We start from the raw sequence: 57,671 nt of genomic DNA, 5'->3' as shown, positions 1-57,671 counted from the left end.
CACCATCCTGCGCAAGTGGTTCGACCTGCTCATGGCCCACCAGGACGACCTGGGCCGCATCATGACCGCCGAGCAGGGCAAGCCGCTGGCCGAAGCCAAGGGCGAGGTCGCCTATGGTGCGAGCTTTGTGGAATGGTTTGCCGAAGAAGCCAAGCGCGTCAATGGCGAAACGCTGCCCACCTTTGACAACAACCGCCGCCTGCTGGTCTTGAAGCAGCCCATCGGCGTGTGCGCGGCCATCACGCCATGGAACTTCCCGCTCGCCATGATCACCCGCAAGGTGGCGCCCGCGCTGGCCGCAGGCTGCCCCGTGGTCATCAAGCCCGCCGAGTTGACGCCCCTCACCGCCCTGGCCGCCACCGAGCTGGCCCTGCGCGCGGGCATCCCGCCCGGTGTGTTCAACATCCTGCCGGCCGACAGCGACAACTCCATTGCCATCGGCAAGGTGCTGTGCGCGAGCGACGTGGTGCGCCACATCAGCTTCACCGGCTCCACCGAAGTGGGCCGCATCCTGATGGCGCAGAGCGCGCCCACGGTCAAGAAGATGTCGCTGGAGCTGGGCGGCAATGCGCCCTTCATCGTGTTCGACGATGCCGACATCGACAGCGCCGTGGAAGGCGCCTTTGCCAGCAAATACCGCAACGCGGGCCAGACCTGCGTGTGCTCCAACCGCTTTTATGTGCAGGAAGGCGTGTACGACGAGTTTGTCGCCAAGTTTGCGGCCAGGGTCAAAACCGCCAAGGTGGGCAATGGCTTTGAAGACGGCGTGAACCAAGGCCCGCTGATCGAGGAAGCCGCACTGGAAAAAGTGCAGCGCCATGTGGATGACGCCCTGGCCAAGGGCGGCAAGGTGGTGGCGGGCGGCCAGCGCCTCCAAAGCCTGGGCTCGGGCCAGTTCTTCGAACCCACGGTGGTGGCCAATGCCACGGCCGACATGCTGTGCGCCCGCGAGGAAACCTTTGGCCCCTTCGCACCCATCTTCAAGTTCAATACCGAGCAGGAGGCCATAGACGCCGCCAACAACACCGAGTTCGGTCTGGCCAGCTACTTCTACAGCCGCGACGTGGGCCGCATCTTCCGCGTGACGGAGGCGCTGGAATACGGCATGGTGGGCGCCAACGTCGGCATCCTGGCCACCGAACATGTGCCCTTTGGCGGCGTCAAGCAGTCGGGCCTGGGCCGAGAGGGCTCGCACCACGGCATGGATGACTACGTGGAGATCAAGTACCTGTGCGTGGGCGATGTCCAGAAATGACGGGGTTTGATCAACTCATTTTTTGATAGCTGCTTGCGCTTTCTGGATAAGCGCTAGGAGCCAAAAACACCAAAAAAATCCGGCAGTATCCAGCACGCACTGGATCTGCCGGTTTTTTTGGGCCGATGGCCACGACCAGCCCGGCAACGCACAGGATGCTGCCTATAATCGGCGGCTTCGCGGGTGTCGTTCAATGGTAGGACTCTTGCTTCCCAAGCAAATAACGTGGGTTCGATTCCCATCACCCGCTCCACTGTATCAATCTGCGGACTTCCGCAGAAGTCCAAGAGAGTCTGCAAGTCGTTGCCGCACAAAGACTTTTCCTCTCTTTGATGTTCTGCCGTAGTCCACTGCGATCCGCCTACAGCCGGGACTTTTAAGTCCACAAACAAGTCCATTTTTGCGGGCGCGGCTGATTCCGGATTGTTGATGGAGGGGCGAGGTCGACGTGACCAGCATCTGGTTCCTGACTCATGTTCAGGAGCAAGAGCATGGCACTCTCAGACCTGGCCGTTCGACAGGCCAAGGCAACAGGCAAGGCATACACCCTCCCTGACTTGGATGGCCTCTCCCTGGCCGTCACCGCTGCAGGGGGCAGGACTTGGCACTTCCGCTACTACTGGGCGGGCAAGCAGAAGCGGATGTCGCTCGGCACCTACCCGGAGGTGACGCTTCGCGAGGCCCGCAGCCTACGCGACGAAGCGCGCGCCCTGCTGGCCAAAGGCACCAATCCTCGCGTTCACCGCAAGCAGAAGCGCACTGCTGTCCGGCTCGCCGACGAAAACACCTTCGAGGCGGTGTATCGCAAGTGGCTCAAGCATCGCGGGCTCAGCCTCAAGGAAGGCCGGCAGACGACCCTCTCGATACTTCCGCGCATCTTCGACAAGGATGTGCTGCCCACCTTGGGCAAACGGTCGATCTATGAGATCAAGCGTCCCGACCTCTTGGAGGTGATCGCCAAGATCGAGAAGCGCAGGGCGCTCTCCGTCGCCGAGAAAGTCAGGGCGTGGTTCAACCAACTGTTCCGTTACGCGCTGGTGATCGTGCCGGGCCTGGAGCAGAACCCGGCCTCCGATCTCGATGTGGTGGCGCTGCCGCTGCCACCTGTCAACCACAACCCGTTCCTGCGCATGGCCGAGCTGCCGAAGCTGTTGCAGCGGCTGCGCAGCTATCGCGGCAGGCGGCAGACCCAACTCGGGCTTCGGCTATTGCTGCTGACTGGCGTGCGAACCGGAGAGCTGCGACAGGCGACGCCGGATCAATTCGATCTGGACCGTGGGCTGTGGATCATCCCGCCCGACGTCGTGAAGCAACTCCAGTTGGATATGCGCAAGAAGCGGCAGCAGCCAAAGGACATCCCGCCCTACATCGTGCCGCTGTCGATTCAGGCCATGGAGATCGTCCGGCACCTGCTGGATGAGTTCAAGCCGGCCCAGCGCTACCTGTTCCGGCACGACAGCGACTTGAAGAAGCGCATCAGCGAGAACACGCTCAATGGTGCGCTCAAGCGCATGGGCTATCAGGAACGCCTGACCGGACACGGTATTCGCGGCACGATGTCCACCGCGCTCAACGAGATCGGCTACCCGAAAGTCTGGGTGGATGCACAGCTCTCGCATGTCGATCCCAACAAGGTCAGCGCGACCTACAACCATGCCGAGTACGTGGAGCAGCGTCGCCGCATGATGCAGGACTGGGCCGATCGGCTCGACCTCTTCGAGCAGAACCAGGTCGAGGCGGCCAGCATGCCGCTCACCGTGCATCTGGAAGGCGTACCCGCGTTCCCGAATGAGCAAACCGCAAGCGCACCTTCCACGCCGGTTGCCGCTTCGCCAATCCTGCTGGTGACGAAGCCGGGTGACGCCATGCCGTTGGTTTCTGCCGCCACACATCGGCTGCCGGCGGTTCCGCCCCCTCGATCGGCCGCGCCGCTGGTGCCTTCGGACATTCAGCGCGAGAGGATGGAACTGTTCGATGTCTTCGAAGCGCCGCACAACCTTCCCGTCGCGGCGTTTGCCAAGATGGCGGGCAAGTCCCGCAGGTGGATCAGCTACGAGATCAAGGCGGGCAACTTGCTGGCGTTGAACGTGGGCAACCGCGGCCAGCGCGTGCCGGACTGGCACCTCGACCCACTCAAGCACGAGCAGATCCAGTCCGTCCTCAAGCTGACCAGGGGTGCGGACCCTTGGCAGCTCTACCATGCACTGCTGCAGCCGCGCTCGATGCTGCGGGGGCGTTCGGCACTGGAGGGCGTGACGGCCAGCAATCTCGACAAGCTCGTCATGGCCGTGAGCACAGCCGTGAAGGAAAGCGAATGGACCCTGCCGCGAGTCGTGGTTGCCTAGCAGCAGGAATGCGGGATCGTGGCGAAACCGCGATCCCGGCGTATCTGTCAGGACACCAAGCGCGCGCGGCGGGCGAATCTTGCCTGGGTGTCCGACAAGGAAGCGTTGCGGCGCAGCAGGTAAGCCATCACGATCGTTGGTGCGCCGGCCAGCGGCCGCACGGCGACGCCTCGGCGTAGGTAGCTCGCCAGTCTCGCGGCAGGCGCAATGGCGATCCCGTACCCGGCGGCAACCAACGTCATCGCCACATCGAATGTCTCCACCGCTTGCTCTCGCTCCTGCAGCGCGTTCTCGAACACACGCTGCACGGTCATGCGCCATGGTTCATCGGCCGTGGACTGCGAGCAGATCAAGGGCTGCTTGAGCACTTCCTGGCACGGCACTTCACGGTAGGCCAGCAGGTGGGAGCGCTTGGCCACGGCGACCGCCAGCGTGTCATGCCACAGCGGTTCGCATACCCAGCCAGGCCACTGCCGGGAAACCGCAGACAAGGCGAAGTCGAAGCCGTCGTCCGGCAGCTCCGCGCCTCGACCGGGATCTGTCCAGCCGGCCAGGACGGCATGAGTCTCCGGCTCTTCGGCACGCTGCAGGGCGAGCACGTCGGCGAGCTGGGGAGGCACCCATTCGCCGAGGACGGCCATGCGAATTTCGGCGGTGATGTCACTCGATTCCACGTCCAGCTCCCCCAGGCGGTGAACTCGTGGCAACTGATCTCGAAGCCGTTGGATGAGTTAAGTTTAACGTGGTTTAAATCGTGACCGTGTTCGACGCTCTTGGCAATGCCAAAGCGTTCGATCCAAAGGGGCCGCCCCACCGGCACCACTACCTACGAAGCGGAACCAGCCATCGCGTTTGGGGCTGCCGTGCGGGAAGAGAGAACCAACCAGGGCATCGCTCAGGAAACGCTGGCCCACATGGCCGGCATCGAACGGTCGCACATGGGCAAGATCGAGCGCGGCGAGCATGTCCCCACGCTCCCTCTCATCCTCAAGATTGCCCGTGCGCTGAAATGCAGTTCCGCCCACTTGATGACTCTGACCGAAGCCAAGCTGGCAGAGTCGGCCCCATCCGCGGATTGAAGCCGGCCCGCACAGCGGCCGCATGCCTACGCCTGATCGTCGTCCTTGCCCCCAAGGGCTGAATCTTCGCGCTTTGCGGCCTCGTTGAGGAGCCGCAGGTATGGGTTGTCTGGCGGCGTCTCCTGGAACAGCGCATCCGGGCTGACGAGCAGGTAGCCGTGCAGCCGGCGCGACTTGCGCGGCCCCGTGACTTCGCAGGTCCAGATGTTCAGCCCGCTCGGCTGCTTGCGGTGCTGTCCCAGCTTCTCGAAGCGTTTCTGCACCCACTGCCACCCCTCCAGCTTCTCCTGCTTGGCTAGCGCGGCGACTTGAAGGTACTCCTGCGCGTAGCGCTGGAACACGCCGGGGCTGACGAGATAGGTCGTACCGGCGACGGTATGCACCAGGGCCTTGGCGTCGTTGATGATGAGCTTGCGCGTCTGGACGCTCTGACGCAGCCAGGCCATGAAGTGCGCCCCGGAGGGCTCCGTGCGATCCTGGGAAGGCGCGAGGCTCATCTGCGGCGGGGGCACGGTCGAAGGGGCCGGCTCGGGCTCGGCAACAGGGGAACTCGGGATCTCCGGTGCCGTGGGTGGAGCGGAGTCGCCCAGCAGGTCGAGCAGCGCGGCCACGCCGGTATCCGTGGCTGCGGATGCGATCGGCGCCGTGCTCGCGGATGCAGCCTCGATGCCTTCCGCGCGCGGCCCATCGGCCACCGCCGGCGGCGTCGGCTCCGCCTGTTCCTCTTCGACCTGCACACGGCCTGCGAACGGCGCCGGCTGGTCGACGGCATCCCAGATCATCGCCGGCGAGAGCTTCAGGAAGGTAAAGGCGTGCGACCAGCCGGCGTCGCTGGTGACGGCAGCCTTCCAGATCGCCTTGCCATCCGGCGTTGGCTGCACGATGCCGTGATCCTGCAGCACGTTGAACACCGCCGTGTTGCTCGCCGGGATGCCGTCGATGCCCTGCGACAGCAGATGTGCGCGCAGCTTGTCGGAGACGGTCTTGCTCACCAGCCACAGGGCGTCTTGGGTCAGCCAACCGTCCGCCGGGCCGGCCTGGTTCAACTTGAATTCTTCCTTGAGCAGGTAGCGCAAGCCGTCGAGCAATTTGCGTTGCAGCGCATGCTTGGGCGCCGCCAGCGCCTTGCTGGGATCGCCGCCGAGTTCTTGGGCGACCGATGCCTGGTCGGCCTGCACGACCAGCTCGCCGAGCGTGCCGGCGTGCTCGTACTGGCCGGCCAGCACGTACAGCAGCGCGGCCCAGAGGTCGGGATAGCCGCTGAGCCAGTCGAAGATGTCCCGATCGAGAAGGCGCGCGTAGAGCAGCCCGGTGGCGGCGCTATGCAGGCGGTACTCGCGCTCCTTTCGGTAACGGAAGCGGTAGGGCTTTCGCAGCGGGCCGTGCCAGGGATGCCAGACGCTGCCGTCGGCATGCTCGACGTGCAGATCGACCGCAATCTTGCCGATGTCGTGCAGCAGGGCCGCGTAGGCCGTGCCTGCGGTCCAGGCTTCGGCCTGGGCCGCCTGTGCCTCCGGCGTGACGCCCGCAGGCAGCAGGTATGACTGCCGCAATTTCAGCGCATAGGCGACGATCTCCAGGCCGTGGTCCAGCATGCCGCCCGGATAGGCGTGGTGGTGGTTCTCGGAGGCCGGGAACTGCTGGACCAGCTCGGCGTAGCGCTCCAGTGGGGCGAGGTAGAGCGTGGCGAACTGTCGGCGCGAGAGCGAGGTGCGCTGCCAGATGTGTTCCAGCAGCTTCTGCCGACGCGGTGTGGCCAGCAGCGATGCGGCCGACTCCGGCCGCATCGACCCTTTCGGAGTTTCGATGGCGGATGTGGGCGGTGTGCCGGCGGCGGGTGGCACCCTTTTGCGCTGGAACAGCGAGAGCATGGCGAACCCCGGATGACGGGCTGCTCGGGGCGCCTTTTGGCCTTTTCAGGATAGGGCCTTTCCCCTTGGCGCCCTTCCTTTGCCCCTTCTCAGCCCTTTGGCCTTTGTCGGAAGCCTTTGGGTATAGGGCCGTTGCTTCGTGGATGCCACGATGAATGCGGCATGGGGCAATCCCGGCAAGTGGGGCGCTGCGGGATGTTCGTCAGCTCTGGCCCAAGCCGGTGTCGAGGGCGGCGGATTGCGCTGCGAAGTCGTCGGGACGGCGCTTGCGGAAGGTTTCGAGATTGGCGAGCTTCCAGCGCAGTGCCGGCAGTTGCGCGGCGTGCTGGCACTGCACCAGCGACCAGTCCGGTTCTGCGCGCGCCAGCCCGCTCAGAAACCGCCTGTGCGCGGTGCTCAGTCGCTGTGGCAGCTCGCGCCGCAGCCTGCCGCGAGCGTCGAGCAGTATCTCCAGGGAGCAGTCCACTTCGGTCATGCCGACAAAGGCCCGCTCGTACTCGCCGGCGATGTCCTTGTCGTTGCCGAACAGCACTTCGTGGGGCGGCCGGTTGTGGCCCGCCAGATAGATCACGAAGCACTCGACCATGCCGTCGCCGATGTCGCCCGATTCGTAGAGTTGCCACACGTCGAACAGGTCGCGGGGGTGCTGCCGATCCAGCGCGGCCACCAGCTTGCTGGCGTACAGCTCGTCCGGTGCCAGAACCGGCAGCTCGAACTCGACGCCGAACAGATCGCTGGTCTTGGCGCTCAGCGGCCGCCGCTCGACGGGCAGCACGCTGCCTCGGAACACGACGTTGACCTCGATCTTCACCTGGCTGGCGTCGTTCTCGACGATCAGCTTGGTGTCTCCCAGGTCCTTGGCGCGAACCAGGCGTGTCTGCACGCCCAGTGGCGCAACGCGCGTGGCGATGGCGGCCAGCTCCTGGTTGATGGCTTGCAGCGCTTCGTCGCGCGGCGTCTGCCACGGGAGGTATACCACGTCGATGTCCACCGACAGACGCGGCATGTCCCGCACGAAGAGGTTGATGGCCGTGCCGCCCTTCATGGCGAAGATGTCGTTGGCGAACACGTCGGGCGCGACGGCCAGCAGCAGGCGAACGGTGTCCCCGTAGGTCTTATCCATGAGGTCTCAGGCTCAGCAAGGTGCCGTCATCGAGCCGGCTCATCCAGCGCGTGTTGCTGCCGGTGCGAACCGGGTACTGTTCCAGCAGGGCATCGACATCCACGAGGCTGGTCTCGCGCGCCCAGGTGAGGAACAGGCGCACGGCCTTCACGCTGGCGCAGCAAGACAGCAGTTGCCCGAGCAAGTCCTTGCGGGGGGAACGCAGTCCATCGAAGAGGTTGCGGGCCTCTTCGAGGCTCTGCTTGACGCCGGCTTCGTACAGCAGCTCCAGAACGGCACGCTCGGAGGCAGCCACCCGCAGATCCTCGGGCAGGCCAGGCGGCGTGGTCAGGGTCTTGCTGGCCAGCGCCGTGTCCGGCCAGTCGAACAGGCGGGCGTGGACGTAGCGGGCCGGAAAGCGCGAGGTGAACCAGGCTGGCAACACGAAACGACCGTCGCCCCACAGCACCAGCGCCTCCCGGCTGCCCAGGTTGTGCCGCACACCCTGCAGGGCCAGGGCGCTCTTGCCGCCGACGTGCAGGCCGGGCACGCGCTGTTGCAGGAACTTCAGCGCACCGTAGACCCCGAATTCATCGTTCGGGAAGGCATAGACGCCATGGGCCAGGCGCACGAGCCACCCGCCGTCGGCATAGTGGGCGGCGAGCTGGGGCGACACCCCGAACTGGCTCAGGGTGGCAAGGTCGAACGGCGCCCCGCGGGGAAGTCCCGCCTGCAGCCGCTTGATTACCTGGTGCCTAGAATTTCCATCCATGGTGTAAAAATAGCACGGAATCCAATCAGCCCCTAGAGCTATCGCAGGAACGTGCATGGAAAGTAGCATAAGGTTTGATTTATAGTGCAGAATCTAATCGCCCTGCGACCCGAGCCAACCCGGCTCTGCCGGCCGCAACCCGCCCTCCTGATCGCGGTCTATGCTGGAGGGCAGGCCACGACCGGCCGCTCCGCGAGGTGAGGCACCACTGAAGCCGAGGCATATGAGCATGACCACCAACACGCACAACGGGCGCTGGAGCCACCGGCTGGGCCGGGGGGCTGGCCGTGCCTGGCGTGGATACCTGCGCCGCGAGCAGCGTGTCGCCGGCTGGCTGGTGACGCGCGGGGTGCCCGCGGGCGCGGCGACGGCGGTGCTCTGGATCGTGAAGCTCGCCGTGCTCGGTGCGCTGCTCTACTCCGCGTTCTGGCTGGCCCTGCTGCTTGCCTTTGCGGTGACTGCTGCATGGCTCGTGCAGCACGACGACTCTGATCAAGAGGAACCGCAACCCGAGTGGAGGGAAGGCCCCAACGGCTTCGGGCTTTATGACAAGAGCGACTGGCGCATCGACCCGCATGTGACCGACGACGACTGAACGGCGGTCACTTCTTCGATACGGCGCTCATTGCCATACCAGCGCCACGCCCTCCAGCGCCCTTGGCGTCCGAGGTGGCGGTGGACAACCCCTGCACGATATTTCCCGTGCGAACGCCTGCCCAAGCCAATGCCATGACCCAAAACGTCGGCAGCACGATGAACATCATCGCCATGACGAAGTTGAGCAGCATGTCGCCAAAGGCGTTGTTCAAGCCGATCAGCGGATCGAAGTTCGTGTGCGGCCTGTCGGCGCCAAACCCCCAGCCGTAGAGCACGTCCAGGATCGTGCTGTCGATCCAGCGCGCGAGTGTAATGACCCAGCGGTTTCTGCACAGGTCAGGCTGCTAAAGCATAGGCCTCAGCAGGTGTTTTCATGCCCAGCGCCTGATGCGGACGCCGGTGGTTGTAAAACTGGATCCAGTCGCCGATCACCCGGATGGCGTGTTGCTGGCTCTCAAAGCGATGGCGGTGCGCACACTGCTCCTTCAGCGTCCGGATGACACGCTCGACCATGCCGTTTTGCTGCGGGCAATGCGGTGTTATGAACTCCTGCTGCAAGCCATAGCTGCGAACCAGCCGCGTGTAGTGGCGGCTGGTGAACACCAATCCATTGTCCGAGCGCAGCAGGAACGGCACGGGGACGCGCCCGAGCGTGCCGTAGCGGGTGATCAGGGCTTGCTCCAGGGCCGCAGCGGCGGTGCTGGCCTTGCCGCTTCGCGAGAGTTGCCAGCCCAGCAACTGACGGGTGTGGCAGTCGATGACCAGCGCCAACGTCAGCCACCCATCCCGGCCGCCCCAGATGCGGCACAGATCGGTCGCCCAACGCTCATCGGGCCCCTGGGCCACCGATGGCAAGGCCTGGATGCGGGGCCGCCGGCCCACAGCACGTTTGCGGACCTGCCAACCCTTGAGCTGGAAGATCCGCTGCACCGTGTTCTTGTTCATGCCCAGAAGTCCGGCCACCGTGCGGTAGCCGAACGACGGCTCCTCTTCGATCAGCGCCTTGATGGGCTCGGCCAGCGCCGGCTTGACCGTCGGCGGCGCCTTCGTCGGCCGGTAATACACCGTGCGCCGCGCCACCCCGAACCACCGGCACAACTTCACCATCGAGACCTCGAAGCCCTCCGCGCGCAGTCCCTGCTGGATCGAGAGCATCAGGTCTCGTCCTTGCCCAGCAGGGACGCCAATTTTTTTCTGGCGCGCAACTCCAGCATGGCCTCGCCGTAGGCTTCCTGAAGGTCCTTGAGCTGCCGCTCGTACTGGTCCCGTACATCCTCCGGCTTCGCTCGCAGGGCGTTCTCCATGCCGCGCTTGGCGTCATCGACCCAGCTCTCGATCTCCGACGGCGCCAGATCGAACTGCCGGCTCGCCTCAGCCACCGTCGTCTTCCCTTGGATGATCTCCAGTACCAACGCCGACTTCCGCCGAGCTGTCCAACGCTTGATCTCTTCTTCCATCACTTGGCTCATCGTGCTCTCCGTCAAAAGGTAGCACCTGAGCAGGAAATCACTGGGTCATTACAGCAATCAGCCGCGCATCCAGCCCATAGCCGCGCAGCTTGCGTGCCCAGTGATGCGCACCGCCGCAGGCCTCCAGGGCCACCAGGCAGCCGGGAGGCAGCTCCGCGCACCAGGCCGCAAACTTGTCAGCGGCCAGCGCCTTGGCAACCACCACGCGCGCATCCACCGCATGCACCTAGATAACCCGCTTGGCCAGATCCACCCCGACTCGGGCAATCTCGTTCATGGACTTCCCCTTTCACATGGCTGCAGATTGATGACTTGGGGAGCACCATCGCGGTGGCAGCCAACATTTGTTTCCTGGCTGCTTACGATTGAGTCACATCAATCGGCCAGCAGGTCGCTGGGTGTTGACTCTTGACTTTCGGCATGTTAGGCGCAATATCTTGCAAAGTCTTGCAAGAATTTCCTCGAGCGAGGCCGCGTGACGACGGAACTTGTGGGGGTGGTATGACAGCGCGCCAGCAGGCGATCTTCACACTCGACGAGTTGGCTACCTACTTAAAGGTCGGCAAGCGGACGCTTTACCGGCTCGCCGCGCACGGCGAAATTCCGGCCTTCAAGGTCGGCGGGACGTGGCGGTTTCGTCAAAGTGAAATCGATCAATGGATCAATGATCAGATCCAAGCGGGCAGAAAGAAGGAGGTGATACGCACAGATGAGCAGCCAAAGTCAGCGGAACACTCCGTGTCGTCTGGGCGCGCTGTCCGTCGCCGCAGGCAAACGGAGTGAGCGAGAGTCTTCAATTTTTCTTCTGGAGGTGTGACATGGACATTGATTTCAAGAAATTGGCTCCCTGGAACTGGTTCAAGAAGGAGCAGGAAGAACAACAGAGCACTGCCTCGCTGCCGGTGCAGCGCAATGACCTGCCGGTGGCGGGTGGGCCCGTCAGTCCCATCCTGCAATTGCATCGCGAGATCGACCGCCTGTTCGACGACGCGTTTCGAGGCTTCGGTTTCCCGACGCTGGCCATGCCACGCTGGCCGTCGGAGTGGCCGGGCCTGCTGAAACCGGCGCTGGACATCCAGGAGACCGACAAGCAGTACAAGATCGCCCTGGAAGTGCCCGGCGTCGAGGAAAAAGACATCCAGATCACGCTCGACAATGACGTGCTGCTGGTGCGCGGTGAAAAGCGTCAGGAGCAGGAAACGAAAGACGGCGGTTTCCACCGGGTGGAGCGCTCCTACGGCAGCTTTCAGCGCGCTCTGAACCTGCCGGCCGATGCCAACCAGGACACGATCAAGGCCGCTTTCAAGAACGGCGTGCTCACGATCACGATGGAAAAGCGCGAGGCCAGTACGCCCAAGCAGGGGCGCTCGATCCCGATCAACGGCTGACGCGGGGCAGCGCGTTTTTCTCAAAAACCACAAAGAGATGAGGCACCGTGATCGGCGGTGCCTCGTCAGATCAATCTTTACAGGAGCATCAGCATGGCCAGAAAACAATGCCAGGTCTGCGGCCAGCCCGCCACGGTGCGGGTGGCACCATGCTGTTGTGTGACGATCACTATCGCCAACTGGTGCGCCAGCAAAAGCGCACCGTCTCACCGCTGGAAGCCTTGTTCGGCTCGCGCAGCGGGCTGTTCGAAGACTTCCTTGGCAGCGACTTCTTCCGCATCGGTGACGACGCACCGTCCATGGCGGCCGATACCGACGAGGTCGTCGATGCCTCGTTCGGCGAACCCGCCCCGGCCGGTACGGGCACCGCGCGCCGTCGCGGCAGTGGGCTCGCCAGCCGTATCAGCGAACAGTCCGAGGCCCTATTGCAGGAGGCCGCCCGACACGCTGCAGAGTTCGGGCGCGCCGAAGTCGATACCGAACACCTGCTGCTGGCGCTATCCGACAGCGACGTGGTCAAGACCATCCTGGGGCAGTTCAAGATCAAGGTCGATGACCTCAAGCGCCAGATCGAATCCGAAGCCAAGCGCGGCGACAAGCCGTTCGAGGGCGAGATCGGCGTGTCGCCCCGGGTCAAGGACGCGCTCAGCCGTGCTTTCGTGGCCTCCAACGAACTCGGCCACTCTTATGTCGGGCCGGAGCATTTCCTGATCGGGCTCGCCGAGGAAGGCGAAGGTTTGGCGGCCAACCTGCTGCGCCGTTACGGCCTCACGCCGCAAGCGCTGCGCCAGCAGGTAAGCAAGGTGGTCGGCAAAGGGGCCGAGGATGGCCGCGCCGAGACGCCGACCAACACGCCGGAACTCGACAAGTATTCGCGCGACCTCACCAAGATGGCGCGCGAGGGCAAGCTCGATCCGGTCATCGGCCGCGCGCAGGAGATCGAGACGACCATCGAAGTGCTGGCCCGGCGCAAGAAGAACAACCCGGTGCTGATCGGCGAGCCCGGCGTCGGCAAGACCGCCATCGTCGAAGGGCTGGCGCAGCGCATGGTCGCCGGCGAAGTGCCCGAGACGCTGCGCGACAAGCGTCTGGTCGAACTCAACATCAACGCCATGGTGGCAGGCGCCAAGTACCGCGGCGAGTTCGAGGAGCGCGTGCAGAAGGTTCTCAAGGAAGTGACCGAGCACCAGGGCGAGCTGATTCTCTTCATCGACGAGGTGCACACCATCGTCGGTGCAGGCCAGGGTGGCGGCGAAGGCGGGCTGGACGTGGCCAACGTGTTCAAGCCGATGATGGCGCGCGGCGAACTGAACCTGATCGGCGCCACCACGCTCAACGAGTATCAGAAGTACATCGAGAAGGACGCCGCGCTGGAGCGTCGCTTCCAGCCGGTGATGGTGCCCGAGCCGACGGTAGCGCAGACCATGATGATCCTGCGCGGCCTGCGCGACACCTTCGAGGCGCACCACAAGGTCAGCATCACCGAGGACGCGATCATTGCCGCCGCCGAGTTGTCCGATCGCTACATCACCGCGCGCTTTTTGCCCGACAAGGCCATCGACCTGCTCGACCAGGCGGCCGCACGCGTGAAGCTGTCGGCCACGGCCCGCCCGGTGGCCGTGCAAGAGCTGGAGGCCGAACTGCACCAGTTGCGGCGTGAGCAGGACTATGTGGCCTCGCGCAAGCAGTACGAGAAGGCTTCCGAGCTCGGCAAGCGCATCGAGGCCAAAGAGGCCGAACTCAAGAAGCTTGTCGAGGATTGGGAGCGCGAGCGCGCCTCGGGCAGCGCCGAGGTCAAGGCAGAGCACGTGGCGCAGATCGTCTCGCGGCTGACCGGCATCCCGGTCAACGAGCTGACGGTGGAAGAACGCGAGAAGCTGCTGCATCTGGAACAGCGGCTGCATGAGCGCCTGGTGGGACAGGACGAAGCAGTACGTGCCGTGGCCGATGCCGTGCGGCTGTCGCGCGCGGGCCTGCGCGAAGGCAGCAAGCCGGTGGCCACCTTCCTGTTCCTCGGGCCGACGGGTGTGGGCAAGACCGAACTCGCCAAGGCACTGGCCGAGTCCGTCTATGGCGATGAGGGTGCGCTGCTGCGCATCGACATGTCCGAGTACGGTGAACGCCATACCGTGGCACGCCTGGTGGGCGCGCCTCCGGGTTATGTGGGCTACGACGAGGGCGGCCAGCTCACCGAGAAGGTGCGCCGCAAGCCCTACAGCGTGCTGCTGCTCGACGAGATCGAGAAGGCGCACCCCGACGTCTACAACATCCTGCTGCAGGTGTTCGACGACGGCCGGCTCACCGACGGCAAGGGCCGGGTGGTGGATTTCACCAACACCATCATCATCGCCACCTCGAATCTGGGCTCGGACATCATCCAGCGTCGTCTCAAGGCGCGTGGTGCGGCCGGCGAGGAGTACGAAAAGACCAAGGCCGAGGTGATGGACGTGTTGCGCGGCCACTTCCGGCCCGAGTTTCTCAACCGTATCGACGAGATCATCGTCTTCCATGCGCTGGGCAAGGAGGAGATCCGCCATATCGTCGGCCTGCAGCTCGATCGCGTGGCCCGCAACGCCGCCAGCCAGGGCGTGACGCTCAGCTTCGATCAGACCTTGATCGACCACTTCGCGGAGGAAGGCTACAAACCCGAGTTCGGCGCGCGCGAGCTCAAGCGGCTGATCCGCAGCGAACTGGAGACCGCATTGGCGCGCGAGATGCTGGGTGGTGGCATCGGCAAGGCCGATCACGCCAGCGCGCGCTGGGACGACAAGGCCGAACGGGTGGTCTTCGAGCGCCAGGAGCCACCCGCGAAGCCGGCCGAGCCTGAAAAGCCCGATGCTGCGAACGTGGCCGAAGCGCCGCCGAGCGACGAGAGCAAGCCTAAGCGCAAGAAGAAGTCAGCGGGCGGCGAATCTTGAGTTATGGGGAGGCTGTCGTGTCCGACCCCAACGGGCTGACATGGGCAGCCACCCTCGTGTCGCTGGCGGTCGCTATCCCCACAGCGGGGCACGCGATCATCTACAAGCGTGACCCGCGATCGGCCACGCTGTGGGTACTGCTGATCGCCTTGTTGCCGCTGGGCGGTTCGCTGCTGTATGGGCTGTTCGGCATCAACCGTTACCAGCGGCGGGCGCGGCGGCTTTTTCCGGGAGCAGATCATGCTGTTCGGCAAGGCCTCTCGCCCACGATGCCCGAGGCTGTATCGGCGCCGCTTGCCGGTCTGGCGCACCTGGTGGGACGCGCCACCGGCCAGTCGCTGACCGGCGGCAACCGCATCGAGCCGCTTGTCGATGGCGAGCAGGCCTACCCGGCCATGCTCGATACCATCGAATCGGCGCGGCACAGCGTCGCGCTGGCTTCGTACATCTTCGACAGCCAAGGCATCGGGGCGCAGTTCGTCGATGCGCTGCGCCGGGCTCATGAGCGCGGCGTGCAAGTGCGGGTGCTGATCGACGACGTCTATGCCCGCTGGTCGCCCCGCAGCGCCTACCGCGCCTTGCAACGCGCCGGCGTTCCGGCAGCTACGTTCAACCCGACGTTGATTCCCGCGCGCCTGCATGCCGCGCATCTGCGCAATCACCGCAAGCTGCTGGTGATCGATGGCGAGACAGGTTTCACCGGTGGCATGAACATCTGCAGCCCGTATTGGCGGCCCGATGCGCCGGAGCAGGCCTGTCACGATCTGCACTTTCGTCTGCGCGGGCCAGTGGTTGCGCATCTGATGCGGTGCTTCACCGATGATTGGTGCGATACCACGGGCGAGCGGCTCAGCGAGGGTTTCTGGGGCGAATCGCCCGCAACGGCTGATGAACAAGGAAACTCTTGGGCGCGCGGCATCGAGGCCGGTCCCGATGATGCCCTGGACAGGATGCGCTGGACCCTCATGGGCGCTTTGAGCGCGGCGAAGCATTCGGTGCGCATCTGGACACCTTACTTCGTCCCCGATCAGCCGATGATCGCGGCGCTGAGCACGGCCGCGTTGCGCGGCGTGCGTGTCGAGGTGCTGACACCCGCGAGCTGCGACCATCCCACGGTGCAATGGGCTGCGCGCGCTCACTACTGGCAGGTGATGGAGCACGGTGTACGCATCTTCGAGCGGCAGGGCCCCTTCGATCACACCAAGCTGATGCTGGTCGATGGCCGATGGTGTTGCCTGGGTTCGGCCAACTGGGACGCGCGCAGCCTGCGCCTCAACTTCGAGTTCAATGTGGAGGTGTACGACACCGCGCTGTCTACGCGGCTGGAATCCCTTTTTGATGCCGCTCGTGATGCGTCGGGCGAGATATCGGCGAAGGCGTTGCGCGCCCGCCCGCTGGCCATCCGCTTGCGCGACGGGGTGGCCCGTCTGTTCACCCCCATTCTCTAGCGACACGACTTGCGAGGAACATTGCCCATGGAAAAGAAAATCAATGGAACATTGGCTACTGGATCGTCGCCGGCCTGTTGCTGCTGACGCTGCAGAACTACTGGCAGGCGGCCAAGACCGTCGAGCCCGTGCCCTACAGCGAATTCGAGAAGGCGCTGGCCGAGGGGCGCGTCGCCGAAGTGCTGGTGTCGGACCGCACGGTCACCGGGCGCCTGAAATCGCCGGACAGCCGGGGCAAGACCACCATCGTGGCCACCCGTGTCGAACCCGACCTGGCCGAGCGGCTGTCCAAGTACGACGTGCCCTATGCGCGGGTGGTGGAAAGCACCTGGCTACGTGATGTGCTCTCCTGGATTCTGCCGGCGGTGGCCTTCTTCGGCGTCTGGTTCTTCCTGTTCCGCCGCTTCGCCGAGAAGCAGGGCATGGGTGGCTTCCTGAGCATCGGCAAGAGCCGTGCCAAGGTATTCATGGAGAAGAACACTGGCGTGACCTTTGCCGATGTCGCTGGCGTCGATGAAGCCAAGGCGGAGTTGGTTGAGATCGTCGATTTCCTCAAGAATCCGCAGGAGTATGGACGGCTCGGGGCGCGCATCCCGAAAGGTGCGTTGCTGGTTGGCCCGCCCGGCACGGGCAAGACCCTGCTGGCCAAGGCCGTGGCGGGCGAGGCCGGGGTACCGTTCTTTTCCATCTCAGGCTCGGAGTTCGTCGAGATGTTCGTCGGCGTGGGTGCAGCGCGCGTGCGCGACCTGTTCGAGCAGGCCCGCGGGCAGGCGCCGGCCATCATCTTCATCGACGAGCTCGATGCGCTGGGCCGCGCGCGCGGCGTCGGCGGCCCCATCGGCGGCCACGACGAGCGCGAGCAGACCCTCAACCAGCTGCTCACGGAGATGGACGGCTTCGACAGCTCGGTCGGGCTGATCATCCTCGCCGCCACCAACCGCCCCGAAATCCTCGACCAGGCGCTGCTGCGCGCCGGTCGCTTCGACCGTCAGGTGCTGGTGGACCGGCCCGACAAGAAGGGACGGCTGGACATCCTGAAAGTCCACGTCAAGAAGGTGACGCTGGCTCAGGATATCGATCTCGAACAGGTGGCTGCGCTGACCACGGGCTTTTCGGGTGCAGACCTCGCGAACCTGGTCAACGAGGCCGCGCTGGCCGCGACCCGGCGCAAAGCGTCCGCCGTGGAGTTGCAGGATTTCACCGCCGCCATCGAGCGCATCGTGGCGGGCCTGGAGAAGAAGAACCGAGTGCTCAATCCCAAGGAGCGGGAAACCGTGGCCTATCACGAGATGGGGCATGCGCTGGTGGCGCTGGCGCTGCCCGGCACCGATCCGGTACACAAGATTTCAATCGTTCCGCGTGGCATCGGTGCACTCGGCTACACCCTGCAGCGGCCCACCGAAGACCGATTTCTGATGACACGTGCCGACCTGGAGCACAAGATCGCCGTGCTCCTGGGAGGGCGCGCGGCTGAGAAGCTCGTGTTTGGCGAGCTGTCCACAGGGGCTTCAGACGATCTCGCGCGGGCCACCGACATCGCCCGCGACATGATTACGCGCTTCGGCATGGATGAGGGCTTGGGGTACGTTGCTTTTGAGGCACAGAGGCCGCGTTTTCTTGATGCGCCTGAACTGGTACAGGGTGGCTGCCGGGTAGCCGAATCGACTCAGACACGCATCGACCAAGCCATCCGTGACATCGTGATGGGTGTGTTTGATCGTGCATACCGAATTCTCGAAATTAACCGAGAAGTGCTGGAGCGGTGCGCGCGCGAACTGCTCGCACGGGAAACGCTGGATGAATACAGCATCCGGCAACTGACGCAAGGGCTACAGCTCGAATCCCCATGTCACAGCGGCCCAACTGCCGGAGCCATTACTTCCTCTGTGTCCCAAGGAGCCACCTCATGAGTGACAGCATTCATATCGTCTGCCCACACTGCCAATCCATCAATCGCGTGCCAGCCAACAAGTTGGCAGAGAAGCCCAATTGCGGGCGGTGCCAGCACCCGCTGTTCACCGGAGAACCCATTGATCTGACCACAGCGACCTTCGCCCGTCATCTGGAGCGCAGTGACCTGCCGCTGCTGGTTGACTTTTGGGCGCCGTGGTGCGGACCGTGCAAGATGATGGCGCCGCAGTTCGAGCAGGCAGCCTCCCTGCTTGAACTCAAGGTGAGGTTGGCCAAGGTAAATACCGAGGCCGAGCCTCACCTGGCCGCCCAGTTCGGTATTCGCAGCATTCCAACCCTGATTTTGTTCCGAGGGGGACATGAGGTTGCACGTCAGGCGGGCGCCATGGGCGCGCAGGACATTATGCGCTGGGTAACATCCCGCTTGCCGCAATGACCCGGCGCGAACCACCCTGCTTATCAGTTGTTCGATCCTTGAAGAAAGTGCGTAGCCGCGATGCATAGCGACCCCAACTATACGATCTTTGACGAAATGCGTTCCCAGTTGCAGAAACTTTGGAACCTCTGTTTCACCCATAAGGAGCACCACCATTGAACGAGGCTCCTCAAATCTCAGCCCGACACTGTGGCCAGATTAACCAGAATGCCCATTTTGGCAGTTGGCATCTCGATCTTGGCTCGCAACTCTTCACCTGCTCCGATGAAGCCTGCCGCGTGCTTGGCCTGGATGTTGGTGCGCCAATAGCCTTCGAGCGATTCCTGCAGTGCGTTCACCCTGAAGACCGCCCCCTCTTCGAGAGGGCATGGGATGCTGCCATGTGCGGAGAGTCCCTTGATCTGCGGTATCGCATCGTCAGCGGAGGGCAGGTTCGCTGGATACACCTGCGGGCAACATTCAAGGGCGACGCCTCTGGTCAGCCCAGAGCGGCAGACGGGACGGTAGAGGACATCACCGATCTCAAGAGGGTCGAGCAGGCGCTGAACTCCATGCGCCTACAGCGAGAAGAGTTGGCCAGCCACGTTCCCGGTATGCTTTACCAATACCGCCTTCGTCCGGACGGCAGCTCGCACTTCCCTTATGCCAGCGCGAAGATGCGGAAAATATACGGGGTTGCACCGGAGGATGTTTTTGAAGATGCCACTCCTGCGTTCGCGGCGCTCCATCCTGAAGACCGTGACCGTGTGCATGAAACCATACAGGCGTCGGGGCAGTCACTCGCGCTTTGGCATGACGAGTACCGAGTGCAGTTTCCAGACGGTCGGGTGATCTGGGTCGAAGGCGAGGCATCGCCTGAAGCCATGCCTGATGGGAGCATTCTCTGGCACGGCTATATCCATGATGTCACCTCACGCAAAAGATCCGCGGAAGAGCTTCGCCTTGCGGCTAAAGTTTTTGCGCACGCAGGAGAGGGCATCCTCGTTACCGACGCGCAGGCCCACATTGTCAACGTCAACCGGGCGTTTACCGTGATCACCGGTTATGCGCGGGAGGAAGTATTGGGCCAGACACCCCGTCTACTCCAGTCCGATCACTATGACGATGAGTTTTATCAGACCGTTTGGCAGGCTGTGCGTGAGCACGACTATTGGCACGGAGAGCTCTGGTGCCGGCGCAAGAACGGCAGTCAGTTTGCCGCGCTACTGACGATCAGTGCAGTCCCGGATATGCAGGGCCATATCGAGCATTACGCAGCCATGTTCTCCGACATCACGGCGCTGAAGGAGAACCAGCGACAGCTTGAACGCGTTGCTCATTACGACCTGCTCACCGGCTTGCCCAATCGACTATTGCTTGGAGACCGCCTTAAGCAGGCCATTGGTCAGACACGTCGGCGTGGCATGCACCTGGCGGTTGTCTTTATCGATCTGGATGGATTCAAGAAGGTCAACGACCAGCACGGCCACGCAGTCGGCGACAACTTGCTGTCCGTCCTGTCCAGGCGTATGACGCAGGTGTTGCGCGAAGACGATACCTTGGCCCGTCTTGGTGGTGATGAGTTTGTCGCTATTCTGGTCGACCTGCCGGATATTTCCATCAGCGTACCGATTCTCGATCGCCTGATCGAGGTGGCTGCACAGCCCGTACCGATTGGTGACGCACTGTGCGAGGTGAGCGCGAGTATCGGTGTGAGCTACTACCCGCAAGGCGAAGATATCGACGCCGACCAACTGCTGCGGCAGGCAGATCAGGCTATGTATCGTGCCAAGCAAGCCGGCAAGAATCGATATCACGTTTTCGATACGGAGAAGGATCGTACGCTGCGCACCCGTCACGAAGGATTTGACAGCATAGAGAATGCACTTGCCAATGGGCAGTTTCTGCTTTATTACCAACCTAAGGTCAACATGCGCACCGGTGAGGTGCTGGGCGCCGAAGCCTTGATCCGCTGGCAACATCCGACGCGTGGCTTGTTATCTCCTGCCTCCTTCATACCCATCATTGAGAACCATCCGCTCGGGATTGACGTGGGGGAATGGACCATCGAGGCTGCGCTGACCCAGATCGAAGTTTGGCGCAAGGCCGGCCTTCATGTCCCGATCAGCGTGAATATCGGTGCGCGGCACTTGCTGCAACCGGACTTCATCATGCATCTACGGGGTATGTTGTCACGACATCCCGGCGCCCAGCCGCAAGACCTTGAACTGGAAATCCTCGAAACCAGCGCCGTGGAGGACTTCGTTCAAGTGTCTCAGTTGATGGCGCTGTGCGAGAGGATGGGATTGCGTTTTGCCCTCGACGATTTCGGCAGCGGCTATTCATCGCTGACCTATCTGAAGCGCCTGCCCGCGCACCTGCTCAAGATCGACCAAGGTTTCATACGCGACATGCTCGAGGATCCGGACGATATCGCCATCCTGGATGCGCTACTGGCACTGGCAAGGTCGTTTGGCAGGAACTGCATCGCGGAGGGAGTCGAATCCATTAAGCATGGTGAAATGCTGCTGCGTCTGGGATGCGAGTGGGGCCAGGGTTATGCCATCGGGCATCCGATGCCGGCGCATGAATTCGAGCAATGGCTACACACCTGGCAGGTACCTTTATCCTGGAAGGGATTCAAACCTGACAGTCGCTCCGCGCTGCCCGTGCCGTTCACATACGCCGACCACCGGGTCTGGATTTCCCAGATGATCGACTATCTGTCAGGCAAGGCCCAAGTGCCTCCTCAATCCGAAACACTCCAATACTGGCGGGATCAAAGTGGTCGCCATACGTTCTTCGGCAAGGATCCTGATGATCAGGTCGATGTCCTGCATCAGAGCATCCAGCAGTTAGCGCACACCCTGGGTGAAATGAAAAATGCCGGCCGTGTCGAGGCATTGAGGGCTGGCATCGACAAGTTGCAACATTTGCAGGCGGATCTGCTGGGATTGCTGCCGCCAGACCAGAAGCCGAATTGATGCCATGCATGGAACAAAGGTTTGACGTGCAAGAGGCTGATCCACCCATCGGCGGCGCCACGGACGTGCAGGACGTTATGCGCTGGGTGGCTTCGCAATTGCCCCGGTGATGCAGGTGTAATCGAGTCGTCTTCTCGGACTCCCCGTTCCATTAACGTTTCATTGAAAGAGAGAGCAACGCTTATGAATAAAGAATCTGGCCACACGGCCCTTGACGAGATACGCTCCCAGTGGCGGTTGATGACGGTTTACGAGCGCTTCGAGCAGTTCGTTGCCATCACGCTTTCGGGCGTCATCGCGTTGGTAATTGTGATTTCGCTGATTCAGTTGATTCGGCTGGTGTTCACACTGCTCGTCATGGATGCGCTGAATCCACTGGATCATAAGGTTTTCCAGCTGGTGTTCGGTGCCACCATGACGCTGCTGATCGCCATGGAATTCAAGCATTCGATCGTCAAAGTGGCTCTGCGCAAGGAAAGCATCATCCAGGTCAAGACCGTCATTCTGATCGCGATCCTGGCACTGGCCCGCAAGTTCATCATCCTAGAACCCGACGTTGATCCTGTCAAAGTGGCCGCGCTGGCGGGGACGGTACTGGCCTTGGGTCTGACCTATTGGCTCATGCGTGAACGCGATGACCGCAAGAGCGAGTAATGGAGGCATGACCCCCTATGGTCTAGTCGGCCGACACGATGCCAGGTCGAGGCACCGCTGGCTCAATCGCTTTCAAACCGTGTTGCTGGTTTTGACCCTGGTGGGGATCGCAGCTGCCGCTGGCAGTCTGCTGTTCGGCGAGATTGGCCTTTGGCTGGCACTGGCAACATGCGCATTGACCCTGCTGATCGAACCTGTCGCCGCCTCCGCGATGACCTTGCGCCTCTATGGCGCCCGTCTCTTGCATTGCCAGGAAGCCCCCGCAATCTGGTCGCTGTTGCGGGAGTTGGCCGCGCGCGCCGGATTGCCGAATACGCCGGTTCCCCACTATGTGCCCAGCGGCCTCGTCAACGCTTTTGCTACTGGTTCGCGACGTCAGGCCTCCATTGCCCTCACTGAGGGCCTGCTCCGCAGCCTGAGTATCCGGGAACTGCAAGCCGTGCTGGCGCATGAGGTCGCACACATCGCTCAAGACGATCTGCGTGTCATGGGCCTGGCTGATTCGATCAGCCGGCTCACGAGCCTGCTGGCATTGCTGGGTCAGATTACGCTCCTGATCAGTATGCCGGCGCTGTTGGCCGGTGCAGCAGAAATTAACTGGCTTGGCTTACTGCTGTTGGCCGCTTCGCTACAACTGGCACTGCTCGCACAGTTGGGCCTGTCACGCGTGCGAGAGTTCGATGCCGACCGAATGGCCGTAGAGCTGACGGGGGATCCGCACGGGCTCGCCTCGGCGCTGGCGAAGATCGAGCGGGTGAGCCGCTCGTGGCGCGCCTGGATGTTGCCCGGTCGGGGCAATCCCGAACCGTCCTGGTTGCGCACGCATCCGACGACAGAGGATCGTATCGCGCGCCTGATGACGTTGGCGCCTCAGCCATCGCAGACCCTGCCGTTCCAAACGGAATATCTCGTGCCAAGGTCGCTCGCCCCGATGCGCCCACCACGCCGGGGCCTGAGCGGCCTTTGGCGCTAAATCACTGAAAGGACCCCCCGTCATGGCTTACCCCGATCCTTACCCACAACGCCCAGCTCCGGATCATTTCGTCCGGCGGTGGCTCTTCATCACCGCGTGCGTTGCCGCACTCATGCTGTTCTGGCAGTTTCTGCCCGCCATCGAGGCCTGGTTCAGTCCGCGCGAAGCCGCCGAGCGCACCGTCACGCCGCGTGGCGATCTGGCCGCTGATGAAAAGGCCACCATCGAACTGTTCGAGAAATCCCGAGCATCGGTGGTCTACATCACGACGTCCCAACTGGTGCGCGATGCCTGGACGCGCAACGTCTTTTCCGTGCCGCGCGGGACGGGTTCGGGTTTCATCTGGGATGACGCCGGTCATGTCGTTACCAACTTTCATGTGATTCAGGGGGCGTCGGAGGCCACTGTCAAACTGGCCGACGGCCGCGATTACCAAGCCGGGCTGGTCGGCGTGAGTCCGGCCCACGATATCGCGGTGCTCAAAATCGGCGTCGGTTTCCAGCGCCCGCCCGCCGTGCCGGTCGGCACCAGTGCCGACCTCAAGGTGGGACAAAAGGTGTTCGCCATCGGCAACCCCTTCGGTCTGGATTGGACACTCACCAGCGGCATCGTGTCCGCGCTCGATCGATCGCTGCCCGGGGAATCTGGCGGAGTGACCATCGAACACCTGATTCAAACCGATGCCGCCATCAACCCCGGCAACTCGGGTGGGCCGTTGCTCGATTCGGCCGGCCGCCTGATCGGCATCAACACAGCGATCTACAGCCCTTCCGGTGCATCGGCTGGGATCGGCTTCGCCGTGCCGGTGGACACCGTCATGCGCGTAGTCCCGCAACTCATCAAGACCGGTAAGTACATCCGTCCGGCGCTGGGCATTGAGGTGGACGAACAGCTCAATCAGCGCCTGCTGGCGCTGACTGGAAGCAAGGGCGTGTTCGTGTTGCGTGTTACCCCTGGTTCGGCAGCGCACAAGGCCGGCCTCGCGGGTGTCGAAGTCACGCCGCAAGGCATCGTGCCGGGCGACCGCATCATCGATGTTGATGGCCAGGCGACGGACGATGTGGCCAAGCTGCTCGCGCGGCTAGACGACAGGAAGGTCGGCGATGTGGTGGTCTTGTCAGTGGAGCGGGCCGGCAAATCGCGCGAGGTGCGTGTGGAGCTGCAACCCGGGAATTGATTGAACTGAACCTGTGGATCAGGCGGTAGTGCAGCGTCGCGGCGATTGAGGTTCTCAGGTCTTCGGCCAGGTAGCGTTCCGCCTCAACCTCCGTAATTTTCGGATGCGATCTGCCTATCCGAATAGGCAAGCATGCAACGCCGGAACCTCTTGCCAATCATCGAAGGAGAAAGCGAGGCGCAATCCGCATGAGGTGGACGCAGGCCAGGAACGAGGCAAACAGGAGGCCGCATTGGAACTCAGACTACTGCGCTATTTCGTTGCGGTCGCGGAAGAACTGCATTTCGCGCGAGCGGCCGAGCGCCTTGGCGTAGAACAATCGCCTGTGTCGCGCGCAATGCGAAATCTCGAAGCCACGCTCGGCGTGCAGTTGTTCGACCGCAGCGCGCACCAGACGCGACTGACCTGGGCCGGTCAAGTGTTCCTCGGTGAGTGCCGGCGCGTGCTGGCCACCGTGGAGCAGGCGGTGAGTGCCGCAAAGGCGGCGGCGCAGGGCTATCAGGGTTATCTGCGCATCGCCATCTGCGACAGCTTGGCGCAGCCCCACATTGCCACCTTGCTGGCGCGCAGCCGCGAGGAAGAGCCCGAACTGGAGATTCGCGTCTTCGAGCTGCCTTTCGCGCAGCAGCTCAAGGGCCTGCACAACGATCTGCTGGACATCGGTTTTGCGCTGTCGGACGCGGTGAGCGAAGGCCTTGTCGCCGAGCCCGTGTGGACCGATCCTCTGTCGGTGATCGTGCCCGTGCGCCACCCCTTGTTGGCGCACGCGGAAGTGCCATTGGATGAAGCCTTGAAGTTTCCGTTGGTACTGTGCCATCCGGACGCGGGATCGGGCTGCCACCACCAGATCCAGGCGGTGCTTCAAGGTGCGTCCAAGCCGCTCAAGCTGGTAGATCAGGTGACGAGCCTAGGCGTGATGCTGACTCTGGTCGGTGCCGGTTATGGCCTAGGTTTCGCCATTGCCTCGCAGGTGCAGACCCTGAACCGCCCCGACATAACCGTTCGCCCCTTGGCCGGCACGCCGCCCATGCTGTCCACCTACCTGCTGCGCCGCAGCGCCGAACCCTCTGAGCCCATGAAGCGGTTTCTGCAGCGCGCCCGCGAGGAGTTCCTGCCAAAGGGAGATGAACCGGCCTCGTGACGTTGAGCGCTCGGGTACATTGGCTACTGCTGGCTGTCCATGGCTCGCACTGGACTTGCTCGGAGCGCGCGTTGACCAAGCGTGGTTTTTCAGTCCATAATTATGTCCATCTCGGTTCGCCGAGTGCGGAAAACTCGTTATCAATCAACGAGTTGGGAACACGATGATGTTCCCATCACCCGCTCCAGCTTTCAGGGCATACCGTGCCCGCCGTGCACAGGCTGCCTCCAGGCCTTGAAAACGGCCTCCCTCCCCTCCCCTTTCTTCAGTCACCGCTCGCCATCAGGGCGCATCGCTCAGCCCAGCGGTAGCAGCGTGCGCATGCTCTCAAAGCGCCGCGCCTCGCCTGTGACCGGGTCCACCAACTCCAGCGACCGCGCCAGCAACTGCAGGGGCCGCGTGTAGTCGCCTTCGGGCGGGTCATTGACCACTGGGTAGAACGGGTCGTTGCGCAGGGGCAGGCCCAGCGCGGCCATGTGCACGCGCAGCTGGTGGCGTTTGCCGGTGACCGGCGTGAGGCGGTAGCGGGCCCAGGCGCCAGACGCTGCCACCTCCAGCAGTTGCATCTGCGTGTGGCTGTTGGGCGCGCCGGGCACTTCCTGCATGCGAAAGAACTGCGGGCTTTCCTCCAGGCGGCTCATGTGGTCGCGTGGAAACACGAGGTCTTCACGCCAGGGCGCAACCGCTTCGTAGTGCTTGGTGATCTGTCGGTCGCGAAACAGCGCCTGGTAGGCGCCGCGGGTGCGCTGCTGCACCGACAGCAGCACCAGCCCCGCCGTATCCCGGTCAATGCGGTGCAGGGGCGACAGTTCGGGCAGCCCCAGCTGGTGCTTGAGTCGTACCAGCAAGGTGTTGTGCAGGTAACGGCCCGACGGCGTAACGGGCATGAAATGGGGCTTGTCGGCCACCACGAGGTGCTCATCCTGGTACAGCACGGTTTCTGCCGACGGCAGCGCCGGCTCCGCGGGCAGGCTGCGGTAGTAGTACACGCGCAGGCTGCCTTCAAACGGGCGCCCGGGGGCCACGGGCTGGCCGCGCTCGTCCACCACATCGCCCGCCAGCATGCGCTGCTGCCATGCATCGCGAGACACCACGGGCAGGCGCTGCGCCAGAAAGTCCAGCATGCTGCCCCGCCCGTGGCTGGGCAGCACCACGCAGCTGGGCCCCACACCGTCACGCATGGGGGGGGCGTGGGGATGGCGGGGGTTGTGCATGGGGGGCGATTTTAGGAGGCTGTAGGACAAGGGCGGCAGTTGCATCGCCAACGCCGCATCGCGCACCGATGCGGGCTAGCATGAAACCCACCAGACCCTCCGCGCGCACGCGCCCTGCCACCGGTTGGTGTGTGCAGTGCGGGCCATAACCCGACCCTTTTCATGCCACCGCCCGCCCATCCCTCTGCCGATCTTGCCCGCCCTGATACAGCCACTGCGCGCCACGCTCCGACGCTTGGACGGCGCATCGCACGGTGGTTGCTGATAGCCCTGGGGCTTGCAGCCGCGCTGCTGCTGGTGCTGGGTGTCTTGCTGGCGGTGATGGACTGGAACCGCGCCAAACCGTGGATCAACGAGAAAGTGAGCGAGGCCACGGGCAGGCACTTTGCCATCGAAGGCGATCTGTCGGCAGCGTGGCGCTGGCCGCAGCCCCTGGAAGACGGCTGGCACCGCTGGATACCCGGCGTGACGGTGCAGGCCGAGCGGCTGGTGATGGACCAACCGCAGGGGTTTGCGCCGCCCTTCCAGCGCGCCGATGGCAAAGCACGGGAAGATGAAGACGCCAGTCTGCCGCAGGCCGCCACCATGGCCCGCATCGACCACGCCACGGCCACGGTGCGTTTGCTGCCACTGCTGGGCCGGCACCTCTCGATCGACACCGTGGCCCTGACCGGCCCGCAGGTGGCGCTGGCCCGCACGGCGGACGGCACCAACAACTGGACCTTTGCGCGCAAGGATGGCCCCCGCAGTGGCTGGAGCTTTGATGTGGACCGGCTGGTCATCCACCAGGGCACGCTGGGGTACGCCGATGGCATGAAGGACCTGGACCTGCAGGCGCGCATCGACACCATCGACACCATCCAGCCCAGCGCACCCGCCAGCCCCGCTTCCGGCGCTCCTGCCAGTCCTGCCAGTGCTGCCAGTGCTGCCACGGCAGACACGTCCAACCCCGCGCTCTCCCCGGACGGCATGCCGTATGGGCTGCGTTTTGAGCTCAAGGGCCGCTACGCCAAGGCGCAGATCAAGGGCACAGGGCGCGCGGGCCAGGTGATCAGCCTGCGCAACAAGGTGGTGAACTACCCGCTGCAGATTGACGCGAGCGCAGGCAGCGTGGCATTGTCGGCCGAGGGCGTGCTGGCGAACCCGGGCGCGCTCTCGGGGCTGGACTTCCAGGTGTTCCTCCAGGGCGCCAGCATGGCCGACCTGTACGAGCTGACCGGGCTGGTGCTGCCCAGCACGCCGCCGTTCGCCACGCGTGGGCGGCTGACTGGCAGCCTGGAGCCCGAGCGCGCCGTGTGGGAGTACAGCGACTTTCGCGGCAAGGTGGGCCAGAGTGACCTGCAGGGGTCGCTCAAATACACCTCGGGCAAACCGCGCCCCCGGCTCACCGGCACCATGACATCCAACCAGCTTCGCCTGGCAGACCTGGGGCCCGCGCTGGGAACCCGCCAGCCCGGCAACACCCAGCCAGCCCGCAGCCGGGGCGGCAAGGTGCTGCCGGATTCGCAGTTTGCGGCCGAGCGGTGGAATGCCATGGACATGGACATCGTGTTCAAGGGGCGGCACATCATCCGCCCCGAAAGCCTGCCGCTGCAGGACCTGAGCCTGCGTGCCGTGATGGAAAACGCGCAGCTGCGGCTGGCTCCCCTCACGTTTGGCGTGGCCAAGGGCAAGATCGAATCGCAGGTCACCATCGATGGCCGCGCCGCTCCCCTCAAGGCCCAGATACGCGGCACCGTGCAGGGCCTGCAGCTGTCGGCGCTGTTTCCCAAGGTGGAGCTCATGAAGAAAAGCTTTGGCCGCATGGACGGCGCCATTGCCCTGGCGAGCACCGGCAACAGCGTGGCCGGGCTGCTGGGCCACGGCACGGGTGAGATGCGCCTGTATGTGCGCGAAGGCACGCTGAGCAAGCAGATGCTGGACCTGGCGGCGCTCAACCTGGGCAGCATCATCGTGGGCAAGCTGTTTGGCGAAGACAAGGAAGTGCACCTGCGCTGCGCGGTGGCTGACTTCACCGTGGTGGATGGCCTGGCCACCACGCGCACCGTGAAGATGAGCACCGACGACGCCGTGGTGGAGGCCACGGGCACCATCGACCTGGGCACCGAGGCGCTCGACCTGCGCATCAAGCCCGAATCGCTGGAATGGAAGTTCTTTTCACTGCGATCGCCCCTGTACGTGAGGGGCACGTTTGGTGACCCTGATGTGGGCGTGGAGGCCGGCCCGCTGCTGCTGCGCGCAGGGGCAGCGGTGGTGGCCGCCGTGGTGGCCCCGGCGGCGCTGGCCCTGCTGCCCATCACCGTGCCGGCGGCCGACGATGACACCCATTGCAAACCGCTTCTCGACCTGGCCCGCCAGCCCGTCAAGCCCGGTGCGCAAGGGGCGGCCGGCGCAGCCTCGCGGCCCGCCCGCTGAGCAGCACCTGCAGAAGAGCAACACCGCTTTCAATGAAAGTCGCGGCTGCCCCGCAAGGCCTGGGCCATGCGGCCGAGCAGCGGTGTGAGGTCCTTGAACCGCTGCGCCACAAGGTGGCGCACCACGGGGGCCGGTGCCGCCCCGCCGGAGGGCGAGACAACGCACTGCCACACGCCCTCCACCGCCAGCAATTGCGACCGGAGCAGCGCATTGCGCCAGGTGTCCACCAGCGCAGGCCAGACGATCACGTTGACGGGGCCGGTCTCGTCTTCGATCGTGACGAACATCGTGCCCTTGGCGGTGCCCGGGCGCTGGCGCACGGTAACGATGCCGCAGGCGCGCACCTTGCGGCCGTGGGGCACGTGGTTCAGCTGCAGTGCTGTTTTCAGGCGCCAGCGGTCCAGCCGCGGGCGCAGCAGGGCCAGCGGGTGGCGGCGCAGCGTGAGGCCGGTGGCGGCGTAGTCAAACAGGATCTCTTCGCCCTCGGGCGCTTCGGGCAGCTGTAGCGGCGCTTCGTGCACGGGCACGTCGCGCCACAGGGGCGGCGCGGTGTGCTGCGCGGCGGCATCCCACATCTGCTGGCGCCGGTGGCCCGACAGGCTGGCCAGGGCGTCGGCAGCGGCCAGGGCCTGCAGGTCCTGCTGGCCCAGCTGCGCACGCAGGGCCAGGTCTTCGGTGCTGGCAAAGGCGGGGCCGGTGGCGCGGGCCTGCAGAAGGCGCCGGGCGGCGTCTGCATGCAGGCTGCCCACCAGCCGCAGGCCCAGGCGCACGGCGGGCTGGGGCAGCGGTGGCGCGCCCAGGCCACGTGCGGGGCGCAGCGGCTCGGGCTCCCCCTCCAGCGTGCAGTCGATGTCGCTCACGGTCACGTCAATGGGCAGCACGCGCACGCCGTGGCGGCGGGCGTCCTGCACCAGTTGCGAGGCGCTGTAAAAGCCCATGGGCAGCGAGTTGAGCAGCGCGGCCAGAAAACACGCGGGCTCATGGCACTTGAGCCAGCTGCTGGCATAGGCCAGCAGCGCAAAGCTGTGGGCGTGGCTTTCCGGAAAGCCGTATTCGCCAAAGCCCAGCATCTGCTGAAAGATGGCCTGCGCGAATTCGGTACGGTAACCGCGCGCCTCCATGCCGCCGATCAGGGGGCGCTCAAACCGGTGCACGCCGCCCTTGCGCTTCCAGGCGGCCATGGAGCGGCGCAGGTCGTCGGCCATGCCGGGGCTGAAGCCCGCCGCGATCATGGCGATCTGCATCACCTGCTCCTGAAAGATGGGCACGCCCAGGGTGCGCGCCAGGGCGGCCTCCAGTTCGGGCTTCTCAAGCTGCAGGGGCTCGCCCCGGCACCTGCGCTCGCGCGCCTGCAGGTAGGGGTGCACCATGCCGCCCTGGATGGGGCCGGGCCGCACGATGGCCACCTCGACCACCAGGTCGTAGAACACGCGCGGTTGCAGGCGGGGCAGCATGCTCATCTGGGCGCGGCTTTCGATCTGGAACACGCCCACGGTGTCGGCGGCGCAGATCATGTCGTAGGTGGCGGGGTCTTCGCGCGGGATGTCGTGCAGCAGCCAGCGCTCACCGCGCAGCGCAGCGCGCAGGTTCAGGCAGCGGCGCAGGGCGCTGAGCATGCCCAGCGCCAGCACATCGACCTTGAGCAGGCCCATGGCGTCCAGGTCGTCCTTGTCCCACTGGATGACGGAGCGGTCCTGCATGCTGGCGGGCTCCACCGGCACCAGGCGCGTGAGCTTGCCCTGCGTGAGCACAAAGCCGCCCACATGCTGGCTCAGGTGGCGCGGAAAACCCGTCAGGTCGGCGGCCAGCTCCAGCCACAGCGCGGCGGTGTGCCGGTGCAGCGGGGTGCCCAGGCCTTGTGCCAGCTCCTGCAGGCGGTCTGTGGCAATGTCTTCGTCAAACCAGTGGTGGTCTTTGGCAAACGCATCGACCAGCGTGGGCGCCACACCCAGCGCCTTGCCCACGTCGCGCAGCGCGCTGCGCGTGCGGTAGGTGGTGACCACGGCCGCAATGGCGGCGCGGTCGCGGCCGTATTTGCCGTAGATGTACTGGATGACTTCCTCGCGCCGGTCGTGCTCGAAGTCCACGTCGATGTCGGGCGGCTCGCTGCGTTCCTTGCTGATGAAGCGCTCGAACAGGAGGTGCGAGTTCTCGGGCGCCACGGCGGTGATGCCCAGCACGTAGCACACCACCGAGTTGGCCGCCGAGCCCCGCCCCTGGCACAGGATGCCCTGGCTGCGCGCAAACCGCACGATGTCGTGCACGGTGAGGAAGTACATCTCGTAGCGGCAATGCGCAATCAGATCCAGCTCCTTGCGGATCTGCGCGGCAATGGCGGCGGGTACGCCCTGCGGGTAAAAGCTGGCGGCGCCGCTGTCCACCAGCCAGGCCAGCGCCTGCGCGGGGGTCATGCCGGGGGGCACGGTCTCCAGCGGGTACTGGTACTGGATCTCGGCCAGGCTGAAGGTGCAGCGCGCCGCCACCGTGAGCGTGGCGGCCAGCAGGTCGGGCGGGTAGATGCCGGCCAGCCGCACGCGCTGGCGCAGGTGGCGCTCTGCGTTGGGCTGCAGGGCAAAGCCGCAGTCGGCCACGCTGCGCCCCCGCTGCACGGCGGTGATCACGTCCTGCAGCGGCTTGCGCGAGCGGGCGTGCATGTGCACGTCGCCCGCGGCCACCAGGGGCAGGCCCAGTGCCGCGCCCGCACGCTGCAGCGTGGCCAGCCACAGGCTGTCGTCCGGGGCGAGGTGCAGCGCGACCGCCAGCCACAGGTGGCCGTCAAAATTAGAGTCAAATTGGCCTCTGGCGCTTGACAGACAAGCGCTGACAGCTATCAAATCAGAAGCATCAAAGCGTTCGCGGCAGGGGGCCAGCAACACTTCGCACCCCGCCAAGGCAGCCCATGGGCTGGCCGCACCCACGTGGTATTGCCCTTTGGGTGCCGCCGCGCGGGCCGCGGTGATGAACTCGCACAGGTTGCCCCAGCCCCCGGCATCCCGCGCCAGCGCCACCACCCGCAGGTCGCCCCACAGAAACTCGCTGCCCACGATGAGGTGCAGGCCGCATTCCCGGGCGGCCTCCCAGGCGCGCACCACGCCCGCCACCGAGCATTCATCGGTCAGCGCCAGGGCCTGGTAGCCCAGCTGGGCCGCGCGCTCCACCAGCTCTTGCGGATGCGATGCACCGCGCTGAAAACTGAAGTTGGACAGGCAGTGCAGCTCGGCGTAGTCCGGCAAAGGCGGCAAGGGCGGCAAGGACAAGGGCGGCGGCACTGCCTGCCGGGCCACAGCGGGGGTGTTGCGGTGTGCAGGTGCCATGGCATCACCCAAAAATGCCGTGCAGAAACCAGCGCTGGGGCTGGGTCGCCGCGGGGGCGCCTGCCTGCGGAGCCAGCCGCTCGCGGAACACCCACACCAGCCCGACCACATCGTTGTGCGCCACAAAGTAGTCGCGCAGGGCGAGGCCCGCACTGGGCTGGCCCGGGTCTGCCGCGCCCTCCCCGGCTGCCGACCACCAACCGGCCTCGAATCGGTGCGGCCCCGCCAGCAGGCGCAACAGGCCATGGTGGCAGGGGCGGTTGCCCTGCACCGCCAGCCGCCGCGGCGAACGCAGCAGCCAGGCAGGCCACAGGGTGGCATCAGGCAAATGGGCGCGGCCAGGAAGCCTGCCGGACCGGGCAGTCGTCGGCTGCAAAGCGTGAACGCCGTCTTTTTGACCCAAAGCCCCGCCTGCACGGCACGGGCCCGGCCCAGCACCTCGGCCGCCGGGCGCCATTGCTGCATGCACTCAGGCCGGTGGTCGGCCTGCAGCACCGGGGCCTGTACCTGGTCCGCCCCCAGGCGGGCCGACAGGCGCTCCACCAACTGGAGCAGGCTCTCGCCCTGCCCCTGGGCAGCGTCACCGCCCTCACCCGGCCCTGCGGGGGGTAGCAAGCTGGCACTGCGGTGCGGCAGCGGCGCGGATTCCAGCAGCCGCAGCATGATCTGGTTGACCGGGGCGGCCAGGGTGGTGCGCGCCAGGTTTTCAGACAGCAGGCGCCGCAGGTGCGCTATGTCTTGCGTGGCCTGCGCCGTGCGTATCTGCAAGGCCTCTGTGGGGGCAATCGCCACTCCGTCGATGCGCCGCAGGTCGTGGCGCCAGGCCAGCTCCAGCGCCAGCGCCCCCCGCTGCCGGGCCTGCAGCCAGCCTTGCAACGCGGTGAGGCTGCGGTGGGCACTCCACAGCAATGCATCGGCCGACTCGGCCAGCGCGGGCAACTCGGCGGTCAGGACGAACTGCTCGGGCAGTTCCAGCCAGGCGTGCACTTCGGGGGCATGGCCCAGGGCCTGGTCCAGCACGTGCAGCACGCCTGCCCCCAGGCGCCGCGCCACCCCCGCGCGGGGCAGTGCCCGCAAGGCTCCCCAGGTGCGGCAGCCCATGCGCTCCAGGCTGGGCACATGCGGGCGCAGGGCGGTCAGCGTGTGCAGGGGCAGGGTTTCAATCCTTTGCTGCAAACGGTCCGGGTGCCCGGCAAGCGCCATGCGCAACCAGGCCTGTGCCACCAGGGCCGTGGGCCCGGTGCCCCAGGCGGCCTGGGCGGCCTGGGCGCCCGGCGATGGCGCGGGCGTATCCACACACGCGGCAAAAGCCTCTGCCCAAGCACGCTGCACCTGCGCCAGCAAGGCATCGCGCCCGCCCCACAGGCGTTCGGTGGTCGAGACCTCCAGCAGCACGGCCTCACCATCCACCAGCGCCACGCGCGGGGTGAAACGCAAGGCCCACCAGCCTGCCGCCGCCGCTTTCACGGTACCGCCGACAGGCCCAGAAGGCTCATCGCACCAGGGCCATGGCAGCGCGATCCAGTGCATGCCCCCTCCCCTCTGGCCCTGTCTTCCCTGGCGGGGCGCCATGCCCTCCGGAAGGGGCCGGGGCTGCCGCCGCAGAGCGTGCTGCCACCCAGGCGCTGGCCACCACCTGCGCGGCGCGCCGGCGCTCGGCCTGCGCCAGCAGCACCTGGGCCAGCCGGGGTGGCAGCCCGGCAGAAGAATCCCCTCCACCAGCGGCGGCCCCCGGCGCTTGAGGATGTGCACCTGCATGCCGGGCGGCGCCACCCCGTCCCCCGGCAAGGCCTGCCCCTCCAGCCGCAGCCGCAACAACGCAGGCGACGCCTGCTGCGCGACACCGAGCGGGCGAAACACCCACAGCAACTGATCGTGCTGCGCCGCCGCCAGCTGCAACCGACGCAAGGCGGCAGATTGCGCCTGAGGCAGCCAGGCCATGACAGCCAGCACATCGCGGCAGCGCAGCGCCTGCTCGGCCGCCCAGAGCGCAGCCCGGGCGGTGTCGGCCCGCACCACGCACAGGCGCTCTGCCGCCAACCCCTGCGCCCTGAGCGCCGGACCAAAGGGCTCACACGGGGGCGCCACCACCACCACGGCGCCTGCGCTGCGCGCCACGGCCTGCGCCAGTGCGGGCAGCACCAGCTGCCATTCGTGCAGGCCCACGGCGGGTTGCAAGACCTCGCTCAAGGCCCCCACGGGCCAGCCCCCCCCGGGCAGCTGCGCATCCAGCAGCGCATACCCCGTGGGCTGCACGGGCTGCGGCCCCGCACCCAGGGCGTCCGCATGCCATATGCCGGGCACGGCAGACGGCAGATCGAACGCAACCCGCAGGGGGGAGCATGGCGCAGGCATGGTGGTGCAGGAGTTCAGAAATCAAAAACACTGTGAATATAACCAGTATTTTGAATTCCGGGGCATCCCGGAGCCCCCGCACAGCAGTCAGGAAAGCGCTATGAGGCTACAGCTTGCGCAGCGCCCAGTCGCACCAGTCCGCCACTGCCGCGTCTGCAGGCGTGGCGCGGTCCGACAGCTGGGGCCAGCGGCGGTGGCAGGCATTGAGGATGCTTTGCAGTTGCCACAGCGCCTCACGCCCGACCAGCGCCACCTCGGCCAGGCCGATGGCGTCGCCCTGCAGTTGCGCCATCAGCTCGCCCAGGTGCCGGGGATGGGAACCTGCTTCGATCAGGGCTTTCTGGAGCGCCCCCAGGCGGGAATCCGCAAATCCAAAGGCGCTGCCGGCCCCGGCCCTTGCAGCCGTATCGGCAGGCAGTGCTGCCTTGAGCTGGTCCCAGCAGGCGAAGGCCTCGGCCAGCAGCTCGATCTGGCGGGGTGCATCGTTGCCCAAAGGCATCAGGGCCGATTCCCGGGCCACCTCTTCCTGCAGCAGCGGCAGGATGAAAGCCACCAGCGCAGCGGGGAACTTGCGGTGGTTCAGGCGCAGCACCAGCGACAGCCGCTGGGCGGGCATGTCGTCGTATTTTTCGTAGAACGCGGCCACCACCTCGGCCAGCAACAGGATGCGGCCCATGGGTGTGATGTCGGCCCCTGCCAGCGCGCGCGGGTAGCCGCTGCCATCCATGCGCTCATGGTGTTCCAGCACGGCCACTTCCGCAGCCCGCGGATACGCCTGCGTGTCGCGGATCATCAGCATCGCCGAGATGGGATGCGCCACCAGGTGCTTGCGCTGCGCACCCACCACCTTGTGGTCAGGGTCGCTCCAGGCCGGGTCCATGTGCAGCACCCCCAGGTCATGCAGCAAGGCGGCTGCGGCCAGGGTGCTGCACTCACGTTCAGCCAACCCGCTTTTGATGCCCAGGAAGATGGCCACCGTCATCATCTGCAGGCTGTGCTGAAACAGCCCGGGCCGCTGGTCACGCATCACCGTGAGCTTGCAGGCCATGGAGGCAGGCAGGGGCAGCGAACGCAGCGGCGCCAGCAGCCGGGCGGAGGCCCCCAGAGCCTCGGCCAGCATGTGGGGCAGCGTCTCCTCTTCGATCAGCGCCTGGCATGCCGCCAGCAGGGCGGGCACGTCCACCGGGTTTTCGATGGACAGGTGGCGGTCGATGGGTTCACGCAGCTTGTGCTGCACCAGGCGGTCATACAGGCGGCTGTCGATGCGGGTGCCTTTTTCGACCAGCTTGATGCCGTTGTCGTTGTAAATGGCAGCGCCAGCGACCACCGTGCGCTGGTCGGCCATCCCGACCAAGGCGCGCAAGTAATGGGGGCTGTTCTCGATATCGAGGTCGGGGGGTAGGGAAAGGTCTGTCATGCACAACACAAGAGCTTGCCTTGGACTATATGACGTTACCCTTTGATGGCGACTGCGGCGTTCACCTTGCGCAAGCCCGGCTTGAGTCAGATCAATTCTCTGCGCTGATGGAGCAGCACACTTGCCCCCGCAAAACAAAAAAGGCCAGAGCTCCTGAAGGAGCCCCGGCCTTTCTTTGACCTGGCGGCTGCTCTGCCCGCAGGCGGGCTGGCAGGCAGGTGGGCAGGTGGGCAGGTGGGCAGGTTTACTGGATGAGCGTGACGCCGGTCTTGGCCTGCAGAGCCTCAAAGGTCACGCCGGGAGCCAGCTCCACCACCTTGAGCCCCTGGGGCGTCACGTCCATGACAGCCAGGTCGGTGATGATGCGGTCCACCACGCCCACGCCCGTCAGGGGCAGCGTGCAGGTTGGCAGGATCTTCATGTCTTCGGTGCCATCCTTCTTGCGGGCCACATGCTCCATGAGCACGATCACGCGCTTGACGCCTGCCACCAGGTCCATCGCGCCGCCCATGCCCTTGACCATCTTGCCGGGAATCATCCAGTTGGCCAGGTCGCCCTTTTCGCTGACCTGCATGGCGCCCAGGATGGACAGGTTGATCTTGCCGCCACGGATCATGGCAAACGACTGGTCGCTACTGAAGATGGACGAGCCCTTGATGGTGGTCACCGTCTGCTTGCCGGCGTTGATCAGGTCGGCATCCACTTCGTCTTCGTTAGGAAACGGACCGATGCCCAGCATGCCGTTTTCCGACTGCAGCCAAACTTCCTTGTCGGCGGGCACAAAATTGGCCACCAGCGTAGGGATGCCGATGCCCAGATTCACGTAAAAGCCGTCTTCGAGCTCATGGGCGGCACGCGCCGCCATTTGGTCTTGACTCCACGACATATGTATTTCTCCAGCTTGTTCTATGACGGCAGGCTCAAACGCCCGCCTTTTCAGTGATCGTGCGCTTTTCAATGCGCTTTTCCGGGTTCGGGTTGTGCACGATGCGGTGCACGTAGATGCCCGGCAGATGGATCTGGTCGGGCACCATGGCACCGGTTTCCACCACTTCTTCCACTTCAACAATGCAGATCTTGCCGGCCATGGCTGCGGCAGGATTGAAATTGCGGGCCGTCAGGCGGAACTGCAGGTTGCCCGACTTGTCGGCGCGGTGCGCCTTGACCAGCGCCACTTCAGGCACCAGCGAACGCTCCATCACGTAGGTTTCGCCATCGAACTCGCGCAGCTCCTTGCCCTCGGCCACCACCGTGCCCACACCGGTCTTGGTGAAGAAGGCCGGGATGCCAGCACCGCCCGCGCGCAGCTTTTCGGCCAGCGTGCCCTGGGGGGTGAACTCCAGCTCCAGTTCGCCGGCCAGGTATTGGCGTTCGAACTCCTTGTTCTCGCCCACATAGGACGAAATCATTTTTTTGATCTGGCGGGTTTCGAGCAGCTTGCCCAGACCAAAGCCGTCCACACCGGCGTTATTGGAGATCACGGTGAGGTTCTTGACGCCCGAATCACGCAATGCGTCGATCAGTGCCTCCGGAATGCCGCACAACCCGAATCCACCCACGGCCATGAGCTGGCCATCTGCAACCACGCCTTCAAGGGCTTCGGCCGCGGAGGGAAATAACTTGTTCACCACGATCTCCTTGTGTATTTGGATGCGCTACGATACTACTTATCCGAATAAGTAGTACCCCGTAAAGATTTGCACTATGGACGTTGATTACCGACTCGCTTTCGATATGGCCCCCGTAGGCCTGGTGCTCTCACGCAACCGCACCATGGTCGACTGCAACCGGCATGTCTGCGAGATGTTTGGCGCTTCGCGCGAGGTCCTGATCGGCCAGTCGTTCCAGATACTGTATCCAAGCGCAGACGAGTATGAGCGCCTGGGCGCGCACATGGAGCCCATTCTCAACGCCAAGGGCCACTACGCCGACAACCGCATCATGAAGCGCGCCAACGGCGAGGTCTTCTGGTGCCATGTCTCGGGCCGCGCGCTCAACCGCGATGCCCCGCATGAATCGGGCATCTGGAGCTTTGAAGACCTGAGCTCGCAGCGCCCCGTGAAGGCTGAGCTGACCGGGCGCGAGCGGGAAGTGGCCGCGCGCCTGCTGGAGGGCCTGACCTCCAAGGAGATCGGCCGCACGCTGGAGATCAGCCACCGCACGGTGGAGATTTACCGGGCGCGCCTGATGCGCAAGTACAACGCATCCACCGCGGCAGACCTGGTGCACAAGCTGCTGGCGGGCGGCTAAAGCCCGCCCCCCCGGGCCGCTTCGCGTCAGCCCTTTTTGGGCCCGTCAATCACCTCGGCGGCGGTGCGAAAAGCCTCCACGGCCGTGGGCACGCCGCAGTAGATGCTGGCGTGCAGCAACACTTCCTGGATTTCTGCCGCCGTCGCACCGTTGTTGAGCGCGCCGCGCACATGGCCCTTGAGCTCGTGCTGCTTGCCCAAAGCGGTGAGAAAAGCCACGGTGATCAGGCTGCGCGTTTTCATGTCCAGCCCCGGGCGCTGCCACACATCGCCCCACGCATTGCGGGTGATGAACTCCTGAATGGGCTGGGTGAACTGCGTGGCATTGCCAAAGGCATTGGCCACAAAGTCCTCGCCCATGACCTGCTTGCGCGTGGCCAGGCCCTTGTCGAAGTCTTTGGTGGATGGGGGTGTTTGCGTCATGCGGGCTCTCCAGTTCGGTGTGGGCCGCAATGGTAGCCGCCCCCACATGCCCCAAGCACAACGCCACCGACCATGCCCTGCATCAGGCAAAGCCGGTGGCGCAGTCAGATCGCTCAGGCGTTCGGGGTGGGCCCGTGCAGGTCAAACCGGTCCAGGTTCATCACCTTGGTCCATGCGCGCACGAAGTCCTGAACGAATACCGCCTGGGCATCGCTGCCTGCGTACACCTCGGCAAGGGCGCGCAATACCGAGTTGGAGCCGAACACCAGGTCGGCCACGGTGCCGGTCCACTGGCGCGCACCGCTCTTGCGATCCACCCCTTCCAGCACACCCGCGGCGTCCGGTAACTTTTGCCACCGGGTGCGCATGTCGAGCAGGTTCACGAAGAAGTCATTGCTCAGGTTGCCGGGGTGCTGCGTGAAGACACCATGGGGCACCTGGCCCACATTGGCGCCCAGCACACGCAAGCCGCCTACCAGCACCGTCATCTCGGGGGCTGTCAGGGTGAGCTGGTTGGCGCGGTCCACCAGCAGCTCGGCCACCGCGCTTTCCAGCCCGGGGCGCACATAGTTGCGAAAGCCGTCGGCCACCGGCTCCATGACTTCAAACGAAGGCACATCGGTCTGCTCTTGCGTGGCATCCGTACGACCGGGTGCGAACGGCACGGTCACGTCCTGGCCCGCCTTGCGGGCAGCGACCTCCACGGCCGCACCACCGGCCAGCACGATGAGATCGGCCATCGAGATCTTCTTGCCCCCCGTCTGCGCGGCATTGAACTCCTGCTGGATGGCTTCCAGCGTGCCCAGCACCTTGGCCAGCTGGGCCGGCTGGTTCACGTCCCAGTCTTTCTGCGGTGCCAGGCGGATGCGTGCGCCGTTGGCACCGCCGCGCTTGTCGCCACCGCGGAAGGTGGACGCCGAGGCCCAGGCCGTCGATACCAGCTCCGAAATCGACAGGCCCGATGCCAACACCCTGGCCTTGAGCGCTGCGATGTCCTGTTCATTGACCAGTGCATGGTCCACCGCAGGAACCGGGTCTTGCCAGATCAGCACTTCGGCGGGCACTTCGGGGCCCAGGTAGCGTGCGCGCGGCCCCATGTCGCGGTGCGTGAGCTTGAACCAGGCGCGGGCGAACGCGTCGGCAAACTGATCAGGGTTCGCCAGGAACCGGCGCGAGATTTTTTCGTAGGCCGGATCAAACCGCAGCGACAGGTCGGTGGTCAGCATGGTGGGCACCAGCTTCTTCGACGGATCGTGCGCGTGCGGAATCGTCGCTGCCGCACCCTTGGCCGTCCACTGGTGGGCGCCCGCAGGGCTCTTGGTCAGCTCCCATTCAAAGCCGAACAGGTTTTCAAAAAAGTTGTTGCTCCACTGTGTGGGCGTGGTGGTCCAGGTGACCTCCAGCCCGCTGGTGATGGCGTCACCGCCAAAGCCGCTGCCGTGCTTGCTGATCCAGCCCAGGCCCTGGTCTTCGATACCACCCGCTTCGGGCTCGCTGCCAACCAGCGCTGCGTCGCCCGCGCCGTGTGTTTTGCCAAAGGTGTGGCCGCCCGCGATGAGCGCCACGGTTTCCTCGTCGTCCATGGCCATGCGCGCAAAGGTGTCGCGGATGTCGCGTGCTGCGGCCACAGGATCGGGGTTGCCGTTGGGGCCCTCGGGGTTGACGTAGATGAGGCCCATCTGCACGGCGGCCAGCGGGTTGGCCAGGTCGCGCTCGCCGCTGTAGCGCTTGTCGCCGCCCAGCCAGGTGCTCTCTGCGCCCCAGTACACGTTCTCGTCCGGCTCCCACACGTCGGGGCGGCCGCCGGCAAAGCCGAAGGTCTTGAAGCCCATGGATTCCAGAGCCACGTTGCCGGTCAGGATCATCAGGTCGGCCCACGAGATCTTGCGGCCATATTTCTGTTTGATGGGCCAGAGCAAGCGGCGCGCCTTGTCCAGATTGGCGTTATCGGGCCAGCTATTGAGCGGCGCAAACCGCTGCTGCCCTGCCCCTGCGCCGCCACGTCCGTCCGCCAGGCGGTAGGTTCCGGCGCTGTGCCAGGCCATGCGCACGAACAAGGGGCCGTAGTGGCCGAAGTCGGCGGGCCACCAGTCCTGCGAGTCGGTCATCAGCGCGCGCAGGTCGGCCTTGACGGCAGCGAGATCCAGGCTCTTGAACTCCTCGGCATAGTTGAAGCCATCGCCCATCGGGTCGGAGAGCGGGGAGTTCTGGTTCAGCGGGCGTAGATTGAGCTGGTTGGGCCACCAGTCCGCATTTCCACGGCCTTTGGGCGGTGCAGCCCTGGTGTGGTCAAAAGGGCATTTGGCTTCTGAGGTCATGGGAATCTCCTGTGAAAACGTGGCAAGGAACCGTGAGGTTGGGGAGGATGTTACAAATGACCAGAAAATATGTAAATTGAATTAAACAAATTTATTCAATAGCCAATTCCAATCGATTGACCCATCGGACCCCAAGGACACGATCACAGACCCGGGTCCGCCGTCCCGCGGTTAGCTCGGCGCCGCGCAGCATCCGCGATACTGGCCAGAACAAACACCCAGGAGACCCACCGTGAGCCGCTACCCCTTCCCCGACCTGAACACCCTGCCCGACGACATCCGCACGCGCATTCTGGAAGTGCAGGAAAAGGCCGGTTTCATCCCCAACGTGTTCCTGGCGTTTGCCCGGCGCCCGGCCGAGTGGCGCGCGTTTTTCGCCTACCACGACGCACTCATGCTCAAGGAAGAAGGCAGCCTGACCAAGGGCGAGCGCGAGATGATCGTCACTGCCACCAGCGCGGCCAACCAGTGCCTGTATTGCGTGGTGGCGCATGGCGCGATCCTGCGCATCTACGAGAAAAAACCGTTTGTGGCCGACCAGGTGGCCGTGAACCACCGCAAGGCCGACATCACGCCGCGCCAGCGTGCCATGCTCGACTTTGCGATGAAGGTCTGCCAGCGCTCGCACGAGGTGGAGGACGCCGACTTCACCGCCCTGCACGCCCATGGCTTTGACGACGAGGACATCTGGGACATCGCGGCCATCACGGCGTTCTTTGGCCTGTCCAACCGCATGGCCAGCTTTGCGGGCATGCAGCCCAATCCCGAGTTCTATCTGATGGGTCGGGTGCCCAAGCAGAAGTGATCAGCACGACACAATTGCTGCATTTTTGATAGCTGCCAGCGCTTATCCATAAAGCGCTGGAGCCCTATTTCACTAAATTTTCAGTCCGCCGTCACCAACGTCCGCATCCAGTCCGGCAGCGGCGCCGCCTTCTGCTGCGGGAAGTCCACCCAGATGGTGGTGGCACCACCGGCCGCACAGATGACGCCCGGCTGGTCCACCCGCTCCATCGTGCCCCAGGTCTCGAACGTGGTACGGCCCGGGTCGCTCACGTAGAATTTGAGCAGCACATCGGCGGGGTATTCGAGCTGCTTGTAGAAGTTGCAGAACGCATTGACGATGACCGGCCCCTGCCCGCGCGGGTCGGGGTTGCAGCCCACCGACACCATCCAGTCGATGCGGGCCGTTTCCAGGTAGCGAAAGTAGACGGTGTTGTTGACATGGCCCATGGCGTCCATGTCGCCCCAGCGCACCGGGAAGCGTGTCTCAAAAACGAGCTTTTTGACCTCGGGGATTTCGATCTTCATACCGCGAAGCCGTCGTCCGCCGCAATCACCGCGCCATTGATGAAATGGCTCTGGTCACTGGCCAGCATGACCAGCAGCGCGTCCAGGTCCTGCGGCTGGCCTACGCGCTTGCGCGGCAGCATGTCCATGAGCTTCTTGCCCTGCTCGGTCTGCCAGTGGTGGTGGTTGATTTCGGTGTCGATGTATCCCGGGCAGATCGCATTCACGTTGATGCCGAACTTGCCCCACTCCAGGGCCATGGCCTTGGTCATCTGCACCACGGCGGCCTTGCTCATGCAGTAGGCGCCGATCTGCGGCAGCACCTTCAGGCCCGCCATCGATGCAATGTTGATGATGCGACCGCCCGTGAAGCTGCCCGGCGCGGCACCGCGCGAGCGGGCCAGCATGCGCTTGCCCACCTCTTGCGCCACAAAAAAGGCGCCCTTCACGTTGGTGTCGAAGATGAAGTCGTAATCCTCGGGCGTCACGTCCTGAATGCGCTGCGTGGTGCTCACGCCCGAGTTGTTGACCAGGATGTCAATCGAACCCATCTCGGTCTCGGCGTGCGCCACGGCGGACTTGATGGAAGCATGGTCGGTCACATCGAGTTCGATCACATGGGCATCACCGCCCTCACCTTCGATGCGCGCACGCAGCTCCTTGAGTTTTTCGACCCGGCGGCTGGCCAGCACGACGCCTGCGCCCGCGCGGGCCAGCGTGCGTGCAAACTGGGCACCCAGGCCGCTGGAGGCGCCCGTGATGAAGGCCACGCGGCCGGACAAGTCGATGCTGTATGCCATTTAGAGTCTCCCTACTGGATCAAAATAGAACGGTCGTTCGATTGTCTGCATTCCGTGAATACAATCAGTCGCCAGACAGACAGTGCGCGGTCGGCGCTCTGTAGAAAATAATTCATTATCAAACGCCCGACGAGAAGCCCATGACAAACGAAGAAATCATCGCCCAGTATGGCCCCCGTGAATCGATGGAATACGACGTGGTGGTCGTGGGCGGTGGCCCCGGCGGTTTGGCCACTGCGATCCGCCTGAAGCAGCTGGCGGCCGAAAAAGGCCAGGACGTCTCGGTGGTGGTGCTCGAAAAAGGCTCCGAACCCGGCGCCCACATCCTGTCGGGCGCCATCATGGACCCCAAGGCCCTCACGGAGCTGATACCCGACTGGAAAAAGCGCGGCGCACCGCTGAACCAGCCCGTCACCGACGACGCCTACATCTTCCTCAGCGAAAAGTCGGGCTTTCGTGTGCCCAACATGTTCCTGCCGCCATTTGCGCACAACCACGGCAACTACATCATCAGCCTGGGCAACCTGACCAAGTGGCTGGGCGAACAGGCCGAAGCGCTGGGCGTGGAAATCTTCCCCGGCTTCACTGCGGCTGAAGTGCTCTACAACGACAACGGCTCCGTCAAGGGCGTAGCCACCGGCAACCTTGGCATCGGCAAGGATGGCGAGCCCACCGAGAACTTCCAGCTGGGCATGGAGCTGCTGGGCAAATACACCGTGTTCGCCGAAGGCGCACGCGGCCACCTGGGCAAGCAGCTGATCGCCAGGTTCCACCTCGACAAGGACCGCGACCCGCAAAGCTTCGGCATCGGCGTCAAAGAGCTGTGGGAGATTGACCCCAAGAAGCACCAGCCCGGCTTTGTGATGCACACCGCTGGCTGGCCCATGGAAAACGACACCTACGGTGGCGCCTTCCTGTACCACCTGGAGGGCAACAAGGTGGCCGTGGGCTTCGTCACCGGCCTGGGCTACCAGAACCCCTACCTCAGCCCGTTTGAAGAGTTCCAGCGCTGGAAGACGCACCCCAACGTTCGCTACTACTTCGAAAACGAAAAGGGCGAGATCACGGCCAAGCGCCTGTCCTACGGCGCGCGTGCCATCAATGCCAGCGGCATCAATGCCCTGCCCAAGACGGTGTTCCCGGGCGGCGCGCTGGTGGGCTGCAATGCGGGCTACCTGAACGTGGGCCGCATCAAGGGCAGCCACGCGGCCATCAAGACCGGCATGCTGGCCGCAGAAGCCGCCTACGACGCCGTGGTGGCAGGCCGCCAGCACGACGAACTGACCGCCTACCCCGAAGCCTTTGAAAAGAGCTGGCTGCACACCGAGCTGAACAAGGATCGCAACTTCAAGAACTGGTTCAAGTACGGCCTGACCACGGCCACGCTGATGAACGGTTTCGAGCAGTTTGTGCTGCGCGGTCACATCCCCTGGACGCTGCACCGTGACAAGCCCGACCACGCCTACCTGAAACCTGCGGCCGAGTGCAAACCCATCGTCTATCCCAAGCCCGATGGCAAGCTGACGTTTGACCGCCTCTCCAGCGTGTTCATCAGCAACACCAACCACGAAGAGAACCAGCCTTCGCACCTCACGCTCAAGGACCCGAGCGTGCCGGTCAACATCAACCTGGCCAAGTACGCCGGCCCCGAGGCGCGCTACTGCCCCGCCGGTGTGTACGAGTTTGTGCCCGACGAGGGCAAGGGCGGCGGTGCCCAGCGCCTGCAGATCAATGCGCAGAACTGCGTGCACTGCAAGACCTGCGACATCAAGGACCCGACGCAGAACATCGTGTGGGTGACGCCCGAAGGCGGCGGCGGACCGAACTACGCGGGGATGTAGTCGCTCCACAATTCATAGCGCATTGCGCTTGAAGGGCCTGCGTTGCAGGCCTTTTTCTTTGGGAAAACCGGTCTAACCCGCAAACAGCGGCAGATCCGCCTTCTTGAGCGTGCGCAGCACAAAGCTGGAGCGGCTGTGGCGGATGCCCTTGATCTTGTAAAGCTTCTCGCGCAGCAGGCGCTCGTAGTCGCGCGTGTCTTTCACCACCACCCGCAGCAGGTAGTCGTAGTCGCCGGAGACGAGGTGCGCCTCGATCACTTCGGGAATGCTGGCCAGCGTTTCGCCAAACTTTTCGAGCGTGTTGTCCGAATGGCTGTCGAGCGTGACCTGCACGAGCACGGTGTCAGCCAGGTCGAGCGACTGCGGGTTGATGCGCACCGTGTAGCCCTGGATGACACCGGCCTCCTCCATCTTCCTGATGCGGCCCCAGCAGGGCGACGGGCTCAGGCCCACGGCCTGGCCGATTTCTTGCAGGCTGGCGCGGGCGTTGGCCTGCAGCACGGCGAGAATTTTTCTGTCGAGACGATCCATCGGCCTGATTATTCACGCGAATCATTCTGCACAGAATATTTTTCTGCATAAACGTTAAATCGAAGCGAATTCAGCAAATTCATCTCCACCCTGCAGCGCATACTTCATACATCAAGGCGCTCTTACCGGAGCGCACAAATTGACAAGGCCCCGGCTGGTTACCGCCAGTGCGGGGCCCTTGGCATGGAGCGTGCAGCGATGCCCGCATCTCCTGCATGACAGGAAGCTGACACCCTGCATTGATAAGCACGCTTACCAGCACAAACCCCGATGCTCCGGCTGCGGGCGCGACACCATAATTTCCCAGCGCTGGCACACTGTGCCAACCTGCCTTGCACGCAGGGCCGCTGCCCCGCTGCAGCGCTCACCACATCCCACAGGAGACACCATGCAATTGACCAAACTCGTCGTTGGCTTGAGCCTTGCGCTCGGCTTTGTGGCCACCGCTGCCGCACAGACCACCATGCGCATCAGCATCTCGACGGCCCAGAACTCCCACCAGGGCGTGGCCATCGACACCTTCGCCAAGGAAGTCGAAAAACGCACGGGCGGCCGCTACAAGGTGCAGACCTTCTACAACGGCGCCCTGGGTGGCGAGCGCGAATCGATTGAAGCCGTGCAGCTGGGCACGCAGGAGCTGGCCTTCAGCTCCACCGGCCCGGTGCCCAACTTCGTGCCTGAGGCGCGCATCTTCGACGTGCCCTTCCTGTTCCGCGACAAGGCCCACGCCCGTGCCGTGCTGGACGGCCCCATCGGTCAGGAGATGCTGACCAAGTTCGACAGCAAGGGCTTCAAGGCCCTGGCCTGGGCCGAGAACGGTTTCCGCCACATGACCAACAGCAAGCGCTCGGTGACCGCGCCCGAAGACCTCAAGGGCCTGAAGATGCGCACGATGGAAAACCCCGTGCACATCGCCGCCTACAAGGGCTTTGGCATCATCACCACGCCCATGGCCTTCCCTGAAGTGTTCACCGCCCTGCAGCAAGGCACCGTGGATGGCCAGGAGAACCCGCTGCCCGTGATTATTTCGGCCAAGTTCGACCAGGTGCAAAAGCACCTGACGCTGACGGGCCACGTGTATTCGCCCGCCATCTTCGTGATGAACAAGGCGTCGTTCGACAAGCTCTCGGCCGCTGACAAGCAGGCCTTCATCGACGCTGCCAAGGAAGGCACCAAGGCCAACCGCGCCCGTGTGGACGAAGACGATGCCAAGGGCGTAGCCGACCTGCGCGCCAAGGGCATGACGGTGGTGGACAACCCCGACAAGTCCAAGTTTGTGGCCGCGCTGGCACCCGTGAATGCGGAGTTTGAAAAGCAGTTCGGCAAGGCCACGCTCGACAAGATCCGCGAATACAAGTAAGCGCAGCGTGCTGCATTTGCTACAAATTCAGTAGCATATGACGCCCGTAGCATAAGCGCTACGGGCGTTTTTCATCTGTTTTTTTCTGTTCATAGCCCCTGATTCCCTGGCGTTGTCCGCCCCATGAAAAAAGCCTTTCTGTTGTTTGAACGTGGCACCACGTTTGCCGCACTGCTGGGCGCGTGCGCCATGCTGGTCATTGCGTCCGCGCTGGGCATGTTCCAGATCGTGACCCGTTTTGTGCTGGAGCAACCCGCCGAGTGGACGGAGGTGCTGATCCGCTTCAGCCTGATCTGGATGGTGTTTCTGGCCATCCCCAGCGCGTTCCGCCAGGGCGCAATGGTGAGCGTGGACGTGCTCTACCGCTGGAGCCCACCGCGTGTGCGCAGGGTGCTCGACTACATCGTGGCACTGGCCGCGCTGGCGCTGATTGGCGTGATCATCTGGTGGGGCTGGGACTATGCGCAGCGCGGCGGCGTGCAGTCGATGGCGGGGCTCGAATCCGTCTCCATGTTCTGGGCCTACGTGGCCATGCCCGTGGGCGGCGTGTTCAGCGTCATCGGCATCCTGGGCAACCTGGTAGACCCCCAACGCCTTGAACTGGAGACCGCGCAATGACGCCCGTCATGATCACCACCATGGTGCTGTGTTTTGCACTCACCGTGTCCGTGGCCGTCTCCATCGGCCTGGCCTCCATCCTGGGCATCCAGGTGGCCAATGCCAACATGCTGATCTCGGTGAAGGAGATGTTCGGCTCCATCAACAAGTTTCCGCTGGCGGCCATTCCGTTCTTCATCCTGGCCGGGAACCTCATGGAGACCGGTGGCATCTCGCGCCGCCTGGTGGAGTTTGCCAAGAGCATCGTGGGCGGCGTGCAGGGCGGTCTGCCCATGACCTGCGTGCTCACCTGCATGATCTTTGCGGCCGTGTCGGGCTCGTCGGTGGCCACCACGTTTGCGATTGGCGCCATCCTGATCCCGGCGCTCATCAAGCACGGCTACCCCACCAGCTACGCCGCGTCGCTACAGGCCACCAGTGCCGAGCTGGGCGTGGTGATTCCACCCTCAATCCCCCTCATTCTGTATGGCGTGAGCGCCGAGGTGTCGATTGGCGAGCTGTTCATCGCGGGCTTCGGGCCGGGTGTGCTGATTGCGGCCGCGCTGATGCTGTTTGTGTGGGCCTATTGCAAATGGAAGGGCTGGGGCAAGAACGACGGCGACGGCCGCATGCCCCTGGGCCGGGCCACGCTGCAGGCGGGCTGGGCGCTGCTGATGCCGGTGATCATCCTGGGTGGCATTTATGGCGGCATCTTCACCCCCACCGAGGCATCGGCTGTGGCGGTGTTCTACGCGCTCATCATCGGCGTGGTGATCTACCGCGAGATCCGCATCAAGGACCTGTTCGGCATCCTGCGCAAGTCGGCCATCTCGTCGGCCGTGATCATGTTCATCATTGCCAACGCCGGGCTGTTTGCCTTTCTCATCACCCGTGCGGGTGTACCCGATGCGATTGGCCGCTGGCTGGAGGCGGTGCTGCAGTCGCCCACGCTCTTCCTGCTGGGCGTGAACGCGGCGCTGTTCATCATCGGCATGTTCATCGAGACCAGCGCCGCCATCATCGTACTGGCGCCCATCCTGGCACCGGTGGCCATGCACTTTGGTGTGGACCCGGTGCACTTCGGCCTGATCATGGTGGTGAACCTCGCCATGGGCATGATCACCCCGCCGTTTGGCGTGAACCTGTTTGCAGCCTGCACGGTGGCGCGCATATCGCTCGACCGCATCGTGGGGCATTTGATTCCGTTCGTGCTGGTCATCATGGCGTGCCTCATGATCGTGACCTACGTGCCGCAGCTGTCGCTGGGTTTGCGGGATCTGGTCTACGCAAAGTAGCGAGTGCAGTGTTTCACGCTTTCTGGCACACAAGAAAACGTCTTTTCGGCCCTGGCCGCGTTGCAAATCCTCGCGATACCGCCCGGTATCGCTGTGGTTTGCGCCTTGCCAGTGCCAAAAATCCATTTTTCTTGTTTGCGCCATCAAGCGTCAAACACTGCACTAGAATCGCCCGGTCAGGAGAGAGTGCCAGCCCTAAGGGCCACCGCACCGCCGAAGGCGCAGGCAGCAGCCGAACGCTCAGGCAAAAGGACTGACAACCGCCCGCAGTGATGCGGGCGTTCCCTTGCTGGAGAGAGATGGCCCGCCGCACCGCGTTATGAGGCCATCCACCGAAGGAGCAAACCGCACGGCCAGCCAGGGCAGTGGGGCGAATCTCTCAGGTAAAGCGGACAGCAGGGCAAATCCCGTGGCCACCGTGGTGGCTACGGCCCCCATTTGCCCCGGAGTTCCGCCATGTCGTCAGCCAACGCCCCCCTGCTTGCCACGCCCCTGAACGCCCTGCACACCGAGCTGGGCGCCCGCATGGTGCCGTTTGCCGGATATTCCATGCCCGTGCAGTACCCCGCGGGCCTCATGGCCGAGCATGTGCACACGCGCACGGCCGCCGGCCTGTTCGACGTCTCGCACATGGGCCAGCTCAAGCTGGTGGGCCCCGATGCCGCCGCAGCCTTCGAAACCCTGATGCCCGTGGATGTGATCGACCTGCCCGTGGGCAAGCAGCGCTATGGCCTGCTGCTCACCGACGAAGGCACGGTCATGGATGACCTGATGTTCTTCAACCAGGGCGTGGTGGACGGCGAGCCCACCCTGTTTGTCATCGTCAACGGCGCGTGCAAGGTGGGCGACATCGCGCACATCCAGGCGCGCATCGGCCAGCGTTGCAAGGTGGTGCCGATGCCCGACCACGGCCTGCTGGCGCTGCAGGGCCCGCAGGCGGCCACTGCCCTTGCACGCCTGGCGCCCGGTGTGGAAAAGCTGGTGTTCATGACCGGTGGTGCATTCAGCATTGCAGGCTGCGACTGCTTCGTGACCCGCAGTGGCTACACCGGCGAGGACGGCTTTGAAATCTCGGTGCCCGCCGCCCAGGCCGAAACCCTTGCCCGCGCGCTGCTGGCCCAGCCAGAAGTGAAGCCCATTGGCCTGGGCGCCCGCAATTCGCTGCGCCTGGAAGCCGGCCTGTGCCTGTATGGCAACGACATTGACACCACCACCACGCCGCCCGAAGCGGGCCTGAACTGGGCCATCCAGAAGGTGCGCCGCACCGGTGGCGCGCGTGCTGGCGGCTTCCCGGGCGCCGACAAGGTGCTGGCGCAGATCGACAACCCCGCCAGCCTGCAGCGCAAGCGCGTGGGCCTGGTCGCGCTGGAACGTGTACCGGTGCGCGAACACACCGAGCTGCAAAGCACCGATGGGCAAAAAATCGGCGAAGTCACCAGCGGCCTGCTGGGGCCCACGGTGAACGAGCCCGTGGCCATGGGGTACGTCACGCCCGCCTTTGCAGCCATCGGCACGCGCGTGAACGCCATCGTGCGCGGCAAGGCCGTGCCGATGGAGGTGCGCGCCCTGCCGTTTGTGCCCGCCAACTACTTCCGTGGCTGATTTCCGCCGGCGCTGCGTGCCGACCACGCCTGCGCCAGCTACATTGCAGATTCCTTCATTTTTTTCCCCATTGCTTGAGGAGCCTTCCCATGACCGTCAAATTTTCCAAAGACCACGAGTGGATCAACGTCGCCGACGCCAATGCGGCCGTGGTCGGCATCACCGTGCATGCCCAGGATGCCCTCGGTGACGTGGTGTTCGTAGATCTGCCCGCCGTCGGCGCCACGTTTGCGCAGGGCGATGTCGCGGGCGTGGTGGAGTCCGTCAAGGCTGCGGCTGACGTGTACATGCCCGTCTCCGGCGAAGTGGTGGAAGTCAACGAAGCGCTGCGCGCCGACCCCTCGCTGGCCAACTCCGACCCGCTCAATGCCGGCTGGTTCTTCAAGGTCAAGCTCAGCGACGCCAGCCAGCTCGATGCGCTGCTGGACGAAGCCGCCTACTCAGCCTTTGCCGCCAGCGCCTGAGGGCCTTGACGCTTTCATAGAAAAACCATAGCTGCCTGCGCTTGATTTCATTGGCTTTCAGCCATAAAACACGCTGAATCAACCAAGCAACAAGCGCCAGCAGCTTCTTTTTTAATAGCACCCGAACGCCCGCCCATGACCGCCGCACTGCCCCTTTCCGCTCTGGAGAACGCCGCCGAATTCCTGCCCCGCCACATCGGCATCGACGCAGCGGATGAAGCCCACATGCTGTCCGTGATTGGCGAGGCGTCGCGCCGGGCGCTGATTGACTCCATCGTGCCGCGCTCCATCGCCCGCAGCAGCGCGATGGACCTGCCCGCGCCCATCACGGAAGCCGCGGCGCTGGCCGAACTCAAGGCGCTGGCGGCCAAGAACCAGGTCCTCAAAAGCTTCATCGGCCAGGGCTACTACGGCACGCACACGCCGGGCGTCATCCTGCGCAACATCCTGGAAAACCCCGCCTGGTACACCGCCTACACGCCCTACCAGGCCGAAATCTCGCAGGGCCGCATGGAGGCGCTGGTCAACTTCCAGACCATGGTGTGCGACCTGACCGGCATGCCCATTGCCAATGCGTCGATGCTCGATGAGGCCACCGCCGCCGCCGAGGCGATGACGCTGGCCAAGCGCTCGGTCAAGAGCAAAAGCAATGTGTTTGTGGTGGCCGGTGATGCCCACCCGCAAACCATCGAGGTGATCCAGACCCGTGCCAAGCCGCTGGGCATCGAGGTGCTGCTGGCCAATTCCGCCGCCGAATGGGATGCCGCGCTCAATGGCGACTACTTCGCCGTGCTGGCCCAGTACCCCGCCACCAGCGGCCGCATTGACGACCTGCGCGCCGACGTGGAAAAAGCCCACACCAAGCAAGCCGCCTTCATCGCCGCGGCCGACCTGCTGGCCCTCACGCTGATCACGCCGCCCGGTGAATGGGGTGCCGACATCGTCGTGGGCACCACCCAGCGTTTTGGCATGCCCATGGGCGCCGGTGGCCCGCACGCGGCCTACATGGCCTGCCGCGACGATTTCAAACGCAGCCTGCCCGGCCGCCTGGTGGGCGTGAGCGTGGACGCGCATGGCAAGCCTGCCTACCGCCTGGCCTTGCAAACGCGCGAGCAGCACATCCGCCGCGAAAAGGCCACGTCGAATATCTGCACCGCGCAAGTGTTGCCCGCCGTGATCGCCAGCATGTACGCCGTGTACCACGGCCCCGAAGGCCTGCAGCGCATTGCGCAGCGTGTGGCCAGCTACACCGCCATCCTGGCCCAGGGCCTGAAGCAGCTGGGCGCCCCGGTGCGCGAGCAGGCGACCTTCGACACGCTGAGCCTGCACACCGGAGCCGCTACCAAATCCATAGCTGCTCGCGCAATCCAGATGGGCGCCAATCTGCGGATTTACTTCGAAGAGTACCTCTGCATCTCGCTGGACGAAACCACCACGCGGGCCGACATCGAATTGCTGTGGAAGATCTTCGCCAAGGACGGCCAGGCCCTGCCCACGTTTGATGCGTTTGAAAACGGTGTGGAGTCGTTGATCCCCGCGGCGCTACGCCGCACCAGCCGCTACCTCACGCACCCGGTGTTCAACACGCACCACTCTGAGACCGGCATGCTGCGCTACATCCGCCAGCTGTCCGACAAGGACCTGGCGCTGGACCGCACCATGATCCCGCTGGGCAGCTGCACCATGAAGCTCAACGCCACGAGCGAGATGATCCCCATCACCTGGCCCGAGTTCGCCCACGTGCACCCCTTCGCACCCGCAGACCAGCTGCAGGGCTACAAGGAGCTGGACGAACAACTGCGCGCCTGGCTGTGCCAGGCCACGGGCTACGCAGGCATCAGCCTGCAGCCCAACGCCGGATCACAAGGCGAATACGCGGGCCTGCTGGCCATCAAGGCCTACCACGAGGCCCAGGGCCACGGCCACCGCAACATCTGCCTGATCCCCAGCAGCGCACACGGCACCAACCCCGCCAGCGCCCAGATGGTGGGCATGCAGGTGGTGGTGACCGCCTGCGACGCCAATGGCAACGTGGACATGGCCGATCTCAAGGCCAAGTGCGAACAGCACAGCGCCAACCTGGCCTGCATCATGATCACCTACCCCAGCACGCACGGCGTGTTTGAAACCCAGGTGAAGGAGCTGTGCGCGCTGGTGCACAGCCACGGCGGCCGGGTGTATGTGGACGGCGCCAACATGAACGCGCTGGTGGGCGTGGCCGCCCCCGGCGAGTTTGGCGGCGACGTGAGCCACCTGAACCTGCACAAGACCTTCTGCATCCCCCACGGCGGCGGCGGCCCCGGCGTAGGCCCCGTGTGCGTGGTGCAAGACCTCGTGCCCTACCTGCCTGGTCATGCCACGGCTGGTGTGGCCGGCGGCGTGGGTGCCGTGTCGGCCGCGCCCCTGGGCAATGCCGCTGTGCTGCCCATCAGCTGGATGTACTGCCGCATGATGGGCGCCGAAGGCCTGCAGGCCGCCACCGAGACCGCCATCCTCTCGGCCAACTACATCAGCGCACGCCTCAAGGACCACTACCCCACGCTGTACGCCAGCGAAAACGGCCACGTGGCACACGAGTGCATTCTGGATCTGCGCGGCCTGAAGGACACCAGCGGCGTGATGGCCGAAGACGTGGCCAAGCGCCTGATTGACTACGGCTTTCACGCGCCCACGCTCTCCTTTCCCGTGCCCAACACGCTGATGGTGGAGCCCACCGAGAGCGAGACGCTGTCCGAGATCGATCGCTTCATCGACGCGATGATTGCCATCCGCGAGGAAATCCGCCAGATCGAAAACGGCGTCTGGCCGCAGGACAACAACCCCCTGAAGAACGCCCCGCACACGGCCGAGAGCCTGCTCGGCGGCGAGTGGAGCCGCCCCTACACCCGCGAAGCCGCCGCCTACCCTGTGGCCGCCTTGCGCAGCAGCAAATACTGGTCGCCCGTGGGCCGGGTGGACAACGTGTGGGGTGACCGCAACCTGAGCTGCAGCTGCATTCCGGTGTCTGACTACGCCTGATACGCCTGATCGCTGTGACTTCCACCACCAGCGCCTGCACTGTCTGCCAGCCGCCTGCGCTGGAGGCGCTGGTCGAGTCTGAACCGGCCCTGGCGGTGCTGTGGCAGGATCTGCCCCGCCGCCAGTTCAGTGCGGGCATGTTGCTGCAACAGGCCGGCGAGACCAGCACCCGCTGCTGGCAGGTGCGCAGTGGCGTAGTCCGGCTGTTCTACCTGAACGAACATGGCACGGAGCGCAACCGGTCGTTCCACGGCGCCGGCAGCTGGGTGGCCGGCAACCTGCCACCCCTTGCGCTGCCCAGCCCCTACGCCATCGAGGCCCTGGCGCCGGTAGAGGCCGTGGAGCTGGCCTATGCCACCTTGCAGCAATGGCAACGCAGCTTTCCCCACATCGGCCCCTTGCTGGAAGAAGGCCTGGGCTATGTGTTTCAGCAGCATGCACACCGCGAAGCCGAGTTGTTGAGCCACCCACCCGAAGTGCGCTACCAGTCTTTTCTGGCCACGCATGGTGATCTGGCAGCCCACCTGCCGCAGCACCACGTGGCCAGCTACCTGGGCATCTCGCCGGTGTCTCTCTCCCGCATCCGGGCACGGCTGGGCATGGTGGAACCGTCACGCGGCGGTTGAACAGCGTTCAGCGTTCCTGCGGCCATGCACTGACTGTGCGGTCCCGCCCTGGCATCACCACCCTGGGCAGTTTTTCCTTGTCCATGATGGCGTCACCTGGCACAAGACCGTTCAGGTGCAGCAGGTGCGCCGTGATGGCGTACACCTCGTCATCGGTCAGGCTCTTGGGTGCGTGCATTGGCATGCCCCTGCGCACGTAGTCGAACACCGTGGTGGCGTAAGGCCACATCGCACCCACCGACAGCACCTGCAACGGGTACTTGCGCACGCGCAGGGGGCGCAACGGATCGCTCCAGCCAATGAAGCCGTCAGAACCTACCAGCCGCGCCGCGGGCCCTTCAATGCCCTTTGCTCCGTGGCAGGCGGCGCAGTGCATGGCGTACAGCCGCGCGCCCTGCTCCACGCTGCCCCGGCCGGCCGGCAGGTTGCGGCCGTTGGGGAAGACGGTGATGGCATGGCGCTCCACGTCGGCTGGCGCCAGCGGTTGCCCCAGGCCAATGACATGCGGTGGCGCTGCTGGCTCTGGAGCCGCCGCAGATGGCGCCTGGGCCTCGCTGGCTGCTCCTGCCCCCACCAGTCCCGCCACCATGGCCGCAACTGCGCCACGCCGCAGGGTGGCGCGCCCGGCGGGCAGCCACTGACAGCAATGGTATTCACGCATACACGTTCTCCACGCGGCCATCGGCCTGCACACGCCAGGCCTGCACCGCGTTGTAGTGGTTGAACGAGTGCATGGCGTAGCGGCGTTTCCATTCGCTGCGCAGCGGCTGGGTGCGGCCGTGTTCATCGGTGGCGCGGCTCATCAGGTCGGCCTTGCGGCCGCTCCACTGCCAAGGCAGCGTGAAGCGCGTAAAGGCACGGTCCAGCACCGGGCCGTGCAGCTGCGCCACAGCCCAGGTGCGCCCACCATCCACCGAAACGTCCACACGCACAATGCGCCCACGGCCCGACCAGGCCAGCCCCGCAATTTCGTAAAACCCATGGGGCTCCGGCAAACGCTGCTGCCCCGAGGGGTGCGTGATCACGGACTTCACCTCCATGTGGAACGCAAAGCGCTCGATCCGCCCATCGGCCAGCACCTGCGTGTACAGGCCCGACTCGTCCTTGGTGTAGGCGGGCGCGTCCACCACTTCCAGCCGGTGCAGCCACTTCACGTTGACATTGCCCTCCCAGCCCGGCATGAACAGGCGCATGGGGTAGCCTTGCGACGGCCGCAGCCGCTCACCGTTCTGAAACAGCGCCACCATGCCGTGCTCCATCAAGGCCTTCAGTGGCAGGCTGCGGCTGTGCGACCCACCGTCAGCGCCTTCGGCCACCACCCATTGGGCGCTGTCCTTCAGGCCCGCTTCGTTCAGCAGATACGCCAGCGGCACCCCCGTCCACTCCGAGCACGACACCTCGCCCGCAATCTCGCCCAGCGTCTGGTCCAGGGCGGTGGGCGACAGCGCATTGGCCGCCGAATTGCCCGCACACTCCAGAAAATGCACGCGGCTGACCATCGGGTAGCGCATCAGGCGGTCCAGATCAAAGCGCAGCGGTTTGTTGACCAGCCCGTGCAGCTTCAGGGTGTGGCGCTCCGGCGCGATGTCGGGCACGCCGTTGTGGTGCACCGCAAAGTGCAGGCCGCTGGGGGTGATGATGCCGCGCTGGTGCTCAAGCGGCGTGCGCCACACGGCAAACCCCGCCGCCATCGACAGGCTGCGTTCCACCTGCGCCTCGTGCACGGCCGGCAGGCCGTACGGTAGATCGGCCCCACCAGGGCGGGTCATCGCATCGGGCAAGCGTGCGGCCAGCGGTTGTGGCTGTGGTGGCGTAGCCTGCGCCGCCGCCACGCTGAGCCCCCCTGTCGCAAGGCCCCCCAAAAAAGTCCTCCGGGCCAGGCCGTTGTGGCCGCTGTATGAACGCATCCTTCGTCTCCGCAAAAACAAGCACCCGGCACCCATCGGCCGCAGTCGCAGTGTTGCGGCTCGCAAACGAACATGCATTAACGCTTGTTAATGCGTATGAATGGGCACGGTGACGGCCACTGGCGTGAAGCCCTTTACACTGGCGCGCCGCTGGCAGGGCAAAACGTTTCTGCCGGAAGAACCATCTTTCGAGCTCTTTCTGACTTCTTCTTTTTCAAGGACATTCCGTGCGTATTTCCTCCTCCCTTGTGCTCGCCGGCCTGCTGGCTGCCCCGTTTGCCGCTGCCCAGGCGGCAGGCCCCGTCACCACGGCCAGCGGCCTGGTGTATGAATCACTCAAGGACGGTACGGGCGAATCGCCCAAGGCCACCGACACCGTCAAGGTGCACTACAAGGGCACGTTCCTGGATGGCAAGGAGTTCGACAGCTCCTACAAGCGCGGCGAGCCCACCTCGTTCCCGCTCAACCGCGTGATCCCCTGCTGGACCGAAGGCGTGCAGCGCATGAAGCCCGGCGGCAAGGCCAAGCTGACCTGCCCGCCCGCCATCGCCTATGGCGCAGCGGGTGCGGGGGGCGTGATTCCGCCCAATGCGACGCTGAACTTTGAGGTTGAACTGATCTCCGTCGGCCGTTGATCTGCCCGACGGCAGCGCCCATGAAAAAACCGTCCGGGGTTTCCTTCCCGGACGGTTTTTTCTCTGGAGCACGTTGACTCAGACTTCTGTCACAAACTGCTCGCGCGGGCGGCGCACCTTCTTCAGGTTCACCAGCCAGTCGCCTTCATCGGCGCGGTAACCCAGGGGCATGATGGCCACGCTGCGCAGGCCGCGCTCGCGCAGATGGAGGATCTCATCCAGCGCAGCGGGGTCGAATCCTTCCATGGGTGTCGAGTCCACTTCTTCAAACGCTGCCGCAATGAGCGCGGCGCTCATGCCAATGTAGGCTTGGCGGGCTGCGTGTTGAAAATTCACCTCCGCATCGCGCTGGGGGTACATGCCCAGCAGCATCTGGCGGTAGTTCTCCCAGCCTTCGTTCTTGAAGCCGCGCTGCTCGTTGGTGAGGTCGAACATCATGTTGATGCGCTCGGCCGTGTAGTTGTCCCACGCGGCAAACACCAGCAGGTGCGATCCATCGGT

The 57,671-nt window shown here is 64.6% G+C and carries 46 protein-coding genes, 1 tRNA gene, 3 pseudogenes and 2 riboswitches (1 of these 52 running past the window's edge); of the genes and pseudogenes, 28 read left to right on the top strand and 22 right to left on the bottom strand.

Going from position 1 to position 57,671, the window contains the following annotated elements; genetic code table 11:
- From KYG_RS17570 to KYG_RS17560, 3 genes are all read left to right on the top strand, one after another.
- Window positions 1–1,255: the 3' portion of an NAD-dependent succinate-semialdehyde dehydrogenase gene (locus KYG_RS17570; protein ID WP_008906278.1), read on the top strand. Its footprint begins 236 nt before the window's first position; the window shows 1,255 of its 1,491 coding nt (coding positions 237–1,491); its start codon lies beyond the left edge, outside the window; the stop codon is at window positions 1,253–1,255.
- A 179-nt stretch (window positions 1,256–1,434) separates the two neighbouring features.
- Window positions 1,435–1,508: transfer RNA gene (locus KYG_RS17565), tRNA-Gly, on the top strand.
- Window positions 1,509–1,746: 238 nt separating this feature from the next.
- Window positions 1,747–3,600: an integrase arm-type DNA-binding domain-containing protein gene (locus KYG_RS17560; RefSeq protein ID WP_008906277.1), complete on the top strand. Its 1,854-nt coding sequence runs from the start codon at window positions 1,747–1,749 to the stop codon at window positions 3,598–3,600.
- A gap of 47 nt (window positions 3,601–3,647) precedes the next feature.
- On the opposite strand, the gene KYG_RS17555 is transcribed toward KYG_RS17560, so the two are convergent.
- Complete coding sequence (locus KYG_RS17555; RefSeq protein ID WP_008906276.1) at window positions 3,648–4,274, bottom strand: substrate-binding domain-containing protein; 627 nt, start codon at window positions 4,272–4,274, stop codon at window positions 3,648–3,650.
- A 105-nt stretch (window positions 4,275–4,379) separates the two neighbouring features.
- Here KYG_RS17555 and KYG_RS17550 point away from each other — a divergent pair, with 105 nt between their 5' ends.
- Entirely contained in the window at window positions 4,380–4,679 is a 300-nt protein-coding gene (locus tag KYG_RS17550) for a helix-turn-helix domain-containing protein (RefSeq protein ID WP_003282197.1), read from the top strand.
- Between the two features lie 26 nt (window positions 4,680–4,705).
- On the opposite strand, the gene mobH is transcribed toward KYG_RS17550, so the two are convergent.
- The 3 genes from mobH to KYG_RS17535 form a co-directional block, all read right to left on the bottom strand.
- Window positions 4,706–6,550 (bottom strand): MobH family relaxase, encoded by a 1,845-nt coding sequence (gene mobH / locus KYG_RS17545; RefSeq protein ID WP_008906275.1) that lies wholly within the window; start codon window positions 6,548–6,550, stop codon window positions 4,706–4,708.
- 202 nt (window positions 6,551–6,752) lie between these two features.
- Complete coding sequence (locus tag KYG_RS17540; RefSeq protein WP_008906274.1) at window positions 6,753–7,673, bottom strand: nucleotidyl transferase AbiEii/AbiGii toxin family protein; 921 nt, start codon at window positions 7,671–7,673, stop codon at window positions 6,753–6,755.
- Window positions 7,666–8,424, bottom strand: coding sequence for a type IV toxin-antitoxin system AbiEi family antitoxin domain-containing protein (locus tag KYG_RS17535; protein ID WP_008906273.1), 759 nt, complete (start codon window positions 8,422–8,424; stop codon window positions 7,666–7,668). Before KYG_RS17535 ends, KYG_RS17540 begins: the two co-directional genes overlap by 8 nt.
- A 223-nt stretch (window positions 8,425–8,647) precedes the next feature.
- Between KYG_RS17535 and KYG_RS17530 the strand changes: the two genes are divergently transcribed.
- Window positions 8,648–9,019: a DUF3742 family protein gene (locus KYG_RS17530; protein ID WP_008906272.1), complete on the top strand. Its 372-nt coding sequence runs from the start codon at window positions 8,648–8,650 to the stop codon at window positions 9,017–9,019.
- A gap of 7 nt (window positions 9,020–9,026) precedes the next feature.
- Here KYG_RS17530 and KYG_RS17525 read toward each other — a convergent pair.
- The 4 genes and pseudogenes from KYG_RS17525 to KYG_RS17510 all read right to left on the bottom strand — a co-directional run.
- A pseudogene (locus tag KYG_RS17525) lies at window positions 9,027–9,329 on the bottom strand (conjugal transfer protein TraG N-terminal domain-containing protein); the annotation flags it as partial.
- A gap of 28 nt (window positions 9,330–9,357) precedes the next feature.
- The gene (locus KYG_RS17520; RefSeq protein WP_008906270.1) at window positions 9,358–10,176 is read right to left on the bottom strand and encodes an IS3 family transposase; all 819 of its coding nucleotides are present in this window, start codon (window positions 10,174–10,176) and stop codon (window positions 9,358–9,360) included.
- Complete coding sequence (locus KYG_RS17515) at window positions 10,176–10,490, bottom strand: DUF1153 domain-containing protein (RefSeq protein ID WP_008906269.1); 315 nt, start codon at window positions 10,488–10,490, stop codon at window positions 10,176–10,178. The genes KYG_RS17520 and KYG_RS17515 overlap by 1 nt, the downstream gene beginning before the upstream one ends.
- A 52-nt stretch (window positions 10,491–10,542) precedes the next feature.
- Window positions 10,543–10,716: pseudogene (locus KYG_RS17510) on the bottom strand (IS110 family transposase); the annotation flags it as partial.
- Window positions 10,717–10,991: 275 nt separating this feature from the next.
- Here KYG_RS17510 and KYG_RS17505 point away from each other — a divergent pair.
- The 11 genes from KYG_RS17505 (at window position 10,992) to KYG_RS17455 (ending at window position 25,499) form a co-directional block, all read left to right on the top strand.
- Window positions 10,992–11,273, top strand: coding sequence for a helix-turn-helix domain-containing protein (locus tag KYG_RS17505; protein WP_008906267.1), 282 nt, complete (start codon window positions 10,992–10,994; stop codon window positions 11,271–11,273).
- Window positions 11,274–11,308: 35 nt separating this feature from the next.
- Window positions 11,309–11,878 carry an Hsp20/alpha crystallin family protein gene (locus tag KYG_RS17500; protein ID WP_008906266.1) on the top strand — a complete coding sequence of 190 codons (570 nt, stop codon included), beginning with the start codon at window positions 11,309–11,311 and terminating at the stop codon, window positions 11,876–11,878.
- Between the two features lie 149 nt (window positions 11,879–12,027).
- Window positions 12,028–14,796 carry a heat shock survival AAA family ATPase ClpK gene (gene clpK, locus KYG_RS17495; protein ID WP_050813891.1) on the top strand — a complete coding sequence of 923 codons (2,769 nt, stop codon included), beginning with the start codon at window positions 12,028–12,030 and terminating at the stop codon, window positions 14,794–14,796.
- A gap of 17 nt (window positions 14,797–14,813) precedes the next feature.
- Window positions 14,814–16,244 (top strand): cardiolipin synthase, encoded by a 1,431-nt coding sequence (cls, locus tag KYG_RS17490; RefSeq protein WP_008906264.1) that lies wholly within the window; start codon window positions 14,814–14,816, stop codon window positions 16,242–16,244.
- 20 nt (window positions 16,245–16,264) lie between these two features.
- Window positions 16,265–18,154: an ATP-dependent zinc metalloprotease FtsH gene (gene ftsH, locus KYG_RS17485; protein WP_034695163.1), complete on the top strand. Its 1,890-nt coding sequence runs from the start codon at window positions 16,265–16,267 to the stop codon at window positions 18,152–18,154.
- Window positions 18,151–18,591 (top strand): thioredoxin TrxC, encoded by a 441-nt coding sequence (gene trxC / locus KYG_RS17480; protein ID WP_008906262.1) that lies wholly within the window; start codon window positions 18,151–18,153, stop codon window positions 18,589–18,591. Before ftsH ends, trxC begins: the two co-directional genes overlap by 4 nt.
- Window positions 18,592–18,746: 155 nt before the next feature.
- On the top strand, window positions 18,747–21,554 hold the full coding sequence (locus tag KYG_RS17475; protein ID WP_034695160.1) for a GGDEF domain-containing phosphodiesterase: 2,808 nt from the start codon (window positions 18,747–18,749) through the stop codon (window positions 21,552–21,554).
- Window positions 21,555–21,737: 183 nt separating this feature from the next.
- Window positions 21,738–22,208, top strand: a complete 471-nt coding sequence (locus KYG_RS17470) for a phosphate-starvation-inducible PsiE family protein (RefSeq protein ID WP_008906258.1) — start codon at window positions 21,738–21,740, stop codon at window positions 22,206–22,208.
- Window positions 22,209–22,215: 7 nt separating this feature from the next.
- Window positions 22,216–23,181: a zinc metalloprotease HtpX gene (locus KYG_RS17465; RefSeq protein ID WP_008906257.1), complete on the top strand. Its 966-nt coding sequence runs from the start codon at window positions 22,216–22,218 to the stop codon at window positions 23,179–23,181.
- 22 nt (window positions 23,182–23,203) lie between these two features.
- Entirely contained in the window at window positions 23,204–24,358 is a 1,155-nt protein-coding gene (locus KYG_RS17460) for a S1C family serine protease (protein WP_034695159.1), read from the top strand.
- A 232-nt stretch (window positions 24,359–24,590) separates the two neighbouring features.
- Complete coding sequence (locus KYG_RS17455; RefSeq protein WP_003141085.1) at window positions 24,591–25,499, top strand: LysR family transcriptional regulator; 909 nt, start codon at window positions 24,591–24,593, stop codon at window positions 25,497–25,499.
- A 296-nt stretch (window positions 25,500–25,795) separates the two neighbouring features.
- Here the strand turns inward: KYG_RS17455 and KYG_RS17450 are convergent, their stop codons facing one another.
- Window positions 25,796–26,713, bottom strand: coding sequence for a pseudouridine synthase (locus KYG_RS17450; protein ID WP_008906255.1), 918 nt, complete (start codon window positions 26,711–26,713; stop codon window positions 25,796–25,798).
- Window positions 26,714–26,875: 162 nt separating this feature from the next.
- Between KYG_RS17450 and KYG_RS17445 the strand changes: the two genes are divergently transcribed.
- A complete protein-coding gene (locus KYG_RS17445) occupies window positions 26,876–29,128 on the top strand; it encodes an AsmA family protein (RefSeq protein WP_085942613.1) in 2,253 nt (750 codons plus the stop codon).
- 29 nt (window positions 29,129–29,157) lie between these two features.
- On the opposite strand, the gene KYG_RS25270 is transcribed toward KYG_RS17445, so the two are convergent.
- The 5 genes and pseudogenes from KYG_RS25270 to KYG_RS17425 form a co-directional block, all read right to left on the bottom strand.
- Window positions 29,158–32,442 carry an error-prone DNA polymerase gene (locus KYG_RS25270; protein WP_050813889.1) on the bottom strand — a complete coding sequence of 1,095 codons (3,285 nt, stop codon included), beginning with the start codon at window positions 32,440–32,442 and terminating at the stop codon, window positions 29,158–29,160.
- A gap of 1,788 nt (window positions 32,443–34,230) precedes the next feature.
- A pseudogene (gene imuA, locus KYG_RS25265) lies at window positions 34,231–34,797 on the bottom strand (translesion DNA synthesis-associated protein ImuA); the annotation flags it as partial.
- Window positions 34,798–34,903: 106 nt separating this feature from the next.
- On the bottom strand, window positions 34,904–36,214 hold the full coding sequence (locus tag KYG_RS17435) for an HD-GYP domain-containing protein (protein ID WP_034695157.1): 1,311 nt from the start codon (window positions 36,212–36,214) through the stop codon (window positions 34,904–34,906).
- Window positions 36,215–36,458: 244 nt separating this feature from the next.
- On the bottom strand, window positions 36,459–37,100 hold the full coding sequence (locus tag KYG_RS17430; RefSeq protein ID WP_008906251.1) for a CoA transferase subunit B: 642 nt from the start codon (window positions 37,098–37,100) through the stop codon (window positions 36,459–36,461).
- Window positions 37,101–37,134: 34 nt separating this feature from the next.
- Window positions 37,135–37,842: a CoA transferase subunit A gene (locus tag KYG_RS17425; protein ID WP_008906250.1), complete on the bottom strand. Its 708-nt coding sequence runs from the start codon at window positions 37,840–37,842 to the stop codon at window positions 37,135–37,137.
- Window positions 37,843–37,918: 76 nt separating this feature from the next.
- Here KYG_RS17425 and KYG_RS17420 point away from each other — a divergent pair, with 76 nt between their 5' ends.
- Entirely contained in the window at window positions 37,919–38,464 is a 546-nt protein-coding gene (locus KYG_RS17420; protein ID WP_008906249.1) for a PAS and helix-turn-helix domain-containing protein, read from the top strand.
- A 26-nt stretch (window positions 38,465–38,490) separates the two neighbouring features.
- On the opposite strand, the gene KYG_RS17415 is transcribed toward KYG_RS17420, so the two are convergent.
- Entirely contained in the window at window positions 38,491–38,886 is a 396-nt protein-coding gene (locus KYG_RS17415; protein WP_008906248.1) for a carboxymuconolactone decarboxylase family protein, read from the bottom strand.
- 113 nt (window positions 38,887–38,999) lie between these two features.
- Window positions 39,000–41,204: a catalase/peroxidase HPI gene (gene katG / locus KYG_RS17410; RefSeq protein ID WP_008906247.1), complete on the bottom strand. Its 2,205-nt coding sequence runs from the start codon at window positions 41,202–41,204 to the stop codon at window positions 39,000–39,002.
- 232 nt (window positions 41,205–41,436) lie between these two features.
- Here katG and KYG_RS17405 point away from each other — a divergent pair, with 232 nt between their 5' ends.
- A complete protein-coding gene (locus tag KYG_RS17405; protein ID WP_008906246.1) occupies window positions 41,437–42,009 on the top strand; it encodes a peroxidase-related enzyme in 573 nt (190 codons plus the stop codon).
- Between the two features lie 80 nt (window positions 42,010–42,089).
- On the opposite strand, the gene KYG_RS17400 is transcribed toward KYG_RS17405, so the two are convergent.
- Both KYG_RS17400 and KYG_RS17395 read right to left on the bottom strand, forming a co-directional pair.
- Window positions 42,090–42,515: a thioesterase family protein gene (locus KYG_RS17400; protein ID WP_008906245.1), complete on the bottom strand. Its 426-nt coding sequence runs from the start codon at window positions 42,513–42,515 to the stop codon at window positions 42,090–42,092.
- Entirely contained in the window at window positions 42,512–43,294 is a 783-nt protein-coding gene (locus KYG_RS17395; RefSeq protein WP_008906244.1) for an SDR family oxidoreductase, read from the bottom strand. Before KYG_RS17395 ends, KYG_RS17400 begins: the two co-directional genes overlap by 4 nt.
- Before the next feature lie 140 nt (window positions 43,295–43,434).
- Here KYG_RS17395 and KYG_RS17390 point away from each other — a divergent pair, with 140 nt between their 5' ends.
- Complete coding sequence (locus KYG_RS17390; RefSeq protein WP_008906243.1) at window positions 43,435–45,135, top strand: electron transfer flavoprotein-ubiquinone oxidoreductase; 1,701 nt, start codon at window positions 43,435–43,437, stop codon at window positions 45,133–45,135.
- Window positions 45,136–45,207: 72 nt separating this feature from the next.
- Here KYG_RS17390 and KYG_RS17385 read toward each other — a convergent pair whose 3' ends face one another.
- A complete protein-coding gene (locus KYG_RS17385; RefSeq protein ID WP_008906242.1) occupies window positions 45,208–45,666 on the bottom strand; it encodes an Lrp/AsnC family transcriptional regulator in 459 nt (152 codons plus the stop codon).
- 388 nt (window positions 45,667–46,054) lie between these two features.
- Between KYG_RS17385 and KYG_RS17380 the strand changes: the two genes are divergently transcribed.
- The 7 genes from KYG_RS17380 to KYG_RS23365 all read left to right on the top strand — a co-directional run bounded on the left by KYG_RS17380 (window position 46,055) and on the right by KYG_RS23365 (window position 54,628).
- Entirely contained in the window at window positions 46,055–47,026 is a 972-nt protein-coding gene (locus KYG_RS17380; RefSeq protein ID WP_008906241.1) for a TRAP transporter substrate-binding protein, read from the top strand.
- 123 nt (window positions 47,027–47,149) lie between these two features.
- Window positions 47,150–47,644 (top strand): TRAP transporter small permease, encoded by a 495-nt coding sequence (locus tag KYG_RS17375; RefSeq protein ID WP_008906240.1) that lies wholly within the window; start codon window positions 47,150–47,152, stop codon window positions 47,642–47,644.
- Window positions 47,641–48,918: a TRAP transporter large permease gene (locus KYG_RS17370; RefSeq protein ID WP_008906239.1), complete on the top strand. Its 1,278-nt coding sequence runs from the start codon at window positions 47,641–47,643 to the stop codon at window positions 48,916–48,918. Before KYG_RS17375 ends, KYG_RS17370 begins: the two co-directional genes overlap by 4 nt.
- Window positions 48,919–49,093: 175 nt before the next feature.
- Window positions 49,094–49,176: riboswitch (glycine riboswitch) on the top strand.
- Between the two features lie 21 nt (window positions 49,177–49,197).
- A riboswitch (glycine riboswitch) is annotated at window positions 49,198–49,324 on the top strand.
- A 50-nt stretch (window positions 49,325–49,374) separates the two neighbouring features.
- Window positions 49,375–50,520: a glycine cleavage system aminomethyltransferase GcvT gene (gene gcvT / locus KYG_RS17365; RefSeq protein WP_008906238.1), complete on the top strand. Its 1,146-nt coding sequence runs from the start codon at window positions 49,375–49,377 to the stop codon at window positions 50,518–50,520.
- Between the two features lie 89 nt (window positions 50,521–50,609).
- Complete coding sequence (gene gcvH / locus KYG_RS17360) at window positions 50,610–50,984, top strand: glycine cleavage system protein GcvH (RefSeq protein ID WP_008906237.1); 375 nt, start codon at window positions 50,610–50,612, stop codon at window positions 50,982–50,984.
- Between the two features lie 135 nt (window positions 50,985–51,119).
- Complete coding sequence (gene gcvP, locus KYG_RS17355; RefSeq protein WP_008906236.1) at window positions 51,120–54,002, top strand: aminomethyl-transferring glycine dehydrogenase; 2,883 nt, start codon at window positions 51,120–51,122, stop codon at window positions 54,000–54,002.
- A gap of 14 nt (window positions 54,003–54,016) precedes the next feature.
- Window positions 54,017–54,628, top strand: a complete 612-nt coding sequence (locus tag KYG_RS23365) for a Crp/Fnr family transcriptional regulator (protein ID WP_008906235.1) — start codon at window positions 54,017–54,019, stop codon at window positions 54,626–54,628.
- A 7-nt stretch (window positions 54,629–54,635) separates the two neighbouring features.
- Here KYG_RS23365 and KYG_RS17345 read toward each other — a convergent pair whose 3' ends face one another.
- Both KYG_RS17345 and soxC read right to left on the bottom strand, forming a co-directional pair.
- Complete coding sequence (locus KYG_RS17345) at window positions 54,636–55,289, bottom strand: c-type cytochrome (RefSeq protein ID WP_008906234.1); 654 nt, start codon at window positions 55,287–55,289, stop codon at window positions 54,636–54,638.
- Window positions 55,282–56,535 carry a sulfite dehydrogenase gene (soxC, locus tag KYG_RS17340; RefSeq protein WP_034695153.1) on the bottom strand — a complete coding sequence of 418 codons (1,254 nt, stop codon included), beginning with the start codon at window positions 56,533–56,535 and terminating at the stop codon, window positions 55,282–55,284. Before soxC ends, KYG_RS17345 begins: the two co-directional genes overlap by 8 nt.
- A 227-nt stretch (window positions 56,536–56,762) precedes the next feature.
- Here soxC and KYG_RS17335 point away from each other — a divergent pair, with 227 nt between their 5' ends.
- Complete coding sequence (locus KYG_RS17335) at window positions 56,763–57,170, top strand: FKBP-type peptidyl-prolyl cis-trans isomerase (protein WP_008906232.1); 408 nt, start codon at window positions 56,763–56,765, stop codon at window positions 57,168–57,170.
- A gap of 78 nt (window positions 57,171–57,248) precedes the next feature.
- On the opposite strand, the gene KYG_RS17330 is transcribed toward KYG_RS17335, so the two are convergent.
- Window positions 57,249–57,671 (bottom strand): nitroreductase family protein (locus KYG_RS17330; RefSeq protein ID WP_008906231.1); only part of this gene is annotated, 423 nt, incomplete at its 5' end.

It is taken from the genome of Acidovorax sp. NO-1 (genome assembly GCF_000238595.1).
GTDB lineage: Bacteria > Pseudomonadota > Gammaproteobacteria > Burkholderiales > Burkholderiaceae_C > Acidovorax.
The sequence above is the reverse complement of the archived record's forward strand: the minus strand, read 5'-3'. Positions and strand labels throughout refer to the sequence as shown.

What these genes read in the sequence shown, in the direction of transcription:
- KYG_RS17560 (WP_008906277.1), top strand. Translation starts at nt 1,747, where the DNA reads ATGGCACTCTCAGACCTGGCCGTTCGACAGGCCAAGGCAACAGGCAAG.
- KYG_RS17550 (WP_003282197.1), top strand. Translation starts at nt 4,380, where the DNA reads ATGCCAAAGCGTTCGATCCAAAGGGGCCGCCCCACCGGCACCACTACC.
- mobH (WP_008906275.1), bottom strand. Translation starts at nt 6,550, where the DNA reads ATGCTCTCGCTGTTCCAGCGCAAAAGGGTGCCACCCGCCGCCGGCACA.
- KYG_RS17540 (WP_008906274.1), bottom strand. Translation starts at nt 7,673, where the DNA reads ATGGATAAGACCTACGGGGACACCGTTCGCCTGCTGCTGGCCGTCGCG.
- KYG_RS17535 (WP_008906273.1), bottom strand. Translation starts at nt 8,424, where the DNA reads ATGGATGGAAATTCTAGGCACCAGGTAATCAAGCGGCTGCAGGCGGGA.
- KYG_RS17530 (WP_008906272.1), top strand. Translation starts at nt 8,648, where the DNA reads ATGAGCATGACCACCAACACGCACAACGGGCGCTGGAGCCACCGGCTG.
- KYG_RS17520 (WP_008906270.1), bottom strand. Translation starts at nt 10,176, where the DNA reads ATGCTCTCGATCCAGCAGGGACTGCGCGCGGAGGGCTTCGAGGTCTCG.
- KYG_RS17515 (WP_008906269.1), bottom strand. Translation starts at nt 10,490, where the DNA reads ATGAGCCAAGTGATGGAAGAAGAGATCAAGCGTTGGACAGCTCGGCGG.
- KYG_RS17505 (WP_008906267.1), top strand. Translation starts at nt 10,992, where the DNA reads ATGACAGCGCGCCAGCAGGCGATCTTCACACTCGACGAGTTGGCTACC.
- KYG_RS17500 (WP_008906266.1), top strand. Translation starts at nt 11,309, where the DNA reads ATGGACATTGATTTCAAGAAATTGGCTCCCTGGAACTGGTTCAAGAAG.
- clpK (WP_050813891.1), top strand. Translation starts at nt 12,028, where the DNA reads ATGCTGTTGTGTGACGATCACTATCGCCAACTGGTGCGCCAGCAAAAG.
- trxC (WP_008906262.1), top strand. Translation starts at nt 18,151, where the DNA reads ATGAGTGACAGCATTCATATCGTCTGCCCACACTGCCAATCCATCAAT.
- KYG_RS17470 (WP_008906258.1), top strand. Translation starts at nt 21,738, where the DNA reads ATGAATAAAGAATCTGGCCACACGGCCCTTGACGAGATACGCTCCCAG.
- KYG_RS17465 (WP_008906257.1), top strand. Translation starts at nt 22,216, where the DNA reads ATGACCCCCTATGGTCTAGTCGGCCGACACGATGCCAGGTCGAGGCAC.
- KYG_RS17460 (WP_034695159.1), top strand. Translation starts at nt 23,204, where the DNA reads ATGGCTTACCCCGATCCTTACCCACAACGCCCAGCTCCGGATCATTTC.
- KYG_RS17450 (WP_008906255.1), bottom strand. Translation starts at nt 26,713, where the DNA reads ATGCACAACCCCCGCCATCCCCACGCCCCCCCCATGCGTGACGGTGTG.
- KYG_RS17445 (WP_085942613.1), top strand. Translation starts at nt 26,876, where the DNA reads ATGCCACCGCCCGCCCATCCCTCTGCCGATCTTGCCCGCCCTGATACA.
- KYG_RS25270 (WP_050813889.1), bottom strand. Translation starts at nt 32,442, where the DNA reads ATGGCACCTGCACACCGCAACACCCCCGCTGTGGCCCGGCAGGCAGTG.
- KYG_RS17435 (WP_034695157.1), bottom strand. Translation starts at nt 36,214, where the DNA reads ATGACAGACCTTTCCCTACCCCCCGACCTCGATATCGAGAACAGCCCC.
- KYG_RS17430 (WP_008906251.1), bottom strand. Translation starts at nt 37,100, where the DNA reads ATGTCGTGGAGTCAAGACCAAATGGCGGCGCGTGCCGCCCATGAGCTC.
- KYG_RS17420 (WP_008906249.1), top strand. Translation starts at nt 37,919, where the DNA reads ATGGACGTTGATTACCGACTCGCTTTCGATATGGCCCCCGTAGGCCTG.
- KYG_RS17415 (WP_008906248.1), bottom strand. Translation starts at nt 38,886, where the DNA reads ATGACGCAAACACCCCCATCCACCAAAGACTTCGACAAGGGCCTGGCC.
- katG (WP_008906247.1), bottom strand. Translation starts at nt 41,204, where the DNA reads ATGACCTCAGAAGCCAAATGCCCTTTTGACCACACCAGGGCTGCACCG.
- KYG_RS17400 (WP_008906245.1), bottom strand. Translation starts at nt 42,515, where the DNA reads ATGAAGATCGAAATCCCCGAGGTCAAAAAGCTCGTTTTTGAGACACGC.
- KYG_RS17395 (WP_008906244.1), bottom strand. Translation starts at nt 43,294, where the DNA reads ATGGCATACAGCATCGACTTGTCCGGCCGCGTGGCCTTCATCACGGGC.
- KYG_RS17390 (WP_008906243.1), top strand. Translation starts at nt 43,435, where the DNA reads ATGACAAACGAAGAAATCATCGCCCAGTATGGCCCCCGTGAATCGATG.
- KYG_RS17385 (WP_008906242.1), bottom strand. Translation starts at nt 45,666, where the DNA reads ATGGATCGTCTCGACAGAAAAATTCTCGCCGTGCTGCAGGCCAACGCC.
- KYG_RS17380 (WP_008906241.1), top strand. Translation starts at nt 46,055, where the DNA reads ATGCAATTGACCAAACTCGTCGTTGGCTTGAGCCTTGCGCTCGGCTTT.
- KYG_RS17375 (WP_008906240.1), top strand. Translation starts at nt 47,150, where the DNA reads ATGAAAAAAGCCTTTCTGTTGTTTGAACGTGGCACCACGTTTGCCGCA.
- KYG_RS17370 (WP_008906239.1), top strand. Translation starts at nt 47,641, where the DNA reads ATGACGCCCGTCATGATCACCACCATGGTGCTGTGTTTTGCACTCACC.
- gcvT (WP_008906238.1), top strand. Translation starts at nt 49,375, where the DNA reads ATGTCGTCAGCCAACGCCCCCCTGCTTGCCACGCCCCTGAACGCCCTG.
- gcvH (WP_008906237.1), top strand. Translation starts at nt 50,610, where the DNA reads ATGACCGTCAAATTTTCCAAAGACCACGAGTGGATCAACGTCGCCGAC.
- gcvP (WP_008906236.1), top strand. Translation starts at nt 51,120, where the DNA reads ATGACCGCCGCACTGCCCCTTTCCGCTCTGGAGAACGCCGCCGAATTC.
- KYG_RS17345 (WP_008906234.1), bottom strand. Translation starts at nt 55,289, where the DNA reads ATGCGTGAATACCATTGCTGTCAGTGGCTGCCCGCCGGGCGCGCCACC.
- soxC (WP_034695153.1), bottom strand. Translation starts at nt 56,535, where the DNA reads ATGCGTTCATACAGCGGCCACAACGGCCTGGCCCGGAGGACTTTTTTG.